Below are 56,585 nucleotides of genomic sequence, written 5' to 3' on the forward strand. Positions count from 1 at the left end.
CGTGCCAGCGCGGCTTCCGGCATACCGGTCATGCCCACCAGGTCGCAGCCATCGCGGCGCATGCGGGCGATTTCGGCGATGGTTTCCAGGCGCGGGCCCTGCGTTGCGCCGTAGCAGCCACCGTCATGGACCGTGACACCGGTCACTTTGGCCGCGGCCAGGATCTTGCTGCGCAGCATCGGCGTGTACGGATGGCCGAAATCGACGTGGAGCACGTCGCTGCCCTCTTCTTCACAGAGGGTGCTGATGCGGCCCCAGGTGTAGTCGATGATCTGGTCCGGGCAGGCCAGCACGCGCGGACCGAAGTCGTCGCCGATGCCACCCACCGTGTTCAACGCAAGCACCCGCCGCGCACCGATCTGCTGCAATGCGGCCAGGTTGGCGCGATAGTTGATCTTGTGCGGCGGCAGCGAATGGCCTTCACCGTGGCGAGCCAGGAAGGCCACCCGATGGCCCAGCAATGTCCCTACGCGCACCGGACCGGACGGCTTGCCGAAGCGCGTATCAACCTCGTGGGTCTGCACATCATCCAGCTTGGCCAGGTTGTAGACACCGGTACCGCCGATCACGGCCAGGGCGATCTGTTGCATTCGAAGCACTCCATGAAAAGACGAACGCCGGCACCCGAGGATGCCGGCGGTGGAAGAAGACACGCCGCGGGCGGCTGTGCCGTTATTCCTTCATCGCGTAGATGGCCGGCACGCAGCGCAGGGTTTCGTTGACGTCCATGCCGAAGCCGAACACGTAGCGGTCCGGCAGTTCGATGCCGGCGTAGTCGGCAACCACGTCCGGCAGCGCGCGGTCGTGCTGCTTCACGGTCATCGCGGCGATGCGCACGTCGGTCGCGCCCTGCTCCAGGCACCAGGTACGCACGCCCTGCAGGGTGTAGCCTTCGTCTAGGATGTCGTCGACCAGCAGCACGCGGCGGCCGAACAGCGAGGTGGCTGGCTTGTGCTTCCAGACCAGGTCGCCGCCGGTGGTTTCACCACGGTAGCGGGTCGCGTGCAGGTAATCGAACTGCACGTCCTGGCCGCGTGCGCCCAGTTCCAGCGCCAGCTGGCCGGCAAACGGCAGCGCGCCGTGCATGATGGACAGGAACAGCGGCACCTCGCCCTTGTAATCGCGCGCGATGGCGTCGGCGATACCAGCGATGGCCTTGTCGATGGTGGGGCGGTCGACCAGCAGGTCAGCCTGGGCCAGGGCCTGGGAAATGGTGAGGTTGGGCATCAGACGGTTCTTCCAAGGGTTTCAAGCAAATGGGATTGGGTGTCGCCATGGCGGGCATCGGCCAACAGGCCGTCCCAACCAAGCGCGCCGCGACCGAGCAGGCCCAGCAGCGCAGCAGTATTGAGGGAGCGTCCCTGCACCGCGTGCAGGGCTTCATCGACCAGTTCGGGGTGGCAGACCAGCACCACGTCGCAGCCGGCATCCAGGTGCGCGTGCACGCGTGCCGGCACACCGCCGGCACTGTGCGAAGCAGCCATGCCGATGTCGTCGGAGAACACCACGCCGCGGAAGCCGAGCTCGCCACGCAGGATGTCCTGGATCCAGCGCGGGGAATAGCCGGCCGGCTCAGGCGCAACCTGCGGATAGACCACGTGCGCCATCATCACCGCGTCGGCACCGGCGGCGATGCCGGCCTGGAACGGCACCAGATCCTGCGCGCGCAGCTCATCGAGCGCACGCGGATCGATCGCGGTATCCACGTGGGTATCTTCCAGCACGGTGCCGTGACCGGGGAAATGCTTGAGCGTGGCCGCCATGCCGACCGCGTGCATGCCGCGCACGTAGGCGGCAGTGAACGCGGCAACCACCTGCGGGTCTTCACTGAAGGCACGGTTGCCGATGGCGCGGTTGCCACGACCGAGATCGACCACCGGCGCAAAACTCAGGTCCAGGCCGCTGGCCCGCACTTCGCTGGCCATCAGCCAGGCGTGCTGCTCGGCCAGGGCCAGCGCCTGCTGCGGGTCGGTGGCGTACAGCGCACCGATGTCCTGCAGCGGCGGCAGCTCGCTGTAGCCTTCGCGGAAACGCTGCACACGGCCGCCTTCCTGGTCCACGCAGATCAGCTGCGGGCGCGGGGCGGCGGCACGGATCGCCGCGCTCAGATCGGTCACCTGCTGGCGCGAGGCGAAGTTGCGCTTGAACAGCACCACTCCGGCCACGGCATCGTGCTGCAACCAGTCACGCTCCTGGGCAGTCAGTTCGGTGCCGGCAACGCCGATCAGCAGCATGGTCGATCTCCACAACACGCGCCCGCATGGCGCAGTGCCGCATTGTCGCAGAACCGGCCGACAGGCGCAGTGGTCAGAAAAAGGGGACGGAGGGGATTAAGCCGCAATCGGCCCCTACGGGCTGGATACGTCTTAATTCCCTCCGTCCCCTTTTCGGATCCGGTCAGACCTTGCAGCCGTCCGGGCCGCAGGCCTCGTCTCCGTCAGCCGAAGCTGCCGGAGCGCCCTGTTCGGCAGCGATCTGGCGCAGCGCGTTGGCGAAGGCCTCCGGCGGCTGCGCCCCGGAAATGGCCCACTTTCCATCGATGACGAAGGTCGGCACCGAGGAAATGCCCAGCGCATGGGCCTGCGCCAGCTTGGCTTCGACCTCGGCCAGGCCGCGGTCGGAGGCCAGCATCTGCGCGATTTCACCCGCGTCGAGGCCGCCAGCCACGCCGGCCTTGATCAGCACCGAGGGGTCCGCCAGGTTCTGGCCATGCTCGAAGTGGGCGCGGAACAGCGCTTCGCCGACCGCATCCTGCACGCCGTGCTGGCCGGCCAGCCACAGCACCCGGTGCGCCGGCAGCGTGGTCACCCGCACCTGGCCCTGGCCGAAGTCCATCGGCAGGCCTTCTGCACGCGCAGTGGTCTGGGTCTGGCCGAGGATCTGCTCGGTCCGCTCGACGCCACCGAACTTGCGCACGTAGGCCTCGCGCAGCGGAACCGGGGTGGCGTCCGCGTCCGGATCCAGCTGGAACGGCTGCCAATGGATGTCGAGTTCAGGCGCGTCCGCGCCCAGCAACTGCACACCCTGCTGGAAACGATGCTTGCCAATCCAGCACCAGGGGCAGACCACGTCGGAGTAGATGTCGATTCTCATCCCCTCCACATGGGGGCCGACACCTTCGATAAAAGGGGACGGAGGGGATTAAGTCGCTTTCCGCACAGATGGGGTAAAGGCGACTTAATCCCCTCCGTCCCCTTTTTCTGGATTCACCACTGTGAATAGGGGTGGTTGGCGAGCGCGACGTTGTAGTAGCGGGCGTCGTCGGTGACTTCGGTACCAACCCAGTCCGGCAGGTCGATAGCCTGGTCAGCGCTGTCCAGCTCAACCTCAGCCACCACCAGGCCGGCGTTGTCGCCGAGGAACTCGTCCACTTCCCAGGTCAGGCCGGCGTACTCGACCAGATGGCGGCGCTTGTCGATCAGGCCACCCACGCACAGCGCCAGCAGTGCGCGGGCATCGTCCACCGGGATCGGATAGTCGAACTCCTGGCGGGTGTGGCCGATGGTGCGCGACTTCAGGTTCAGCGCGGCATGGTCGCCTTCGATGCGCACGCGCACCGAGGCGTTCTGGGTGCCGCGGTCGAGCGCGCCCAGGTCGTTGATGTAGCCCTGCGCCATCGGGATCACCCGGTGCGCGGCAGTGCGCCAGCCATCACTGCTGACGAGGAATTTGCGTTCGATTTCGATGCCCATCGCACCATTATGCGCGATGGGCATGACAGCCGTTCAGCGCTTCTCGAACACCGCGATGCTTTCCACGTGCGCGGTATGCGGGAACATGTCCATGGCGCCGGCGCTGACCAGGGTGAAGCCCTGCTCGTTGACCAGGTAGCCGGCATCACGCGCCAGCGAGCCCGGGTGGCAGCTGACGTAGACGATGCGCTTGAACTGCTTCAGCGGCAGCTGCTGCAGCACTTCGATCGCGCCCGAACGCGGCGGGTCCAGCAGCAGCTTGTCGAAGCCCTGGCGCATCCACGCCGTGCTGCGCTGGTCCTGGGTCAGATCGGCGCTGAAGAACTGGGCATTGGCCAGGCCGTTGCGCTCGGCATTCTCTCGGGCGCGGGCGACAAGGCCGGCATCGCCTTCCACACCCACCACTTCGCGCACACGGCGGGCCAGCGGCAGGGTGAAATTGCCCAGGCCGCAGAACAGGTCCAGCACGCGCTCGTCCTCACCCGGCTCCAGCAGATCCAGGGCATGGGCGATCATCTTCTCGTTGAGCTTGGCGTTGACCTGGATGAAGTCCAGCGGACGGAACGCCAGCTCCACGTCCCACGGCGCAAGCCGGAACGACAGCGGCACGCCCTGCCCGTCCAGCGGCTGCACGGTATCCACGCCACCGGACTGCAGGTAGATCACGAAGCCATGCTGCTGGCCGAAGGTGGCCCAGGCGGCACGATCGGCATCGCTCAGGGGCTGCAGGTGGCGCACGGTCAGGACCACGGCCTGGTCACCGGCGATGAATTCGATCTGCGGGATGTCGCGCTTGCCATCAAGCGACTCGATGAAGGTCGACAACGCCTCGACCTTGGTGCCGATTTCCGGGATCACGGTCAGGCACTGGCTGAGATCGGCCACGAATCGCGGGTCCTGTTCACGGAAACCGACCAGGGTCTTGTCCTTCTTCTCGACCCGGCGCACCGAGAAGCGGCCCTTGCGGCGGTAGCCCCAGCTCTCACCGACCAGCGGCGCCAGCACAGTGCCCGGCTTCACGTGGCCGATGCGCTCCAGGTTGTCCATCAGCACGCGCTGCTTGGCGACGATCTGCTGGTCTTCGTCCAGGTGCTGCAGCACGCAGCCAGCGCAGGTGCCGAAGTGCGGACACTTCGGGGTGACGCGCTGCGGCGAGGCCTTCAGCACTTCCACCGTACGCGCTTCGTCGAAATGGCGGCTACGGGCGGTCTGTTCAGCCATGACCACCTCACCCGGCAGGGCGCCGCTGACGAAGGTGACCTTGCCACCCTCGCCTTCACGGCGGGCGACGCCGCGACCATCATGGCTGAGGTCGAGGATTTCGGTCTGGAACGGGGTACGGTCGATGCGGGAACGGGATCGGGCCACGTGGCGACAGGCTGCGGGCAAAAATGGGCGCGTATTGTCGCAGATCCTGACCGGCAGGGTCCGGACCCGCTTGCGCCCGCCGCCGCCGTGCTTGATGATTACAGCAGCTGACATGGAGGCAGCCCTGATGCAGATGACCCCGCGGGCCAGCCGGCCCCGCTTCCTGCTTGTCGAGGACGACATCATCAGCCGCGGTTTTTTCAAAGCGGCGTTGGAAACGTTACCGGCGGACGTGGACACCGCAGACTCGTTGGCCAGTGCCCTGGCCAGCGCCGAGCCCGGCGCGCATGATCTGTGGCTGATCGACGTCAACCTGCCTGACGGCAACGGTGCGCAGTTGTTGCGCGAACTGCGCCGTTCACACCCCGATACGCCGGCGTTGGCGCATACCGCCGACGGTGATACCTCCATTCATGCCCGCCTGCGCGAGGCCGGGTTCAGCGACACCCTGGTCAAGCCACTGGGCCGCGACCAGTTGCTGAAGGCCGTGCGCCGCGCCCTGGTCAACAGCCCCGCCGGGATCGTCATGGCACAGGTGCCGGCGGCGGTCGAGCTGCAGGTCCAGGACTGGGATGAGACGGCGGCGCTGGCCGCGCTCAATGGCCAGCGCAACCATTTGATCGCCCTGCGCGAGTTGTTCCTGGCCGAATTGCCGGGCGTGCGCGATGCGGTCGAGCAGGCGGTGGACCAGCACGACGAGCGCCAGCTGCGCAGCCAGTTGCACCGGTTGCAGGCCAGCTGCGGGTTCGTGGGCGCGGCACGTCTGGCCCGTGCGGTGCGCCAGTTGCATCATGCGCCGGAGTCCGGTCAGGCCCAAGCGGGATTCCGCGCAGCGGTAGCTGCCCTGCTGCATTGAGGGTTGCTCGGCAGGGCTGCGCCCTGCACCCGCCCAAGCTTCAAGCCAGGGCAACGTCAAAGGCCAGAGCCAGAGCGGCTCTGGTTTTCTGCTTGTTGGGCGGGGCGGTGTGGGTTGGCAGGACACGCCGTAAACCCGTCCATGGGGGCTCGATGGCGCCATCCATGGCGCCAACGGTCCTGCCAACCCACACCGCCCCGCCCCCGACAGATTCCGTGTGACGGCTGGTAGATCCACGCCATGCGTGGATGAATCTCTGTCAGATATCGAATTCCAAATTGGGGTCAGATCCGTTTCCCTTCGGAAAACGGATCTGACCCCATGCCATTCCGACAGCTCGCGAGAAACTGTCGAAGGCGGGGTGGGTCCGGTTGAGGGGGCGTGAGCCGCATGGATGCGGCGACCGAGCTTACATGGACGTACTTGCAGCGGCCCCCGCAACCGGACCCACCCCGCCTACCCACGGATAGCCAGCTTCTGCTGTTGACGTTGATTCGGCAGGTGCAGGGCTGCAAGCCCTGCCGAACACCCCTCAACGCTTGGGAGCGAGCTGCTCGAGCATTTCCCAGGACTTCAGTCCTCGTGGCCCGAGGTGATGGGCCAGCACCCGCCGCATCGGCAGGCGCAGGCTGGCCAGGTCGGCGGCATCGGGCTCTTCATCGGCGGCCAGCGCCAGCAGCGCCGAGCCGGTCGCGGCTGCGCGGCGTTCGCCAGCGCGCTCGCTGAGCAGGCGCTGCGCGCCCTCCTGTGGGTCCAGTTCGTAGCGCGCGGCCGGGTCGATCGGCTGACCGTCGCTGGCACTGTCCAGCTCAAAACCCAGGCCCAGCGAGGTCAGCAGCTCGCGTTCGAACCGGCGCAGGGTCCAGGCCAGGCCCGCCCCCACTCCCAGTCGCGCACGCGCTTCGCCGTAGGCCAGGTACAGCTCCGGCAGCGGGTCCTGGCGCGGGGCCAGGCGCAGGGTCAGTTCACTCAGGTAGAAGCCGGCCAGCATCGCCTGACCAACCAGACGCGGTGCCGCGTCCAGCGCCTCGGCGCCACGCAGCTGGGCCAGCTCACCGCGCTGCAATGCGCTGAAGCGGATCCACTGCAGTGGCTGCAGGGCGGCGCGCAGCACCTGGCCCTTGGCAGTGGACACGCCGCGCGCGAGCACGCCGATGCGGCCATGCTGCGCGCTCAATACCTCGACCAGCAGGCTGGTCTCACGGTAGGCCCGTGCATGCAGCACGAAGCCGGTGTCGTCCTCGATCAGCATCGAAGCGACCGTTCCGGGTTACTCGTAACCGAAGGCCTTCAGTGCGGCCTCGTCGTCGGACCAGCCTTCACGCACGCGCACCCAGGTTTCCAGGAACACCTTGGCCCCGAACAGACGCTCCATCTGCAGGCGGGACTTGGCCCCGATTTCCTTCAGGCGGGTACCACCCTTGCCGATCACGATGGCCTTCTGGCCCTCGCGCTCGACCCAAATCACCGCACCGATGCGCAGCAGGTTGCCATCTTCGGTGAAGCGTTCGATTTCCACGGTGGTGGCATACGGCAGCTCTTCGCCCAACTGGCGCATCAGCTGTTCACGCACCAGTTCGCCGGCCAGGAAGCGCTGGCTGCGGTCGGTGATCTCGTCTTCGCCGAACATCGGCGGCGCTTCCGGCAGCAGTGCCAGCACGTCGCGCACCAGCGCTTCCAGACCGTTGCGCTTCTGCGCCGAGATCGGATGCACGGAGGAGAAGTCGCGGCCGGCGGTGACTTCCTGCAGGAACGGCAGCAGCGCGCCCTTGTCCTTCAGTCGATCGATCTTGTTGACCACCAGCACCACCGGGATGCCGGCGTCACGCAGCACGTTGAACGCCAGGCTGTCTTCTTCGTCCCAACGACCCGCTTCGATCACCAGCAGGCCGGCGTCGACGCCTTCCAGCGATCCGCGCGCGGCGCGGTTCATCACCCGGTTCATCGCCCGCTTCTGCACCTTGTGCAGGCCGGGGGTGTCGACCAGCACCAGCTGGCCTTCCGGATAGGTGGCGATGCCCAGCAGGCGATGGCGCGTGGTCTGCGGACGATTGGAGACGATGCTGACCTTGGCGCCGACCAGGGCATTGGTCAGGGTCGACTTGCCCACGTTCGGGCGGCCGATGACGGCCACGCTGCCGCAATGATGGGGAGTTTGTTCGCTCACTTGGAATCCAGTTGTTCTAGGACGGCCGCAGCCGCCTGTTGTTCGGCAAGCCGCCGCGAGGCGCCTTCGCCCTCGGTGCTGGCGGCCGGGTCGGCTACGATGCAGCGTACCCGGAAGTGTTTGGCATGGTCGTCACCGGATTCTGACACCAGTTCATACTGCGGCAACGCCTTCTGTCGGGCCTGCAGCCATTCCTGCAGGCGGGTCTTGGGGTCCTTCTCGGGCCGGCCGGAGGCCGGCAATGCCTCGATCGAAGCGCTGAACCAGGGCAGTACCACCGCCCGGCAGGCCTCGAAGCCGGCATCCAGGTAGATCGCGGCCACCACGGCTTCCACCGCATCGGCCAGGATCGAGTCGCGACGATGACCGCCGGACTTCATTTCGCCCGGGCCCAGGGTCAGCCGTTCGCCCAGTTCCAGGGTGCGCCCGATCACCGCCAGCGCGCCTTCACGCACCAGCTCGGCACGGGCACGGGTCATCGCGCCTTCGTCAGCCTTGGGCCAGCGCCGGTACAACGCCTCGGCCGCCATCATGTTGACGATGCTGTCGCCGAGGAACTCCAGGCGCTCGTTGTGCGGCGCACCGGCACTGCGATGCGTCAGCGCCTGCTTGAGCAGGGCCGGGTCGCTGAAGGCATGACCGATCAGGTCGCCACGTTGGATGAATTTACTGGGCACCGCTTCGTGTCAGGTCCTGGGAAGAATCGAATTTGCCAACCACATCGAGGTTGCCGACCAGCGGCCGGCGCACTTCGTAGTTGACCTTGAGGGTCCAGCCATTGTCGCGGCGATCAAACTTGACGTTGGCCGGCTTCACGTTGTCCGAGTAGTTGATGTACAGGCGCTTGAAGAACAGGTCCTGGATCCGCGACGGCTCCATGCTGCCCACGCCCGGCTCGTTGGCCAGGCTCTTCATCGCCGAGCGCACCGCGTAGTACTCCTGGTACATCGGGAACAGCTTCATGCCGATGTAGAGGAAGAAACCAACCACGATCAGGACCGCCAGGAACGAGGTCAGGGTCATGCCACGCTGCGTGTTCATCGTCTTCATTGCGCTCTCCCCAGATACGCGTTGGATGTAAAAATACTCAGTTGATGCCTGATCAGTTGATGCTCGAGCCGATCCGCGACGGCTCGAAGCCATCCTTGCAGAACCAGCCCTGGCAGTTGAGCCAGATCAGGAACGCCTTGCCGCGCAGGTTCTCTTCCGGCAGCAGGCCCCAGAAACGACCATCGTCGCTGTTGTCGCGGTTGTCGCCCATCACCAGGTACTTGCCGGCGGGCACGGTCCACTGGCCCTGGCCGCGCGGATAGTCGGTCTCCAGCACGGTATGGGTACGGCCCGGGAGGTGCTCGACCAGCAGGTTGGCACCTTCGCCCTGGCCCTTGTGGCCGGCGTAGATACCCTTGTTGTCGTACTTCAGCGGCTCGCCGTTGAGGATCACGCCGTCGCCTTCGAAGACCACGGTGTCGCCCGGCACGCCGATCACGCGCTTGATGAAGTTCTCGCCCTTGGCCGGATCCTGGTCGCTATGGCCCGGGAAGTGGAACACCACCACGTCACCGCGCGACGGTTCACCGACCGGCACGAACTTGGTGTTGCTGATCGGCAGGCGCAGGCCATAGGAGAACTTGTTGACCAGGATGAAGTCGCCGATCAGCAGGTTCGGCATCATCGAGCTGGACGGAATCTTGTACGGCTCGGCGATGAAGCTGCGCACGATCAGCACGATCGCCAGCACCGGGAAGAACGCACGCGAGTAGTCCACCAGCACCGGCTCGGAATCGAGCAGGCCTGCGCGCTGGGCGCGGCGCTTGGCGAGGTACAGCTTGTCCGCGAGCAGGATCAGGCCCGAGGACAGGGTCAGCACGACCAGGAGGATCTCAAACAGTTTCATTCAGGGTCCTTTGCAACGTCACCAGACGACCGGCCCCGCAGGGCCGGTGCGGGCTTACTTGTTGTCCATCTGCAGCACGGCCAGGAACGCTTCCTGCGGGATCTCCACACGGCCGACCTGCTTCATGCGCTTCTTGCCTTCCTTCTGCTTTTCCAGAAGCTTCTTCTTGCGCGAAACGTCGCCACCATAGCACTTGGCCAGCACGTTCTTGCGCATGGCCTTGACCGTGGTACGGGCGATGATCTGCGAGCCGACGGCAGCCTGGATGGCCACGTCGAACTGCTGGCGCGGGATCAGGTCCTTCATCTTGTCGCACAGCTCGCGGCCGCGGCGATCGGCGTGACTGCGGTGCACGATCAGCGACAGCGCATCGACCTTGTCACCGTTGATCAGTACGTCGACGCGCACGAACGGGCCGGCATCGAAGCGCACGAAGTGGTAGTCCAGCGACGCATAGCCACGGCTGACCGACTTCAGCTTGTCGAAGAAGTCCAGCACCACTTCGGCCATCGGCAGCTCATAGCTGATCTGCACCTGGCTGCCCAGGTAGTTGATGCCGATCTGGCTGCCACGCTTTTCTTCGCACAGCTTGATGATGTTGCCGATGTACTCCTCGGGGGTGAGCACGTTGGCACGGATGATCGGCTCGCGGATCTCCTCGACATGGTTCACCGGCGGCAGCTTGGCCGGGTTGTCCATGTTGATGATGGTGCCGTCGGTCTTCAGTACCTCGTACACCACCGTCGGCGCGGTGCTGATCAGGTCCAGGTTGTATTCGCGTTCCAGGCGCTCCTGCACGATCTCCATGTGCAGCATGCCGAGGAAGCCGCAGCGGAAACCGAAGCCCATTGCTTCGGAGCTTTCCGGCTCGAAGCGCAGCGCAGCATCGTTCAGGCGCAGCTTGTCCAGCGCTTCGCGCAGGTCCGGGTAGTCTTCGGCATCGACCGGGAACAGGCCGGCGAACACGCGCGGCTGCATTTCCTGGAAGCCCGGCAGCGGTTTCGGCGCCGGGTCGGCAGCCAGGGTGAGGGTGTCGCCGACCGGCGCACCGTGCACGTCCTTGATGCTGGCGGTGACCCAACCCACTTCACCGGCGCGCAGCGCCGGCAGCACCTTGCGCTTCGGGGTGAACACGCCGACGTTGTCGACCTGGTGGTTGCGGCCGGTGGACATCACCTGCAGCTTGTCACCGGCCTTGATCTCACCCTGCATCACGCGCACCAGCGAGACCACGCCCAGGTAATTGTCGAACCAGGAGTCGATGATCAGCGCCTGCAGCTTGTCGGTGTCACGCGGCTTCGGCGGCGGAATGCGGTGCACGATGGCTTCCAGCACGTCCTGCACGTTCAGGCCGGTCTTGGCGCTGACCGGCACGGCGTCGGCGGCATCGATGCCGATCACGGCCTCGATCTCGGCCTTGGCGCGCTCGATGTCGGCGGTGGGCAGGTCGATCTTGTTGATCACCGGCACCACTTCCAGGCCCTGCTCGACAGCGGTGTAGCAGTTGGCCACCGACTGCGCTTCCACGCCCTGGGCGGCGTCGACCACCAGCAGCGCGCCTTCGCAGGCGGCCAGCGAGCGGCTGACTTCATAGGAGAAGTCGACGTGGCCCGGGGTGTCGATGAAGTTCAGATGGTAGGTCTGCCCGTCCTTGGCCAGGTACGGCAGCGACACCGACTGCGCCTTGATGGTGATGCCACGCTCACGCTCGATCGGGTTGGAGTCGAGCACCTGCGCTTCCATCTCGCGGGCCTGGAGGCCGCCGCAGAGCTGGATGATGCGGTCGGCCAGCGTGGACTTGCCGTGGTCGACGTGGGCGATGATGGAGAAGTTGCGGATGTTCCGCATCGAATCAGAAGACATAGGTGGCGGCGGCGCGCGGCGTCGTCAGGGTAACGGTCGATTATCGCACGCCCGGGGCCCTGCCGCGAAAACGGCCTCATCGGGCCGGGGCCGGAATGGCCGAAGCCCCGCCAGGGCGGGGCTTCAGGGGAGCAGAGGTGGCCGCCAGAGCGGCCCCGGCAGGCCTTACTGGCCGGCCTTGACCGCCACGAAGGCGCTGTTGCCGTTGCCGGTACGTACCAGCAGCATCACCACATCGTCCTTCTTGTAGCTGGACAGCGCGCGGTTCAGGGCATCCACGCTGCCGACCGTGGTGCGGCCGACCTGCAGGATCACCATGCCCGGCGACAGGCCCGCGTCACGTGCCGCCTGGCCCTTGACCCCGGTGATGCGCACACCTTCGTTGCCGTCCAGGCCGAACTGCTTGCGCTGCGGCGCAGTCAGATCACTGACATCCAGGCCAAGCAGTGCATTGGCACCTGCCTGCGGCGCCGCATCGGGCTTGGGTCCTGCGGCCGTGCGGGCATTGCCCTGGCCGTCTTCGCTCAGCGCGGTCAGCGTGGCGCTCAGGTCACGCGGCTTGCCGTCGCGGATCACGCCCAGCGTGACCCGGCTGCCCGGCGCCATCGCACCGATCAGCGGCGGCAGGTCCGACCAGCTGTTGACCGGGCTGCCATTGACCGAGCGCACCACGTCACCGATCTGCACGCCGGCCTTTTCCGCCGCGCTGCCGGCCACGATCTGGTTGACCAGCGCGCCACGGCTGTCCGGCAGGCCCAGGCCCTGCGCCTTCAGCGCATCGATCGGCTCGACCACCGCGCCCAGCTGGCCACGGGTGACCTTGCCACTCTTCTTGATCTGCTCGACCGCGCTCATCGCCAGGTCGATCGGAATCGCGAAGCTGATGCCCATGTAACCGCCCGAGGCGGAGAAGATCTGCGAGTTGATGCCGACCACTTCGCCGCGGGTGTTCAGCAGCGGGCCGCCGGAGTTGCCCTGGTTGATCGCCACGTCGGTCTGGATGAACGGCACGTAGCGCTGATCAGCGCCACCGGTGCTGCGGCCCAGCGCGCTGACGATGCCGGCGGTGACCGAGTGGTCCAGGCCGAACGGCGAGCCGATCGCGACAACCCACTGGCCCGGCTTCAGGGTATTGGAATCGCCCACCCGCACGGTCGGCAGGTTCTTGCCGTCGATCTTCAGCAGGGCCACGTCGTACTGCTGGTCACTGCCCACCACCTTGGCGTTGAATTCGCGGCTGTCACCCAGCTTGACCTTCACCTCGCTGGCGTCAGCCACCACGTGGTAGTTGGTCAGCACGTAGCCGTCGGGCGAAATGATGAAGCCCGAGCCCATGCCGCGGCCCTTGATGCTGGGGCCACCGTCCTGCCCGCCCGGCCCCTGCCCCGGCATCGGGAAGTCAGGCCCGAAGAAGCGACGGAAGAATTCCGGCATGTCATCGTCGCCGCCCATCGGGCCACGCGAGGCCTGGCGGTTGTTGCGCACGATGGTGGTGTCGACGTTGACCACGCCCGGCCCGACCTGTTCGACCAGATGGGTGAAATCGGGCAGGCCGCTGACCAGCGGCTGCGCCGGCGCGCGCGGGGCTGCTGCAGCGGCGGCCTGGGGCTGGGCGGCAGGCGGCGCTGGCTGGGCACAGGCCACCAGCGGCAGGGTCAGGGCGAACAGGCCAATGGCCTGCGTGCGGAGTCGGGGAGTCATCGGACGGCAACCTCCGGGTCGGATGGAAAGAGGAATACGGGCCCCGCCGACGGCGGGGCGTGAAAGCGTCCGGCTCAGTCGCGCGGGCGCGGCGGCACCGGCAGGTCATCCTGCAGGCGCGGCTCGAACGGGTAGAACGCGGCACCACCGGCGTGGGCCGGGAAGCTGGCATTGAGCGCGCCACCGGCGGCGGGCGCCAGGCTGGAGCGCGGCCACGGTCGCGCCTGCAGGCCACCGACCTCACCGAACGGCAGGTTGCGGCTGGCGTTGGCCGGCACGCTCGGGGTCAACGGCGCCTGCGCGGCAGCCACGGCACGCTGCGGTACATCGTCACGCTGCGCGGCACGCGCGGCCTGCTGGCTGCGGGTCGCACTGGCACGGCGGGTGTCCTGGCGGCGGCCGGCAGCGGCCATCGCCACCGCCGGCGCAGCAGCCACCGCCATCGCTGCGGTATCCACCGAGGCTTCGGTGACCGGAGCCGGGGTGCCCGGTGCCGGCGCCAGCTCGGCCTGACTGGCGATCACCTGCGGCGCCAGCGGCTCGCCCGGCGTGGCCTCCTGCAGCTTCTCGCCGCCCATGAAAAGGGCCACTGCCGCCACCGAGGCGGCCAGTGCAGCACCACCGCCCCAGGCCCGCCAGCCGCTACGCCGCACCTGACGGCGCGGCTCCGCCTGTGGTGCGGGTTCGGCAGCAATGGCGGCGGCCACAGCGGCACCGAAGCCGACAGGCGCCAGCAGCGAGGCCTGGCCGCGCATCACGTCGCCGAGCAGCTGCCAGCGTTCCTGGCAGCCTGCCAGTTCGGGGTCATGTTCCATGCGGCGCAGCAGGAAGCGCGCTTCATCTGCGCCCAGCTCGCCATCGACCAGCGCCGACAGCTGCTCGCGGTGGCGCTGGTCCAGGCGCTGCCCGGCAGGGGATTGATGGTTCTGCGATTCGTTGAACGGATTACTGGTCATACGCGGCTCTTCTCACGGGTGGCGCTGCCGATGTCCAACAGCGGCCGGAGTTCGGTGTCGATCGCCTCGCGCGCCCGGAAGATCCGTGAACGCACGGTGCCGATCGGGCACCCCATTTTCTGCGCGATTTCGTCGTAACTCAGGCCTTCCACCTCGCGCAGGGTGATCGCCAGCCGGAGTTCTTCCGGCAGCGCGTTGACGGCCTTCATCACCGTCTGTTCCAGCTCCTGGCGCATCAACTCGCGTTCGGGCGTGTCGGTGTCGCGCAGGCGCGTCCCGCTGTCGAACTGTTCAGCATCGCCGATGTCGATGTCATCGGTCGGCGGGCGGCGATTGTGTGAAGCCAGGTAGTTTTTGGCGGTATTCACGGCGATTCGATGCAACCAGGTTGAGAACTGGGCATCGCCACGGAAACTTCCGATCGCGCGGTAGGCACGGATGAAAGTGTCCTGGGCGACGTCCTGACATTCGCTCCAGTCGGCGATGTAGCGACCGACCAAGGCCACGACCCGATGCTGGTACTTGCGCACCAGGACATCGAAGGCGGCACTCTCGCCGTGCTGCACGCGCCGGACCAGTTCCAGATCCAGCTCCTGAGGTGTATCAACATCGGCCATGAGGGGCCGCACTCCTGTCAGCCCAACCGACGTCGGGCAATGAGACTGCCAATCCCGGGAAAAGTTCAGTCGCCGATCACCTGGCGCCGCACCAGCTTTTAACCACCGTTCCGTTAGCGTCCCGGTTCCAGGCTCTGGATCCGGGGGCTCCACCCCCTGCTATTGGGATTTGACGCGGGGGAAACAACCTCTGGATCATAGCCGCTTCTCCATACACAACCGGATGGAACGTCCATGCTCTCAGGCTTCGATGGTCTCCGCTTCAGCCACTGGCTCCCCGAGATCCGCGACGACGGCGTGGTGGTCCTCTCCCTGGATCGTCAGGACAGCAGCGTCAACGCAATGTCGCAGGACGTGCTGCTGGAACTGGGCGACCTGCTTGAGCGCATCGCCATGGACCCGCCCAAGGGCGTGGTGATCCAGTCCCTGAAGAAGGCCGGCTTCATCGCCGGTGCCGACCTGAAGGAATTCCAGGAATTCGACCGCCGCGGCACCGTGAACGATGCCATCCGCCGTGGCCAGTCCACCTACCAGAAGCTGGCCGAGCTGCCCTGCCCGACCGTGGCGGCGATCCATGGCCACTGCCTGGGCGGCGGCACCGAGCTGGCGCTGGCCTGCCGCTACCGTGTGGCTTCGAATGACAGTTCGACCCGCATCGGCCTGCCGGAAACCCAGCTGGGCATTTTCCCGGGCTGGGGCGGCAGCGCGCGCCTGCCGCAGCTGGTGGGCGCACCGGCGGCGATGGACATGATGCTGACCGGCCGCACCCTGTCAGCCTCGGCTGCACGTGGCATCGGCCTGGTCGACAAGGTGGTGGCACCGGCGGTGGTGCTCGACACGGCCGTAGCGCTGGCGCTGTCCGGCACCACCCGCCCGTTCAAGCAGCGCGCGACGGCATGGGCGACCAACACCTGGCTGGCACGCACGCTGCTGGCGCCGCAGATGGTCAAGCAGGTCGCACGCAAGGCGAAGAAGGACCAGTACCCCGCGCCGTATGCGCTGATCAGCACCTGGCAGCGCAGCGGTGGCAAGCCGGTGCAGGCACGCCTGGATGCCGAACGTCGCGCCGTGGTGAAACTGGCCAGCACCCCCACCGCGCGCAACCTGATCCGCATCTTCTTCCTTACCGAGCGCCTGAAGGGCCTGGGTGGTGGTGATTCGGGCATCCGCCACGTGCACGTGGTCGGTGCCGGTGTGATGGGCGGCGATATTGCTGCATGGGCCGCCTACAAGGGCTTCGAAGTGACTCTGCAGGACCGTGAGCAGCGCTTCATCGACCCGGCCATGGAACGCGCCCAAGCGCTGTTCGCCAAGAAAGTGCGCGACGAAAGCAAGCGTCCGGCGGTGGCCGCGCGCCTGCGGGCCGACCTGGAAGGCAACGGCGTGGCTGAAGCCGACCTGGTGATCGAAGCCATCATCGAGAACCCGGAAGCCAAGCGTGCGCTGTACCAGACGCTGGAACCGAAGATGAAGCAGGACGCACTGCTGACCACCAATACTTCGTCGATTCCGCTGCTGGAACTGCGCGACCACATCCAGCGCCCGGCGCAGTTCGCCGGCCTGCACTACTTCAACCCGGTGGCGCAGATGCCGCTGGTGGAAATCATCCATCACGACGGCATGGCGCCTGAAACCGAGCGTCGACTGGCCGCGTTCTGCAAGGCACTGGGCAAGTTCCCCGTGCCGGTGGCCGGCAGCCCGGGCTTCCTGGTCAACCGCGTGCTGTTCCCGTACATGCTGGAAGCCGCCACCGCCTATGCCGAAGGCATCCCGGGCCCGGTGATCGACAAGGCCGCTGTGAAGTTCGGCATGCCGATGGGCCCGATCGAACTGATCGACACGGTGGGCCTGGACGTGGCCGCTGGCGTTGGCCGCGAACTGGCACCGTTCCTCGGCCTGCAGATTCCGGCCGCGCTGCAGACGGTGGAACCGGACAAGCGCGGCAAGAAGGATGGCCAGGGCATCTATACCTGGGAAAACGGCCGTGCGAAGAAGCCGGACGTGGCCAGCGATTACCAGGCACCGGCCGATCTGGAAGACCGCCTGATCCTGCCGCTGTTGAACGAGGCAGTGGCCTGCCTGCACGAAGGCGTGGTGGCGGATTCGGACCTGCTGGATGCCGGCGTGATCTTCGGTACTGGCTTCGCACCGTTCCGTGGCGGCCCGATCCAGCACATCCGCGCGGTGGGTGCCGATGCAATCGTGGAGCGGCTGAAGGCACTGCAGCAGCGCCACGGCGATCGTTTCGCCCCGCGCCCGGGCTGGGACAACCCCGTCCTGCGTGAACCGGTGGTGTGAGTTGATCGGCCGGGCCTGCGGCCCGGCACCCGCGGTAGTGCCGGCCGCTGGCCGGCAACCTCAAAAGCCAGAGCCGGAGCAACAGCCGGCTCTGGCTTTTCTGTTTGTTGGGCGGGGCGGTGTGGGCAGGCAGGACACGCCGTAAACCCGTCCATGGGGGCTCGATGGCGCCTTGCTCGTGTGCGCTGTCCTGCGCACACGGCAAGACCGGGGTTGGGCGTCCTGCCCAACCCGCCCGAGGCATGCCTCGGGCCCATGGCGCCAACGGTCCTGCCCACCCACACCGCCCCACCCCTGACAGTTTCCCGATGACGGTCGGTGAACTGCGATTCTGGTGGGAATCGCTACGAACTGGTGGGTGGCTACCTTGGTTGCCACAAGGAGCGAAGCGACCGGCGTTTGATTTTGATTTTCTTTTTTCTTCTCCGTGGCTGGACAGCACACGGAAACTGTCAGAGGCCGGGCGGGTGGGTGGCGCAGGACCGTTGGCGCCATGGATGGCGCCATCGAGCCCCCATGGACGGGTTTACGGCGTGTCCTGCGCCACCCACCCGCCCGGCCAAGCGCGGCTTCTGCTTTTGCTTCTGCTTTTGCCTTCAGCGACCAACCCACAGCCACGAGGGGCTGCGCCGTTGGCGGGAACCCCAGTCGAGCAAGCTCGACTCTACGGAACAGGCTGTTACCCATACGGGGCATGTGCCCGTCACAGCTGCATGCGATGCTGACCACCTGATCCCTGCCAGCGAGAACGCCCGCATGACCACCATCATCGCCCCGCGCGTGCACGACATCGGCGGACTCGAAGTCCGTCGCGCCGTCCCCACCCTGCAGGCGCGCAGCATCGGCTCGTTCGTGTTCGTCGACCAGATGGGCCCGGCACTCATGCATCCCGGCACCGCCATCGACGTGCGCCCGCATCCGCATATCGGCCTGGCCACCGTCACCTACCTGTGGTCGGGCGCCATCGGCCACCGCGACACGCTGGGCTCGGACCAGGTGATCCGCCCCGGTGACGTCAACTGGATGACCGCTGGCCGCGGCATCGCCCATTCCGAACGCACGCCGCAACCAGACCGCGATCACGACAACCCGATCCACGGCATGCAGACCTGGGTCGCACTGCCGAAGTCGCATGAGGAAATCGAGCCGGCGTTCTACCACCATGCCGCGGCCACCCTGCCCGAGCAGCGCCGCAATGGTGTCTGGCTGCGGGTGATCGCCGGCCGCGCCTATGGCGAGGAATCGCCGGTGAAGGTGTTCGCCGACACCCTCAACGTAGCGATCGACCTCGACCCGGATGCGGAGATCGATATCGACAATGGCCACCGCGAGCGCGCGCTGTACATCCTCGAGGGCGAGGCGCAGCTGGACGGCGTTGACATCCCCGCCCAGCACCTGGTGATCCCCGAAGCCGGTGCGACAGGCCGCCTGCGTGCGAAGACGCCGGTGAAGGCGATGTTGTTCGGTGGCGAGCCACTGGATGGCCCACGTCACCTGTGGTGGAACTTCGTCTCCAGCTCGAAGGAGCGTATCGAGCAGGCCAAGCACGACTGGGAAGCCGGCCGCTTCGGCACCATTCCGGGCGACGACAAGGAATTCATCCCGCTGCCGCAGTACTGAACATCGCGTGTTGCACACATCCGAAGGTGTATCCCTGCACCCGGCGTTGACACTACAGTCACCCGCTGATCATTGAAATGTGACATAAATCACACTTTCGACCGTCAAAGGAGTGCAACACATGAGCATGGGTAAACGCTTGTCCGCCGAGTTCCTCGGCACGTTCTGGCTGGTTCTGGGTGGCTGTGGCAGTGCGGTGCTGGCCGCCAAGTTCGGTGGCGACGGCAATCCGCTGGGTATCGGTTTCCTCGGCGTTGCGCTGGCCTTCGGCCTGACCGTGGTGACCGGCGCCTATGCGTTCGGCCATATCTCCGGCGCGCACTTCAATCCGGCGGTCAGTGTCGGCCTGTGGGCCGGCGGTCGTTTCCCGACCAAGGACCTGATCCCGTACATCATCGCCCAGGTTGCCGGCGGCCTGCTGGCCGGCTTCATCCTGCTGCAGATCGCATCGGGCGCCAGCGGCTTCGCCATTGATGGCAGCCAGGCCGGTGCATTCGCCAGCAACGGCTACGGCGCGCTGTCCCCCGGCGGCTACAGCGTGGCCGCGGCCTTCCTGTGCGAAGTGGTGCTGACCGCCGTGTTCCTGATCGTGATCATGGGCGCCACCCACGGCAAGGCACCGGCCGGGTTCGCCCCGCTGGCGATCGGCCTGTCGCTGACCCTGATCCACCTGATCAGCATCCCGGTCACCAACACCTCGGTGAACCCGGCCCGTTCCACGGCGGTGGCCTTCTTCGCCGGCAGCGGCGCGGTCAGCCAGCTGTGGCTGTTCTGGGTCGCCCCGCTGCTGGGCGGCGCGATCGGCGGCATCATCTACAAGTGGCTCGGCAACGACCGCTGAGTCCTGTGCGGACCATTGCGGCCGACCATCGGCCGCAATGGTTACGCGTGTAACCGCGATTTGTGCGATCGCTCACGTTCCGTTAAGGTTGAGTTGACCGTCCGTGCACATGCCGGCCGGGGCGGCATCCGGGGATGGGATGCCAAGGCTGCCGGTCCATCCGGCGGAGCCAACGACACACCACCTTGGGGGATGCATGAAGTTCGCGCCTGTAGTGTTGTCGAGCCTGCTGTTCGCTGCGGCCCACGCCGCCGCACAGGCTCCCACCGAATGCCCTTCGCTGCCTGCCAGCAGTGGCCTGCAATGGCAGCAGCTGGCGCAGACCGATTTCCTGGTCTGCCGCGCCAGCACTGGCGATGGTCGTGAAGTGTTGAGCCTGATGCTCAGCGCACGTGACCCATCCATTCCGCTGAACCGTTCGCTGCGCCAGGAAAAGGGCAGCTTCGGCGGTGAATCACTCTACTGGTACCAGCCGGACCTCGGTGGCCAGCAGCCTCCGGGCTATGCCGAGCGCCGCATCAGTGTGGTCAAGCTCGACAAAGGACGTTACGCGCAGATTTCGCTGTATCCGGACAGCCCTCAGGAACTGGGCTCGCTGCAGCAGCTGGCGCAAGGCATGAGCCTGACCCCGTCGGCCGTGGCCGCCGGTCGCTGACCGTGACGGGGATGACTGCCTGGCAGCATCCCCGCCGCATCCAATGCGCTGGACATCCGCCCGGCATGGCCCGGCGTCCCCCCTCAGAACTTGCCTTCCTGGAAATCGACGAAGGCCTGCATCAGTTCCTGCCGCGTGTTCATCACGAACGGGCCGTGCCGCATCACCGGCTCGCGCAGCGGACGGCCGGCCACCAGAATCAACCGCGCACCCTCGCTGCCGGCCGAGATGTGCAACTGCTCGCCGCCGCCCAGCACCGCCAGTTCCTGACGTGCAACGTCGCGCGCGGCGTCCTGCTCACCCACGGTCATCGCACCTTCGAACACATAGGCAAAGGCGTTGTGCCCTTCCGGCAGCGCGTAGGTCCAGGCTCGATCCGGTGCCAGCGTGATATCGAGGTAGAGCGGATCAGTGGCCGGCTGCACGATCGGGCCGTGGGTGCCGTCCACGCTGCCGGCAATCACCTTCACTTCCACGCCGGTTTCCGGCTTCACCACCGGAATGCGCTCCGGCGCGAATTCCTGGTACTTCGGGTCGGTCATCTTCTCCTTCGCCGGCAGGTTTACCCACAGCTGGAAACCGCGCATCTGCCCGCTTTCCTGCTCGGGCATCTCCGAATGCACCAGGCCGCGGCCGGCGGTCATCCACTGCACGCTGCCCGGGGTCAGCAGGCCTTCGTTGCCGTGGTTGTCGCGGTGCCGCATGCGCCCGTCGAGCATGTAGGTGACCGTCTCGAAACCGCGGTGCGGGTGTTCCGGGAAGCCGGCGATGTAGTCCTCGGCGCGGTCGGTGCCGAATTCATCGAGCAGCAGGAACGGATCCAGGTCCGGCAGCGTCGGACCACCGATGACGCGGGTCAGGCGCACGCCGGCACCGTCGGAGGTGGGCATGCCACGGATGGTACGCAGCACGCGGGCCGGTTCGGGAAGGCTCATGGCGACTCCTGTTGGATGGATGCCAGTGAAGATGGACGCCACATGGCCGTACGCCAATGGATGGCACCGCAACCGATTGTTCCATCCTTGATGTTCGCTGCACGTCAGCGCCCCCTGCGTACGACCAAAGTACTAACGCTGATTCGTCCTGTGCCAATTGACCCTGTCGAGGGCACGCGGGACTCTTTGTCTGTCTTTCCGGGAGAGAGCACCTCATGAAAGGGTTTTCCAAAATAGGCTGGGCGGCCCTCGCCCTGCTTGGCGCATTCTGTCTGGGCACCGTGGCCCTGCGCCGCGGTGAACACATCAACGCACTATGGATCGTGGTGGCAGCGGTTTCGCTGTACCTGGTCGCCTACCGCTTCTACAGCCTGTTCATCGCCGACAAGGTGATGCAGCTCGATCCGACCCGGGCCACCCCGGCGGTGATCAACAACGATGGCCTGGACTACGTCCCGACCAACAAGCACGTGCTGTTCGGCCACCACTTCGCCGCCATTGCCGGTGCCGGTCCGCTGGTCGGCCCGGTCCTGGCCGCGCAGATGGGCTACCTGCCCGGCCTGCTGTGGCTGGTGGTGGGCGTGGTATTGGCCGGCGCGGTACAGGACTTCATGGTCCTGTTCCTGTCCAGCCGCCGCAACGGCCGCTCGCTGGGTGACCTGGTCCGCGAAGAGATGGGCCAGGTGCCGGGCACCATCGCGTTGTTCGGTGCGTTCCTGATCATGATCATCATCCTGGCGGTGCTGGCGATGGTGGTGGTCAAGGCGCTGGCGGAAAGTCCGTGGGGCATGTTCACGGTGATCGCAACAATGCCGATCGCCATCCTGATGGGCGTGTACATGCGCTACATCCGCCCCGGCAAGATCGGCGAGATCTCGGTGGTCGGCCTGATCCTGCTGCTGGCAGCAATCTGGTTCGGCGGCAAGGTAGCGGCGGACCCGACCTGGGGCCCGGCGTTCACCTTCACCGGTACCCAGATCACCTGGATGCTGATCGGCTACGGCTTCGTCGCCTCGGTGCTGCCGGTGTGGCTGCTGCTGGCCCCGCGCGACTACCTGTCGACCTTCCTCAAGATCGGCACCATCATCGCGCTGGCCATCGGCATCCTGGTGGTGATGCCGGAACTGAAGATGCCGGCACTGACCCAGTTCGCCGCCAGCGGTGATGGCCCGGTGTGGAAGGGCGGCATGTTCCCGTTCCTGTTCATCACCATCGCCTGCGGTGCGGTCTCCGGCTTCCATGCGCTGATTTCCTCCGGCACCACACCGAAGCTGCTGGCCAATGAAGCGCACATGCGCTACATCGGCTACGGCGGCATGCTGATGGAATCGTTCGTGGCGGTGATGGCACTGGTGGCCGCATCGATCATCGATCCAGGCATCTACTTCGCCATGAACAGCCCGGCCGCCGTGATCGGTGCCGATGCGGCCTCCGCCGCGCACTACATCACCAACACCTGGGGCTTCACCATCACGCCCGAGCAGCTGACCGCGACCGCAGCGGCCATCGGCGAACCCACGATCCTGCATCGCGCTGGTGGTGCGCCAACGCTGGCAGTGGGCATCGCGCAGATCCTGCACGAAGCCATTCCCAGCAGCAGCGACGCGATGATGGCCTTCTGGTACCACTTCGCCATCCTGTTCGAAGCACTGTTCATCCTGACCGCCGTGGACGCGGGCACCCGCGCTGGACGCTTCATGCTGCAGGATCTGCTCGGCAACTTCGTGCCAGCGCTGAAGAAGACCGAGTCGTGGACCGCCAACATCATCGGCACCGCCGGCTGCGTGGCGCTGTGGGGCTACCTGCTGTACACCGGCGTGGTCGATCCGTTCGGCGGCATCCAGACCTTGTGGCCGCTGTTCGGCATCTCCAACCAGATGCTGGCCGGCATCGCGTTGATGCTGGGCACGGTGGTGCTGTTCAAGATGAAGCGTGACCGCTATGCGTGGGTCACTGCCGTACCCGCCGTGTGGCTGCTGATCTGCACCACCTATGCCGGCTTCATCAAGATCTTCGACAGCAACCCGGCACAGGGCTTCCTGGCGCAGGCACACAAGTTCCAGGCCGCGCTTGCCAGCGATACCATCACCGCGCCGGCCAAGTCGGTGGCGCAGATGAAGCAGATCGTGGTCAACGCCTACGTCAACACCAGCCTGACCGCGCTGTTCCTGCTGGTGGTCGGTGCGGTGCTGGTGTATTCGATCAAGACCATCCTCGCGGCTCGCCGCAATCCGCAGCGCAGTGACCGCGAAACCCCGTACGTGGCACTGAAGCCGCACGAAATGGTGGATCTGTGATGAGCACCCAACTGGTTCCCGTCGGCCAGTACCAGGCACACCGCCGCATCTGGCGGCGCCTGGTGCAGACCGCACGCCTGTGCTGTGGCATTCCTGATTACGACAACTACGTCCGGCACATGCTGGAAAAGCATCCGGACCAGCAGCCGATGGACTACAAGACGTTCTTCCGCGAGCGTCAGGAAGCACGCTACGGTGGCCGTAACGGTGGCCGCTGCTGCTGAAGTGTGAGGTGGGTGCCGGGCTTGCAGCCCGGCGCCCGCAGGGGCAACTGCAACTGCAGCTGCAACGGTCAAAGCGTCGGCTCTGGTTTTCCGTGGATTTGGCGGGGTGGTGTCGGATGGCGGGGACGCCGTAAACCCGTCCTTGGGGGCTTGGCCGCGGCATCCATGCCGCGGACACCCCGCCATCCGACACCACCCCACCTTCGACAGATTTCCGGTGACGGCAGGAAGCATCAGGGGTCAGATCCGTTTCCTCGGGGAAACGGATCTGACCTTTCTTTGTTCATGGATACCCATGAATTGCATCCACGCATGGCGTGGATCTACCCGGTGGCAGGCAAAAAGAAAGCCGAGCGTGCGCTCGGCTCTACACGGGGAACGCGGGTTCACGGCACGTGCCGTGAACCCGCAACATGTTCGTCAGGTCAGAACTCAGGCACCGGCCATCCATTTCAGGATCAGGCCGGTGACATAGGCCAGCCCGGTGCCTGTGGCATAACCAACCGTACCCAGCAGCACGCCCACCGGCGCCAGCGTCGGATGGAAGGCCGCTGCCACCACCGGCGCAGATGCCGCCGCACCGATGTTGCCCTGCGAACCAATCGCGAAGAAGAACAGCGGTGCGCGCAGCAGCTTGGCCACCACCCACAGCACCAGCACGTGGGTCGCCATCCAGATCGCACCGAGCAGGAACAGCCACGGCCGATCCAGCAGCGACAGCAGGTTCATCTGCATGCCGATGCAGGCGATCAGGAAGTACAGGAACACCGTGCCCAGTCGCGAAGCACCGGCGGCTTCCAGGCGGCGGGCGCGGGTGAAGCTGAGCGTCAGGCCCATCGCGGTGGACAGCAGGATCACCCACACGAACTGACTGTCCAGGCTGAACTGGCTGGCCCAGCTGACGTTGGCCTTGAACCAGCCCGACAGCGGCGCGGCGATCGCATGCGCAAGGCCGACACCTCCCAAAGCCACACCGACAATCACCATCAGGTCGGTCATGCTGGGAATGCGTGCGTTCTGCGCCTCGTAGGCACTGATGCGTGCCTTCATTTCGTCGATGGCACGGGTGTCGGCACCGTTGCGGGTGTCGATCTGCTGCGCGCGGTTGGCCATGAACAGCAGGATGGCCATCCACAGGCTGGCGCAGGCCACATCGACCACGGCGAACTGGCCGAAGGTGGTGGCATCGGTGCCGAACACTTCGCGCATGGCGACCATGTTGGCGCCGCCACCGATCCAGCTGCCGGCCAGTGCGGCCATGCCGGCCCAGGTGTCACCGGCCACCGTTTCCGGATGGATCAGCTTCATCAGCTGGAACGAGACGATGGCGCCCAGCATGATGCCGGCGGTGCCGGCGCAGAACACGATCAGCAGCTTGGGACCAAGCTTGGCGATGCCCTTCAGGTCGATCGACAGGGTCAGCAGGACCAGCGCGGCAGGCAGCAGCACATCACGCGCGACCGGGTTGTACAACGACGTGTTGTGGCCATCGATGACACCGGCGGTGTTGTAGATGGCCGGAACGAAGTAACACAAGAGCAGTGCCGGCACCCAGGCGAAGATCTTCTTCAGCAGGGGCGTCGGACCACTGGCAGCCCAGAAGATCAGGGCCAGGGTGGCGGCAATCAGGCCCAGTCCAACGATGTCGTTGCTGATCAGGGCAGTAGCGGGTTCGGTCGGCATGGGATCCTCTGTCGATCGAAAGAGCGGAAAAAAAAGCGCCGCATAGAGCGGCGCAGGGTGAGATTAACATTGTCTTCACGCCGGGTCATGCTGCAGTGCCGACCACGCCCACATTCCCTCAGGGAGCCCACTCATGCAGCTTGGCGCCTTTTCGGTCAGCCTCTCGGTGAAGGATCTCGCGGTTTCCCGCAGCTTCTACGAGGCCCTCGGCTTTTCGGTCACCGGCGGTGACCCGGCGCAGAACTGGCTGGTGATGCGCAGCAACGGCACGGTGATCGGGCTGTTCCAGGGCATGTTCGAAGGCAATCTGCTGACCTTCAACCCCGGCTGGGACCAGCACAAGCAGGAACTGCCCCGCTTCCAGGATGTGCGTGAGCTGCAGGCAGAGCTGGATGCCAAGGGCATCGAACTGGCGGTCCGCACCGATCCCGATGGCCAGGGTACGGGCTATCTGCAACTGGCCGATCCCGACGGCAACGTGATCCTGATCGACCAGCATGTGGCCCGCCCCACGGGCACCTAGCGTTGCAGGGTTGCCGGCCAGCGACCGGCACTACCGCGATGTGGGACGCGAGGCGCTGAAGTCCAGGCTCGCCCGCGTGCCACGCGGTTCGCAGGGCTGCAGCTGCAGGGTCCAGCCCAGGTGTTCGCACAGCCGCGCGATCAGGTCCAGGCCGATGCCGCCGCGGTCGGCTCGCTCGCCCCGCGCCATCCGCGCATGGATCGCCGCGATCTCCTCGGGGCTCATGCCATGACCGGGATCCTGCAGAGTCAGCACCGCCGACGAACTCAGCCGTAGCTCAATATGGCCACGCCCACTGTTCTCGATGGCATTGCGCAGCAGGTTGCCGATCGCCGCCTGCACCACCGCCAGCGGCGCAACGATGTCCACCGGTGCCGCCTGGATACCAATGCTAAGGTCCTTGTCCCCAAGCAGGTGGCGATGGTCGTCGACGATCTCCGGCAGCAACTGGTCCAGCGCGATGCGTTCGGCACGCGAGGCCAGGCGATCGGGGTCGCGGGCCAGTACCAGCAGCAGCTCGATCAGCTGTTCCACGCCCTGTGCGGTGCGCAACACGCGCTGGATCTGCTGGCGCGCACGTTCGGGTAGGCCCGGCTGCTCCAGCGCCAGCTCGGCGGCACCGGTCATCACCGCGATCGGCGTGCGCAGTTCATGGCTGGCGGTGCTGATGAAGACCCGCTCGCGTTCGACGAACTGCTCGTTGCGATCCAGGTAGTCGTTCAGGGCATCGGCAATCGTGTGCAGCTCGGAGCTGCCACGCGGATCAACATCGATGCGCTGGCCCTGCGCCCCCGGCCGCAACGTGGCAATGTGCTGGGCCAGCAGGCTCAGCGGCCGCACCATCCGCTCCATGCCGAACGAGGCCATCAGCACGGTAACGAAGATCATGATCACGCCGGCCAGCATCACCCAGCGGGTCGCGAACTGCTCCAGGTCGTGGAAGTCGGAGATATCCAGCGCCAGCGCCACCCGTCCCATCGACTGGGTCTCGCGCACCATCACCGCCATCTCGCGGCCCTTCACCATCACCCCGTCATGCAGCCCGGGATGCAGGGTGCGCAGGCTGTCGGGCAGGTTGATCGCATCGAAGCGGTAGAGGCTGAGCGTGTCCGAATCCTGCCAGCGGTAATGCGGCTCGTGTTCGACATGCTCGACGATGCTGTCCAGCTCGGAATTGAGCAGCGCGCGCCAGGCCGCGTGCTCGGCATGCTCATGCACGTAGTTGCCAACGCTGAACACCGCCAGTGACAGCAGCGCCAGGTACCCCAGCAACCACCACAGCACGCGCCGGTACAGCGGGCCGGGCTTACGCACCTTCATCAGGATCCTTGCCAGCGTCGCTGCCGGTGGTCACGGCCAACCGATAACCAACCCGCGGCAGGGTATGGATCAGCTTTTCGCCAAACGGCCCATCGACGCTGCGGCGCAGCTCGTAGACATGCGAGCGCAGCAGGTCGCCGTCCGGCGGCTCGTCGCCCCACAGGGCAAATTCCAGCTGCTGGCGGGTGACCGCACCGGGACTGGCCCGCATCAGCACCTCCAGCAACTTGCGGCAGGCCGGATACAGGTGCAGCACCTGGCCCTCTCGCTGGGCCTCCAGGGTCGCCAGGTCCAGCACCAGGTCGCCGACCTGCAGCCGCTTGCGCGGGTTGCGCCCCTGCGCGCGCAGCAGCAGGGCCTCCAGCCGCACCTCCAACTCGGGCAGCGCGAACGGCTTGGTCAGGTAATCATCGGCTCCAGCGCGGAAGCCTGCGATCTTGTCCGGCAGCTCATCGCGCGCGGTCAGCATGATCACCGGCACCTCCGACGCGTGCTCGGCGCGCAGCCGGCGCAGCACCTCGGGGCCCTCCATGCGCGGCAGCATCCAGTCCAGGATCACCGCATCGTAGGGGTGGCTGCCGGCCAGATGCAGGCCGGTGATGCCATCCGGAGCCACGTCGAGCACGTGCCCGCGCGACTCGAAATAGTCGAACAGGTTGGCCACCAGCTGGCGGTTGTCCTCGATCACCAACAGACGCATGCACGAAACATCCACGGAAGTTCGTAGCATGGTAGCGCTGCTCATGTCGGAATGCGGTCGCCCTGTCCCGTTCTGACGCTTTTTCCACCTTCGTCACCTCAGAGTGGCTGTTTTGCTCCCGGAGCCTGCCGTGCCCGTAGCCTTGCCCCGCCAATGGCGCCTGCCCCTGTTGTGGCTGCTGATCATCGCTGCGCTGGCAGCGGGTATCGGCCTCCGGCAGCCACAACCGCCGGACGAGCCGCGATTCGTGCTGGCAGCCAGGACCATGGTCGAGAGCGGGCAGTGGCTGCTGCCGCACCGTGGCAGCGAGCTGTACGCGGAGAAGCCGCCGGTGTTCATGTGGCTGCAGGCGGCCGCCTACGAAATTGTCGGCAGCTGGCAGTGGTCGTTCCTGTTGCCCTCATTGCTGGGTGCCCTGCTCAGTCTGTGGCTGGTGTCGGATCTGGCGCGGCGGCTGTGGTCGCCCCGGCATGCGATGTACGCGCTGGCAGCGCTGTTCTGCACCCTGCAGTTCGGGCTGATGGCCAAGCGCGCGCAGATCGACATGGTGCTGGTGGGCATGACTACCGTGGCCCTGTGGGGGCTGATGCGTCATCTGTGTGAACGTCGCAACCTTCCCGCACTGTGGCTGGCCGGTTTTGCTGCCGGGCTGGGTACGGTGACCAAGGGCGTCGGCTTCCTGCCGCTGCTGATTGTGCTGCCCTGGTTCGGCTGGTGGCTGTTCCAGCGCCGTCGCGGGTACACCGTGGACGGCCCGCATCCTGCCACCCTGCTGTGGCTGATTCCCGCGTTCCTGCTGGGCGTGGGCGTGTGGCTGGCGCCGCTGGGCTGGGCCCTGCTGCATTCACCCAGCGCCGAACTGCAGGCCTACGCGCATGAGCTGTTGTTCAAGCAGACCGGCACCCGCTACGCCAATGCCTGGCACCACCGGCAGCCGGCCTGGTACTACCTGCAGGTGATCCTGACCCTGTGGCTGCCCGGCAGCCTGCTGCTGCCGATGCTGTTCAAGCCCTGGTGGCGCCGCCTGCGTCGAGGCGACCGTCGCCAGTGGCTGTTGCTGGGCTGGGCCGTACTGGTGCTGGTGTTCTTCAGCGCCAGCCCGGGCAAGCGCGAGGTGTACCTGTTGCCGATGCTGCCGGCGCTGGCCCTGGCCGTCGCGCCGCTGCTGCCGGGCCTGCTGCGTCGGCTGTGCGTACGCCGCTACCTGTTCGGCTACAGCATGGTGCTGATGCTGGCCACCGGCGTACTCGGCGTGATGTTGATGACCGAGCATCCCTGGGCGGTGGCCCAGCTGGAACGCCGTGCAATGCCGGACACCCTGCTGCCGGTGCTCGGTGATGGCCTGCTGACCTTCGCCATCGCCCTGGCCACGCTGATCGTGTGGTTGCGGATACGTCGTGCTGCAACGCTGGTACTGCTCACCCACGGCATGCTGTGGATGCTCTACGGCCTGGTGCTGATTCCAGCGCTGGATCCCTACGCCTCGGCCTCGGCGCTGATGCGCAGGGTTGGCGCGCGGATCGGCCCGGACGCCGAACTGGCCCTGGTCGCCTGGCGCGAACAGAACCTGTTGCAGGCCGACCGCCCGGTGCGCGAGTTCGGCTTCAAGCGACCGTGGGCAGAGCAGTGGCACGACGCCGGCCCATGGCTGGCTCAGGCGCCCGAGAAACGTTGGCTGCTGGTACTGGACGATGCGATGAGCCCCTGCGTGGACCCAGCCAAAGTGATTGATATCGGTGTTGCCAATCGCAATCGTTGGCAACTGCTTCCCGGTACCGCGTGGGACGCGGAATGCCATGCCGAACGCACCGGGTCGACTGCCGAAGAAGACTGAACGTAGGCGCGTGCCGGGCAAGCATTAACCCGGCACGAACGAGCGTCCGACCCTTCTCCGACATCCAGGTGACGAGCATGACCGCGGATTCCCGAACCGCCCCTTCCCCACATGCCCGTCCAGCCCATTGATTCGGTAGCACCGCTTGCGACATCGCCACTGGCGTCAAAATTTGCCGTAACTCACATCTGGCTGCCTGTTGCAATCGGTCTGCCCGTGTTTACGCTGCTGATGGGTTTCGGCGGCGACCAGTGGGTGGCCGATCATCTGTTCCGCCTCGAAGGCGGCCATTGGGCACTGCAGGACGCCTGGGTCACCCGCACACTGGTGCACAAAGCCGGCAAATGGCTGAGCACGGCAGCAGCCCTTGTGGCGATTCTGCTGTGCTTCCACCACTGGCGTAAGGGTCGCGATCGCACCCTGCGGTGGGCGCTGCTTTATGTCGTAATTGCCATGGCGCTGGGCACCGGTGTGATCTCTCTACTGAAATCACTGGTGCCGATGGAATGCCCCTGGGACCTGCTGCGTTATGGCGGCAACCAGCCCTTCATCGGGCTGCTCACCGTGCGCCCAAGCGGCATGTCGCCCCAGGCCTGCTTCCCCGCTGGCCACGCCAGCGCCGGCTACGCCTGGCTGTGCCTGTACTTCTTCGCGCTGTTGTGGCGTCCTGCCTGGCGCTGGGCCGGACTGTGGATCGGCCTCGGCGCCGGGCTGGTGTTCGGCATCGGCCAGCAACTGCGCGGCGCCCATTTCCTTTCCCATGACATTGCCACTGCAATGATCTGCTGGCTGCTTTCGCTGGGCCTGTACCTGATCGTCAAACGCGTCCTGATCCGCCATCAGCTGGACCGTCCCAACCGCCAGGAGGCGAACGCATGAGTGCATCGGTCCAACGCCCCGCCCGCCTCCCTGCATTGGCGGGTCTTCTGCGCTGGCGTCCGCAGCTGTCCACCGAAGCATTGATCACGCTGACCAGCCTGTTCTTCGCGGTGGCCGGCAACGGCCTGTTCTGGCACAGCGCGATGGCCAGCCATCCGGGTAGCCTGCGCTACGCGCTTTCGTTGCTGCTGTTGCTGCTGGGCGCGCACGGCCTGCTGCTGGGCATCCTGGTCTGGCGCTGGAACGCCAAGGTGGTGATCAGCGTGCTGCTGCTGGTGACCGCGTTCGCTGCGCATTACATGAGCCGTTACCACATCTATCTGGATGCGGACATGCTGCGCAATGTGCTGGCGACCGATCCCAAGGAAAGCCGCGAGCTGATGACCGTGTCGCTGCTGTGGCCGCTATTGCTGCTGGCAGTGCTGCCGATGGTGGTGCTGTGGCGCGTGCAGCTGCGCCGCCGCAGCTGGGGCCACAGCCTGTTGTGGCGCATCGGCTTCCTGGTGGTGGCGGCGGTGACCGCACTCGGCGGTGCGCTGATTTCGTTCCAGGATGTTTCGGCACTGATGCGCAACCAGCGCGAAGTGCGTTACCTGGCCACCCCGGCCAATGTGCTGCTGGGCCTGCCGCGTGCACTGCGTGGCGACAACCCGGTGCAGCGCGCACCGAAGCTGCCGATCGGCACCGACGCCAAGGCCACCCCACGCGCCCCGGCCAGCAAGCCGCGGCTGCTGGTGATCGTCATGGGCGAGACCGTGCGCGCGCAGAACTGGGGCCTCAACGGCGGCCGCAACACCACCCCGGAACTGGCACAGGCCAGCGTGGTCAATTTCCCCGACATGCATTCGTGCGGGACCAGCACCGAGGTTTCACTGCCGTGCCTGTTCTCGCCGTGGGGCCGCCACGACTACGACGAGAAGAAGATCCGCGCGCACCAGTCGCTGCTGCACGTACTGAACCGCGCCGGCATCGCCCCGTTGTGGCGTGACAACCAGTCCGGCTGCAAGGGCGTGTGCGAGGGCCTGGATTTCCAGTCGCTGTCCGACGCGACCACCCCGGGCCTGTGCGCCGATGGCCGCTGCATGGACGAGATCCTGTTGCAGGACCTGGCCACCCAGGTACGTACGAAACCGGGTGACCGGGTGGTGGTGCTGCATCAGCTGGGCAACCATGGCCCGGCCTACTTCGAGCGCTACCCACCTGCGTTCCGACGCTTCACCCCGACCTGCGACACCCGTGACATCGGCCGCTGCTCGCGCGAAGAAATCACCAACAGCTACGACAACGCCGTGCTGTACACCGATCACTTCCTGACCAAGACCATCGGCACGCTGCAGGGCATGCAGGAATACGACACGGCGATGATCTACCTGTCCGACCACGGCGAGTCGCTGGGCGAGAAGGGCCTGTTCCTGCACGGCGTGCCTTACGCCATCGCCCCGGCCGAGCAGACCCGGGTGCCGATGACGATGTGGTTCTCGCAGGGCTTCGCCAGCAGCCGCGGATTGAACCTGCAGTGCCTGCGTGCACGATCGGCAGCGTATACCGACCACGACAACCTGTTCCCGTCGGTGCTGGGCCTGATGCAGGTGAAGACATCGCTGTACGAGCGCGATCGCGACGTGTTCGCCAACTGCGAGGGTTGAGGGTTGTTCGGCAGGGCTTGCAGCCCTGCACCTGCAGAGGCAACCGCAACCGCAACGGCCGAAGCAACAGCAACAGCGTGCATTCCGTGGGATGGCGGGGTGGGTCCGGTGGCGGGAGACGCCGTAAACCCATCCCTGGGGGCTTGGCCGCGGCATCCATGCCGCGGACACTCCCGCCACCGGACCCACCCCGCCTTCGACAGTTTTCCGCGACCTGATGAAACGACCTTGGGGTCAGATCCGTTTTCCTCCGGAAAACGGATCTGACCCCATTTTGATTGTCGATACCTGACAGATGTGTCGACCAAGGTCGACACCCACCAACAGCCGCAGCGATCTGTCAGAGGTGGGGCGGTGTGGGCTTGCAGGACCGTTGGCGCCATGGATGGCGCCATCGAGCCCCCATGGATGGGTTTACGGCGTGTCCTGCAAGCCCACACCGCCCCGCCATCCAACGGAATCCCCGCTTTTGAAGTTGACGTTGCCGTTGCTTGAAGGCCTCTGCGGGTGCCGGGCGCCGCCCGGCCGACTTCCGCCACTTGCGGTGGCGGCGACTGCCCACTAGCCTTCGGCCGTCGTTCACCACCCAAGGATCGCCCGTGAAACACCGTCATCTCCTGCTGGCCTCGGCAATCGCCGCCGCCACGCTGGCCCTGGCCGCCTGCAAGAAGGAAGCTGCGCCAGGCACCGATACCGCCAGCAGCAGCGCCCCGGCCGGCGAAACCGCCGACCAGTTCGTGGCCCGCATCAATGCCGAATTCAAGGCCGCCTACCCGGAGATGACCTCGGCGCAATGGCTGTCCTCCACCTACATCAACAGTGATTCGGAACGCATCGCGGCCAAGGCCAACGAGCGCTCGCTGACCCAGCTCAACAGCTGGATCGAACAGGCCGCCAGGTTCGATGGCAAGCCGATGAGCGAGGACAGCAAGCGCGCGATCCACCTGCTGAAGCTGATGTCCTCGATGCCGGCACCGCGTGACCCGGCCAAGCTGGCCGAGCTGACCCAGATCGCCACCCGCATGGAAGGCAGCTACGGCGCCGGCAAGTACTGCACCGATGCCAACGATCCGAACTCCTGCCGCCAGCTGGGCGAACTGGAACAGGTGCTGGCGCGCAGCCGCGACTACGACAAGCAGCTCGACGCCTGGCAGGGCTGGCACAGCACCACCAAGAGCATGCGCGGCGACTACCAGAAGTTTGTCGGCCTGGTGAACGAAGGTGCCAAGGGCATGGGCTTCACCGATGCCGGGCAGATGTGGCGCAGCGGCTACGACATGCCGCCGGAGCAGATCGGCCCGGAAACCGACCGCCTGTGGGAACAGGTCAAGCCGATGTACGAGCAGCTGCACTGCTATGCACGCGGCAAGCTGGACAAAACCTACGGCAAGGACAAGGCCGAAGTGGGCAACGGCCTGATCGCCGCGCACCTGCTGGGCAACATGTGGCAGCAGGACTGGTCGAACCTGTGGGACCAGCTGGAACCGTACCCGGGTGCCGGCAGCCTGGACATCACCGCTGCGCTTGAAAAGCAGTACCAGACCAATCTGAGCGCGGCGCTGGCCAAGGCCGGCAAGGATGCCAACGTAGCGGCGCAGTACAAGGCGCAGCGCGAGGCCGAACTGCGCACCGCCAAGCAGATGACCGAGCGCGCGCAGGACTTCTACGTGTCGCTGGGCATGCCATCGCTGCCGCAGTCCTACTGGGAAAAAACCCAGTTCATCAAGCCCGATGACCGCGACGTGGTCTGCCACGCCAGTGCCTGGGACATGAACATGGAAGGCGATGTGCGCACCAAGATGTGCATCAAGCCGAACGAAGAGAACTTCACCACCATCTACCACGAGCTGGGCCACATCTATTACGACCTGGCCTACAACCCGCTGCCGCCGCTGTTCCAGGGCGGTGCCAACGATGGCTTCCATGAAGCAATCGGTGACACCATCGTGCTGGCGATGACGCCCAAGTACCTCAGCTCGATCGGCCTGGTCGATGCGCCGACCGAAAGCCGCGAGGCGGTCATCAACAACCAGATGCGCATGGCGCTGTCGGGCGTGTCGTTCCTGCCGTTCGGGCTGATGATCGACCGCTGGCGCTGGGGCGTGTTCGATGGCTCCATCACCGCCGACAACTACAACAAGGCGTGGTGGGACCTGAAGGCCAAGTACCAGGGCGTGGCCCCGGCAAGCACGCGAGGCGAGGAGTTCTTCGATCCAGGCGCGAAGTACCACGTGCCGGGCAACACCCCGTACACCCGCTACTTCCTGGCGCGCATCCTGCAGTTCCAGTTCTACAAGGGCCTGTGCGATGCCTCCGGCTACAAGGGCCCGTTGCATGAGTGCACCTTCTACGGCAACAAGGAAGCCGGCCAGAAGTACTGGGCGATGCTGAGCAAGGGTGCCAGCCAGCCGTGGCAGGCCACACTGAAGGAGCTGACCGGTACCGACAAGCTCGATGCCGGCCCGATGATCGAGTACTTCAGCCCGGTCAACGAATGGCTGAAACAGCAGAACGAAGGCCAGATGTGCGGCTGGCAGGCCAACGCGGCCCCGGCGGCGAAATGAAAAAAGGGGCGGATCCGCGAGGATCCGCCCCTTTCTGGTAGTGCCGGCCGCTGACCGGCAATCGCGCGATGAAGACCCAACGGGCAGCCGGCCAGCGGCCGGCTCTACCGAAATGCCTGTCAGCTGTTCTTCTTCGCGGCCATCGCGGCGGCCAGCTCGGCCTTGAATTCCTCGAAGGACTGGCCCTTCTCCTTCGCTTCGGCCTGCGCAGCATCACGCAGTGCATCCGAGTACACCAGGCGCACCGGCGTGCCGTTGCGTTCGTGCAGTTCACCGGCCTGCATGATCAGGGCCAGCACCTGGGCAGCACTCTCGCTCTGGCCGGCGATGCGGCCATCCATGCCCAGCACCCATTCGCCGTCACGGCGCACGACACCGGCCAGCAGGGTGCGCTGCGCATCGCGCAGTTCGGCATGCGGCTCCACCGGCGAGGCCTGCGCGGCTGCCTTGTTGGCGGCCTGCTTTTCCTGGCGACGGCGCTGGTCGCGGCGGATCTTGGAGCTGGTGGACATGGTGCGGTACCGCTGCGAGGGGGGCGCAAGGATAACGCACCCCGCCCGCAGCACCGCTTCACGCCCCGCTCAGTCCAGCACTTTTCCGTGCCGCCAGTAGCCCATGAAGGTGATGGCGCGGCGGTCCAGTCCGCAGTCACGCACCAGATGGCGGCGGATCGCCATCACCGCACCCGCCTCGCCGGCCACCCAGGCATACAGCGGTCCGGCCACGCTGGCATCGGCCTGCTCCCAGAGGATCTGCGCATCGACGTCGATCTCGTCCAAAGCATCACCATCGGCCACGCTCGAGGTCGCTGCCAGCCGTTCCTGGACCGCCTGCAACAGCGGCTGGCCATAGGCGGCCTGCCCACGCGGCAACCACACCAGCTCGGCCGTGCCCGGCGCTTTCAACGGCACCGCATCGCCGGCCTGGGCCACTTCCAGCAATGCCAGCGTGCGCGGCGGATCAGGCATGGCCGCCAGTTCTTCGAGAATGCCCGCCACCGCAGGCAACGCCGTTTCATCGGCCACCAGCAGTACCTGACCGACACTGGCCGGTGGCTTCCATTCCCAACCTTCACTGCTGTCGGCACAGTCGGCATCGGGGGCCAGCAGCACGACGCGGTCGCCCGGCCGTGCATGCATGGCCCAGCGCGAAGCGGGTCCGGTCACGCCGTGGATGACGAAATCGACGTCGACCTCGCCCTGCTCGGCGCGCAGCTGGCGGATGGTGTAGGTGCGCATCGGCGGCCGCAGCTCATCAGGCAGGGCCCGGTAGCGCGGATACCAGTCCTCGCCGCTGGGCACCTGTGGCACCTCCTGGCCGGGCAAGGGGAAGAACACCTTGATCCGCTGGTCCGGGCCTTCGGTCTTCATCCGCGCCACGTCGGCACCGGTGAACACCATGCGGTCCAGGGAAGGGGAAAGAACGCGGCGCTCCTTCAGCGCCACCTCGAACAGGCGGTAGGTCTGCTGCGCAGCCATGGGGGTACCTCATGCGACGACATCGGATTGGCTGGCTGTCGTGCATCCACGCACCGGCTGGCTGGAATGCCCAGCCTAATCCGGTTGTCCGCGGCTGCAAGGATGTGCCGGCATCCCCGTCCGCCCTACCCCTGCGCGCTGCTCAATGGCCCGTGCAGGCTGCCTGCGCCGCGCGCTCGCGCTGGTGTTCCCAGTACCAGAACACGAAGCCGGCGCCGAAGAACGCGGCCTGGCCCAGTGCCAGGTGCAGCGGGCTGGCACTGAGCAGCGGCGACACCACGCCGGCCACCACGGTGCTGATCATCAGCTGCACGAAGGCCTGCAGCGAGGACGCCAGGCCACGCTGGTGCGGATACATGTCCAGCACCGCCAGCGCCAGGATCGGGAAGATCAGCGCCATGCCCATGCCGCCCAGGAAGATCGGCATCACCGCCCACGGCAGTGCGAACTGTGGCGCCAGGCCGACGTAGCCGATGTTCAGCAGCACCGACAACGCACACAGGCCGAAACCGATGGCGACCTGTCGCGTGGGGCTGCTGTGCCCGGCCATGCGCCCGGACAGGAACGAGCCGGTGGTCATGCCGCCGATGGTGGGAATGAACAGCCAGGCGAAACCGCCCTCGCCCAGGTGCAGGTGCTGCATCACGAACACCGGCGCCGAGGAGATGTACAGGAACACGCCACCGAAGCCGATGCTGCCGGCCAACGCCAGGCGCAGGAAACGCGGATTGAAGCCGATGCGAACGTAGTCGCGCAGCAGCACGCGCGGTGACAACGGCACGCGCGCCTCGACCGGATGGGTTTCCGGCAGGTAGCGTGCAGTGGCCGCCAGCAGCACCAGCGCGAACACCACCAGGAACCAGAAGATCAACGGCCAGCCAGCGCCGCTGAGCAGGATCCAGCCACCGATGATCGGGGCGATCGCCGGGGCGATGCCGAACAGCATCGACACCTGGCTCATCAGCCGCTGTGCGTCATGGCCGTGGTACAGGTCGCGGATCACCGCTCGGCCGACGATCATGCCGACACCTGCCGACAAGCCCTGCAGTGCGCGGAAGCCCAGCAGCGTGGTCAGGTCAGTGGACAGCGCACAGCCGACTGAGGCGCCGACGAATATCACCAGGCCGCCGAGGATCACCCGCTTGCGGCCCCAGGCGTCGGACAGCGGTCCATGGGCCAGGCTCATCAGGCCGTAGAACAGCAGGTACACGCTGATGGTCTGCTGCACCGCCACTTCGTCCACCGCCAGGCGCTGGGCCAGCTGCGGGAACGCCGGGAAGATGGTGTCGATCGAGAACGGACCGAACATGGCCAGGCCAGCAAGCAGCAGGGCCATGCGGCGGGTGGAAGGAGCAACAGCGGCGGTCATGGAGAGGCGTCCGGCAGGGCCATGCGCGGCACGCACGGCGGGCGCCAGTCCCCTGAAACAGGGACAGCGCCAGATGAATTCGGGTATCCGCTCATCATAGGTGGGGATTGCGCCCCGCGCCATGCACGGATGCACAAAACGCACGGCCGGGCCATCGGCCATTCAGGCGCAGCGGCGCCCCCCGGGAGCGGCCGGCCGGCGCGCAACGGGCTATAATCGGCGGGCAACACGGTGGGAGAAGCGGAACACCGCTGCCGAAGGCGCAACGCCCGTAATCGCTCAGGCCCGATACCACCCGTAACAGAACTCTGGAGAGACCGGTTCAATCCGGCGCCGAAGGGGCAAGAAGCTGCGGTCCGCCGCGCTTTCAAACTCTCAGGCAAAAGGACAGAGGGGCGCCCCGCAGACCGCCGACCGGCGGCTTGTGCCCGTGCGTGTGCCCTTTCCTGACGGATCCTTCGCCATGTCCCAGAACACCCCTTCCCTGCGTGAGCTCGAGCATCATTCGGCCTTCGTCGAGCGCCACATCGGCCCCAACGATGCCGAGATCGCGCAGATGCTCGGCGTCATCGGCCACGCCTCGCTGGATGCGATGACCGATGCCATCGTGCCGGCCAAGATCAAGTCGCCGGCACCGCTGGCGCTGCCGGAGTCGATCACCGAAGTGCAGGCGCTGGCGAAGATCCGCGCGATCGCCGACAAGAACACCGTACTGCGCAGCTTCATCGGCCAGGGCTACTACGGTACCCACACGCCGAACGTGATCCTGCGCAACATCCTGGAAAACCCGGCCTGGTACACCGCCTACACCCCGTACCAGGCGGAAATCTCGCAGGGCCGCATGGAAGCGCTGATCAACTTCCAGACCCTGTGCGCCGACCTCACCGGCATGGAAATCGCCAACGCCTCGCTGCTGGACGAAGCGACCGCCGCCGCCGAAGCGATGACCCTGGCCAAGCGTTCGGCCAAGTCGAAGTCGGACACCTTCTTCGTGCACGACGCCGTGCACCCGCAGACGCTGGAACTGCTGCGCACCCGCGCCGAACCGATGGGCATCGTGCTGCGCGTGGGTACGCCGGCCGAAGCGCTGGAAGCGGACAGCTTCGGCCTGCTGCTGCAGTACCCGGATACCTTCGGCCAGGTGGGCGATTACAAGGCCCTGGTCGATGCCGTGCACGCACGCGGCGGCCTGGTGGCGGTGGCCACCGACCTGCTGGCGCTGACCCTGCTGGCTGCCCCCGGCGAATGGGGCGCGGACATCGTGGTCGGCAACAGCCAGCGTTTCGGCGTGCCGTTCGGCTTCGGTGGCCCGCATGCGGCGTTCATGGCCTGCCGTGACGCCTACAAGCGTTCGATGCCGGGCCGCCTGATCGGCGTCTCGATCGACGCGCAGGGCAACCCGGCCTACCGCCTGACCCTGCAGACCCGCGAGCAGCACATCCGTCGCGAGAAGGCCACCTCCAACATCTGCACCGCGCAGGTGCTGCTGGCGGTGATGGCCTCGATGTATGCCGTCTACCACGGCCCGGAAGGCCTGACCCGCATTGCCCGCCGCACCCACCGCCTGGCCTCGATCCTGGCTGCGGCACTGCGCAAGGCTGGCGTGCAGGTCGGTGGCGACTTCTTCGACACCCTGCATGTCACCGGCGTGCACGCCGAAGAGATCCATGCCAAGGCCCGTGCCGCCGGTTACAACCTGCGCGCGATCGACAGCGACTCGGTCGGCATCAGCCTGGACGAAACCACCACCCGCGCCGACATCGTGGCCGTGGCTTCGGTGTTCGGTGCTTCGCTGGATGTGGACGCACTGGATGCCAGCACCGCCGACGCGCTGCCGGCCGGCCTGCTGCGCCAGTCTGAATTCCTGACCCATCCGGTGTTCAACACCCACCACAGCGAGCACGAACTGCTGCGCTACCTGCGTTCGCTGGCCGACAAAGACCTGGCGATGGACCGCACGATGATCCCGCTGGGCTCGTGCACCATGAAGCTCAACGCCACCGCCGAGATGATCCCGGTGACCTGGCCGGAGTTCTCGCAGATCCATCCGCTGGTGCCGGCCGACCAGGCGCTGGGCTACAAGGAACTGATCGACTCGCTGGAAGCGATGCTGGTGGAATGCACCGGCTACGACGCGGTGAGCCTGCAGCCGAACTCCGGCGCGCAGGGCGAGTACGCCGGCCTGCTGGCGATCCGTGCCTACCACCGCTCGCGCGGCGAAGACCATCGTGACATCTGCCTGATCCCGGATTCGGCGCACGGCACCAACCCGGCATCGGCACAGATGTGCGGCATGAAGGTGGTGGTGACCAAGACCGATGCCAACGGCAACGTCGACGTCGAGGACATCCGCCTCAACGCCGAGAAGTACAGCGACCGCCTGGCCGCGATCATGATGACCTACCCGTCCACGCACGGCGTGTTCGAGGAAGAGGTGGTGGAGATCTGCGAGATCATCCACAAGCACGGCGGCCAGGTGTACACCGACGGTGCCAACATGAACGCCCTGGTCGGCGTGGCCAAGCCGGGCAAGTGGGGTTCGGACGTTTCCCACCTGAACCTGCACAAGACCTTCTGCATCCCGCACGGCGGCGGCGGCCCGGGCGTTGGCCCGTGTGCGGTCAAGGAGCACCTGGCGCCGTTCCTGCCGGGCAAGCTGGGCGACCACGGCCCGGTCGGTATGGTCAGCGCAGCCAGCTTCGGCAGCGCGTCGATCCTGCCGATCAGCTGGATGTACATCGCGATGATGGGTACCGAAGGCCTGCGCAAGGCCACCCAGGTCGCCCAGCTCAACGCCAACTACATCGCCAAGCGCCTGGCTCCGCACTTCAAGACCCTGTACACCGGCCGCAACGGCCTGGTGGCACACGAGTGCATCCTGGACGTGCGCCCGCTGGAGAAGACCAGCGGCATCGGCGCCGAGGACGTGGCCAAGCGCCTGATCGACTTCGGCTTCCATGCCCCGACCCTGAGCTTCCCGGTGGCCGGCACGCTGATGGTCGAGCCGACCGAGAGCGAGTCGCTGCATGAGCTGGACCGCTTCATCGACGCGATGATCCAGATCCGCGAAGAGATCACCGCGATCGAAGACGGCCGCCTGGACCGCGAGGACAACCCGCTGAAGAACGCGCCGCATACCGCGACCGCGGTGACCGCCAGCGAGTGGACCCATGCCTACCCGCGCGAACTGGCTGCGTTCCCGCTGCCGAGCCTGAAGCTGCAGAAGTACTGGCCGCCGGTGGCGCGCGTCGACAACGTGTACGGCGACAAGAACGTGATGTGCGCCTGCATCCCGGTCGATGCCTACAAGGATGACGAAGTCGAGGCGTAAGCCATCGCGGCATCGGAAATGAGAACGGCCCGCGCAAGCGGGCCGTTTTTGTTTTCCGGTAGCGCCGGGCCATGCCCGGCGAGCGCAGCGACAGAACGCATCACGGATCCGGCATCTGCCCCAGGCTCAGCTGCCACGACACGCCGAAGCGGTCCTGCACCCAGCCGTAGCGGTTGCTGAAATCGTAGTCACCCACCGGCATCAGCCAGTGGCCCCCCTCGCCCAGCACCCGCGCGGCACGCTCGAACTGCTCGGCGCCGGAACACTCCACGAACAGCGAGATCGACGGCGAGAATGTGAAATCGTGCACATCCAGGCTGTCAAAGCACAGGTAATGGGTGCCGCCGAGCAGGAAGATGGCCTGGCGCACCTGCCCGGGCACGCCGGCGCCGGCTCCCTCGGGGTGCCGTTGCAGGGCCAGCAGGCGGAAGTCGGCAAAGGCTTCGGCGTACAGGGCCAGGGCGGGCTCGGCCTGGCCGGTGAACATCAGGAAGGGGCGACTGCGCAACATGCGGTACTCCTGGTCGACGGGCCGCTGACGGCCCATAGGGTCAGGATGGCATGCCGCATGTGCGCAGGGTGTATCGGTAGCGCCGGGCCATGCCCGGCGACATCAATCACGCCTCGCGCATGCGCCGTGCGATGGCGCTGCTGGCGGCGATCGTGGCAGTCAGCGCCACCATCGACAGGAACTGCAGGCGGGTGTGCGATTCGCTCAGCAGCAGGCCGAAGATCAGTGCCAGGATCGCCAGCGCACAGACGGTCAGCCACGGGAATCCGGCCATGCGGAACGGCAGGCGGGTACCCAGTCGGTCGGCACGGCGGCGCAGCACCAGCTGCGAAACCAGCGACAGCGTCCACACCAGCAGACAGGTGGAACCGACGATGTTCAGCAGCACCGGCAGCACCCGATCCGGGAACAGCAGTTCCATCACCGTGGCGGCAAAGCCGAACAGCACGCTGGCCAGCACGGCGATCACCGGTACCTGGCGCGGGTCGGTCCAGCCCAACACGGCCGGGGCTTCGCGGCGCTGCGCCAGCGAGTACATCATGCGCGAGGCGCCGTAGAGGTTGGCATTGAGCGCCGACAACAGCGCGATCACCGCGATCAGGGTGATGGCCGTACCCGCGCCCGGAATGCGGGCGATATCCAGCACCGCAGCGAACGGCGACTTCAGCGCCTCGCTGGTCCACGGCACCACGGCGATGATCACGCTCAGCGAGCCGATGTAGAACACCAGGATGCGCCAGGCCACGGTACGAATGGCACGGGCAATGCTGCGCTCCGGATCTTCGGTCTCGGCCGCCGCAACGGCCACGATCTCGGTGCCACCGAAGGCAAAAACGACAACCAGCAACGCCGCACCGATCCCGGCCAGGCCCTTCGGGGCGAAGCCACCGTGTTCGGTGAAGTTGCTCAGGCCCGGCGAGGTCACCTGCGGCAGCCAGCCCATCAGCAGCGCCACGCCGATGGCGATGAAGGCCAGGATCGCCGCCACCTTGAGGATGGCGAACCAGAATTCGAACTCGCCGAAGTTCTTCACTCCCAGCAGGTTGATCGCGGTGAAGAACAGCATGAAGGCCAACGCGGCCATCGGCACCGGTATCACCGGCCAGACCGAGGCCAGCAGCCCGGCCGCGCCGACGGCTTCGGCGGCGATCACGATCACCAGCTGCACCCACCACAGCCAGCCCACGGTAGCGCCGGCGGTAGCGCCCATGGCGTCGGCTGCATATACCGAGAACGCACCACTGGTTGGTTTGGCCGCCGCCATCTCGCCCAGTGCGTTCATCACGATGATCACCAGAGCACCAGCGACCAGATACGACACCAGCACCGCCGGGCCGGCCGCCTGCACACCCACGCCCGAGCCGAGGAACAGGCCGGCGCCGATGGCGCTGCCCAGGCCCATCATGATCAGCTGGCGGGGCTTGAGCGAATGTCCGAGGCGGGACGGCGAAGCGGTCGGAATCGAGTTGGGCATCGGCAGGGCTGGCGGCGGGCTACAGGGGCGACACCTTACCCTGTCCCATGCCCGCGGGGATAGGCACAGCGCAGCAGGCGGCTCAGGCCAGCGCCGGCTCGCCGACACTGCCACCAATGCGGGCGCGGTAGGCGCGCGGCGAGAAACCGGTTTCAGCCTTGAACTTGCGGGTGAAGGCACTCTGGTCGCTGAAACCGCAGGCCTGGCCGATGCAGGCGATGCTGTCGTCGCCGTGCAGCAGGTGCATGGCCATCTGGATCCGCAGCCGGGTCAGCACCTGCTGCGGGGTCATCTGGAACACCTTGCGGAAGCTGCGCTCCAACTTGGACAGCGAGAAACCGGTGATGTCCAGCAGGGTCTGCATGCGCACGTTTTCGGCGTAGTGCGCGTTGAGATGGGCCAGCGCCAGCCGCAGCTGCTCGTACTGCGTGCCCAGGCTGTCCTTCTGGCCAAGGTCGCGGGAAATGCCGATCAGGCCCTCGATCGCCCCATCGACCACCAGCGGCCGTTTGCAGGTCAGGCACCAGCCCGGTTCGCGGTTGGCGAACAGGTGCAGCTCCATCAGGTTCTCGATCACCTCGCCGGACAGCACGCGGGCGTCCTGATCGACATAGTCCGCGCTGAGGCCGGTCGGGTAGATCTCAGCCGCGGTGCGCCCGATCACGTCCTTGCGCGCGCGCAGGCCCAGCCGCCGCAGCATGGTCTGGTTGACGTGGGTGTAACGCCCCTGCCGGTCCTTGATGAAGAACAGCACATCCGGGATGGCGTCGAACAGGGCTTCGATGTCGGCGGGCTCGACTCGCATGCGGCAAGCATAGCCGAGGCACCTTGCCGGTGCGATCACCCTTGCGGGACTTGCGCTTAACGCCGCCAGGCCCACCGTGAGAACCCGCCCCCACCGGAGAACCGGCCATGCCCCGCGGTGACAAGTCCGCCTATACCGAAAAGCAGAAGCGCCAGGCCGAGCACATCGAGGACAGCGAGCGCGAGCGCGGTGCCAGCGAAAGCACCGCCGAGCGCATCGCGTGGGCCACGGTGAACAAGCAGGATGGCGGTGGCAAGCGCAGCGGCAGTGGGCGCAAGGCGGCGAAGAAGGCACCGGCGAAAAGGGCCGCCAGCAAGACCGCTGCAAAGAAAACAACGGCGAAGAAGGCAACAAAGAGGACGGTGGCCAAGAAGGCCAGCACTCCTGCCTCGCGTAGTGCTGCCGCGAAGAAGGCAGCGAAGACCCGTGCGGCAAAGAAGACCGTGCGCAAGGTGGCGGCGAAGAAAGCAGCACGTACCCGCGCGCGCGGCTGAGCCCGTCGATCAGGGCGACAGCGTCCTCATCCACGCGGCAACTTCGGCTGCAGCTGCGTCGGCGCGCGCCTGCAGCAGCAGATGTGCCCCCTCCAACGACACATGGCGGGCATCGGGCAACAGGGCCTGCAGCTCGGCCACGCTGGGCGGCCACAGCAGGCGGTCCTGCAGGGCATGCAGGCACAGCGTCGGCAACACGAGTTCCGGCAGCAGTGCACGAACGTCCACCTGCAGCGTCGCCGCAGCACGCTGGCGCAGGGTTGCAGCCGGCACCTGCGCGATTGCGAGGCGCAGCTCATGCAGGTTCGCGCGCGTCCGCCATTGCCCCAGCAACAACCGGGCCATCAATGCGAGCGGCGGCAAGGGCCACGCCGGAGCCAGTATCCGTGCGCTCGCCGCTGGCAGCGGTAGCGGCCGCCGTGCGAAGGTCGTACTCAGTACCAACCCATGCAATCCAGGCTGCCCGGCCACCGCCAGTTCGATGGCCAGTGGCCCGGCGAACGATTCGGCCAACAGCACAAAGGGAGATGCAGGAAGCCGCGGGCGCAGAGTCGACGCCAACGTGGTGTAGTCCTGTGGCCCCTGCGCGGGCATCGGCAGTACCTGCATCTGCATGCCCCGCGCCTGCATCGCCTCTACGAAGTGCGCCGACAGCAGGCCGGTGCCATCCAGTCCTGGCAGCATCACGACCGGCAGCATCACTGCATTCATCACGTTGATCACCCATCAGGTTTCTTCGCACGGCTCCCCGCCTGCAGCTTCACTCATTGGCTCGGCCCAAGGAAGTGCACGGCGGCGCACGCGGCGCTACGCTGGTAGTCCCCACGGAACGGAGAAGGCGGCATGCGCAAGTCACGCTGGCTCAGCTGGACCGGCCTAGCCGTATGCGCACTCTATCTCGCGTTGACCACTTGGCTGGTGCTCGATGCCCAGGCCAACAGCGACCCCAAGAGCGCCTACATCCTCATGCAGCTGCCGGTGATGCTGCAGACCGCAGCACTCAACGTCATCGGCATGGGTGGGTGGCTATCCGGAAAGACCTGGACGACCGTCTACCTGCTGGTGATGCCTCCTACCCTGGTCGTGCTGTATGCGGTGGGGGCCATGCTCGGCAGTGTTCTTGAACAATGATGGCGGTGTGTCGGCCTGTCTGAGCAGGCAACGGGAATACGGCCGCTCAGGGCGGCCGTATTCCTGTCACGGGTTCAGCAGTCTGCTCAGGCTGCGCGACGCGTCACGGCGGAAGCTGCTGCGCCTTCCACCTTGAACACCGACACCGACGTGGTCAGTGCATGCGCCTGTTCTTCCAGTGCGCGGCTGGCGGCAGTGGCTTCTTCCACCAGCGCGGCGTTCTGCTGGGTCACCTGGTCCATCTGCACCACCACCTGGTTGACCTGCTCGATACCGGCGGCCTGTTCCTTGCTGGCCGCTGCGATGTCGCTCATCAGCTGGGTGGTTCGCGAGCTGGCCTGGGCCACGCGCGCGATCGCGGCTTCCGATTCAACGGTCACCGCCAAGCCACTCTTCACCTTGGCAGCGGCGTCTTCGATCAGCTCCTTGATCTCCTTGGCGGCGACACCGGCACGCTGTGCGAGCGTGCGCACTTCGCTGGCAACCACGGCAAAACCACGGCCCTGCTCGCCTGCACGCGCGGCTTCCACTGCAGCATTCAGCGCCAGGATGTTGGTCTGGAACGCGATGCCGTCGATCACCGTGGAGATTTCCGAGATGCGTGCCGAGGACTGGTCGATCTCGCCCATCACCGATGCCATCTGTGCCATCGCCTGCTCGGTCTCGCGTACGGCGGCACCGGCGGCATGCGCTTCACTGTCGGCCTGACGCGCCAGCTCGGCGTTCTGGCGCACGGTGGAGGTCAGTTCCTCCATCGATGCAGCAGCCTCTTCCAGATTGGCTGCCTGCTGCTCGGTGCGGCGCGACAGGTCGTTGTTGCCGGCGGCCAATTCCTGCGCCGCGTTGTTGATGCTGTCGGCAGCCACCTGGATGCCCCGCACGATGCCGGTCAGCTGTGCGGTGGTGGTGTTGGCGTCGTCGCGCATGCGCGCGAACACTCCGTCGTACTCGCCGTCCATGCGTGCGGTCAGGTCGCCGTGCGAGATCGCGCGCAGCACGTCGGAGACATCGGCGATGCTGGCCTGCGAACTGGCCATCATGCCGTTGAGGTGTTCGACCATCGCCTTGAACTGGTACTGGAACGCAGCGGCGTCGCCACGCATGCTGAAATCACCGGCGCGCGCGGCCCGAGCCAGCTCATCGATCTGCGCGTTGATCGCCATCAGGCTCTGCTTCACTGCGGCCAGGGTACGGGTCAGCGTGCCCTTCTCGCCCGGGTAGTCGGGCAGGTCACGGCTGAGGTCGCCGATGGCGTAGCGCTGCATCACCTCGGCCATCAGCAGTTCCACCTGCACGTGCGACTCGACCAAGCTGTTGGTGGCCTGCACCATGCGACCGAAGTCACCGGGGAATGCACTGGCGTCCATGCGATAGCGGATCGCACCGGCCTCGTGCTGTTCGGCCATCTGCAGCTGCGCGCCGATCGCCGCCTGCACGCTCTGGCGCACACTGGCCATGGCTTCACCCAGCTGAGTCAGTTCATCGCGGCCACCAAGGCGGAACTCCTGGTCCAGCAGTCCCTTGGACAGACGCTCGGCCAGGTTCACCGCGCGGGCCAGCGGACCGGTCAAGCTGCGGCCGATCATCACCGAGGCACCGATGCCCACCAACAGCGCGACGCCGCCCAGCACCAGCAGCTGCAGCAGGCTGCGCTCGCCCAAGCGGATTGCCTCGGCGGCGGCATCACGGCTTTCCTTCTCCTCAAAGTCCACGCCATCGGACAGCGCCTTGTTCCAGCCATTGGCCGCTTCCTGCACCGGGCCCAGGGTCAGCGCCACGGCGCCCGGGTAGTCACCCTGCTCCATCAGTTCGCTGGTCTGCTTGTTGAGCGGGCGCGCAATGGCACGCTTGGCGGCGATGGTTTCGGCAATGGCCTTGCCGTCGGCGTCGCTGGGCAGCGCCTGGTAGGCGGTCCAGCTGGCCTCGTAGCGCTTCACCAGATCAGCGATGCGCTGCTCGTCGTGGCCACGGTCTTCACCCTGGCGGATCAGCATCTCGCGGCGCACCACCATCATCTGGTTGTTGGCATCGAGCATCTGCGACAACAGGCGCACCTTGGCCACGCTGACGTCGACCACCTGCTGCATCGCGCGCTTCTGCACGACACTGGCGGTGGCGCCGGTGGCCACCACGGCGGCAACCAGCAGCAGCAACAGGCCAAAGCCCAGCCCAAGACGCCAGGCAACCCTGACGTTCCTCAAGTAGTTCATGGGGGTATCCAAAACGGGGGGATGCGCCCTTATCGGCCACGGTCCGGCTGGGCTTGATGGGGGCTGCCGCCCCCGGCCGGGTGCGGTTCAGAGAGGTGATGGCGGCAAGTGCTGGCGCAACCAACCCTAAAGTTATCCCCCCCGCTGCCAAGGGTGCCCGCCTGCAGCGGGCGCCCTTAGAATCGAATCGACCCTTGAAGATCAATGGATACATCTGATGAGCCACGGTTTTCCCCACCAGTTGATCATTTTCGGCCCACCGGGAACCAGCAAGAGTTACAAGGCCCGGCATGAGAAGACGCCGATGCTCGGCATTCGCCCGGGCGAGGTCATCCCCGTGACGTTCCACGCCGAGTTTGGCTATGGCGATTTCGTCTCCCGCCTGCTGCCATTGTCCGAGGGCAACAGGGTCAATTATGAAGTGCATGCCGGCCCCTTCATCCGCGCGTTGGCACTTGCCCTCCATCGTTCAGAGCACGGCACGGCCGATTCGCCGCCTCGCAACGTTGTCCTGCTCATTGACGAAATCAACCGCGGCAACTGCGCGGAAATCTTCGGCGACATCTTCCAGCTGCTGGACCGTGACGATGACGGACAATCCAGCTATTCCGTCTGTGCCTCGAAACTGACGGTGCAGGCGCTGATCAACGAGATCCGCGAACTTGAAGCTCGCGATGACAGAGACTCCTCCACGCTGATCGGACGTATCGAAAATGAGCGCATGCTGAGGCTTCCGGCGAATCTCTACCTGATCGGGACCATGAACACTGGCGACGAGTCGATCTTCTTCATGGATTCGGCATTCAAGCGCCGCTGGAACTTCGAATTCAGTCCAGCCGAGTTCAACGCGGTTCCCGCAGCGCAGGCCAATGCAACGATCGAAGGCCACCCGTCGGTCACCTGGAAGATGCTGGTGGATGATCTCAATGCGATGATCGTCGAGAAATGCGCCTCTCCGAATCTCGACGACAAACTGATCGGCCCCTGGTTCATCAAGGCGCGGTCCGTCGCTGCGAGGACACCGCCTGCGACCCTGGAACAGACGCACGCAGCATCGATTGCCGAACTGCGCCTGCTTGCCCCGGGGGCTGCGAAGAGCATGCAGGGCGCGGACTTCAGCCAAAGGTTCGACAAAGAGTTCTGCAAGCTTCGGGAATCCTGCAATAGCGAGACCCTGAAGGCGATCGACACGCTCTCGGGCTTTGACGAATCCGCCGAGCGCAGATTGAAGGCCATTGCCTTCGCCATCAGCGGTAGCTCTCCCTACTACAAGTCAAAGAAAAACTTCCCGAGGACCAAGGACGGGATGCTCATCGAGGATTTCGTCGAAGCGCTTGCTGGGACACAGGAAGTCCACCCCACCGCTCACCATATCGCCGCCGGTGATATCGAGGGGAAGCTCTTTCTCTACCTGTGGGACAACGTTTTCGAGAGGGACAAGTCCCCGCTCGCAGAATGGCTTGGCATTCCCGCGGAGTCACTGAGGACCTTCGGACAGTTTGCTGCCCGGCGCGATGAATTCATCCGCAGCTTCACTGTCTCGGCAGAGCTGCATGCAGCTGCATGACGTCAGCGTCGTCGCGGCCGGGTCCAGCGCTGTGGGCCTGTTCGTGGAAGATGGCCGCACCGAGCTTCGCGTGCCGCATGGCATGCCAACCTGCACCGCGCCCCGCGACGCATTCCGTCTGCTCTACATGGCGTTTGCGGCCTTCAGCAATGTCCAGTCCAATGTCGCGCACACACAGCAACAGGATGGCGTCGAGGCAGGCAGTGTCGGGCGAGGGCTGGCAAAGGCCCCTGCCTCGTTCGTCGACGCGTATGGCATTGATTCGCTGTTCAACCGGTCAAACCCATTGCGGCTGCTGTCACTTCGTCCACAGATGGCACGACGGCAGGATGGCGATCTGAAGCATGCAGACCGCCACCTCCACCATGCGTTGTTCAACGTCGACGACGCCCCTTTTTTCCCGAAGCTTCCCACTCGCCGAAGCGTATGCGAACGCGGGACCGCCGACATCGTCGGCCTGTATTTTTTCCTGGCTGAGGACTTCTACCGCAGTCTGCTGCGGATCGATCCCGGCGTCATCTGGGGGCGCTTCACCATGGATGCCCTGCAGCGTGCGACGGACTTCCGCCATCGCCATCTGCGCCCGGGCGACTCGCTGCATGAAGGTGATGGATGGGCACAGGAGCTGCTGCAGCGGCGACTCCAGCAGCTCCTGAGAACGTGCTACAGGCAGGCAACGCTGCGCAGTACAGAGTTCCTTGCCCTTTACGCAGCACTGGAGCGCTACCTTCATCCTGCACTCGCAGGCAGCGTGCAGCAGGGTCAGGTCTGGGGCATGCGGGATTTCTGGCCCGTCTGGGAATCCATGTGCCTGCATGAAGCCCTGCAGCAGGCCAGCGACACGCAGGACACTTCCATCGTCACCTGTGACGGCACCCATCTCCCACACCATCCCATGGCCGTCGAACACCGCGACACCTGGAATCAGCTTCAGCATTCAATGTTCGCCCACAACGGAATCTGCCGCCGGCCCGACCTGCTGCTGCAACGGGGACCCGAGTACGCCGTGGTCGATTTCAAGTACTACCCCATCGCACCCGACTGGCAGTGGCGACGCAACCGGGAAGAGGACGACAGAACCCGGCCCGTGAAAGAGAAGGCGCAGAAGGATCTGGACAACATCGAGTTGTATGGGCTTCTGTTGCATCGCCACCTCGCTGCAACGGAGCGCGTGTTGCCAACGATCACCCTGGAGTTCTGGCTCCCCGGAGAGGAAGCGGAGCGGAGTGACATCCGCAGTTCGCCGGCCTGGAATCCCCCCCTGTCGGTGGTGACACTTCCTTTGCTGGACGTGATCAGGCGCTATGGTGAGCGCCATGCGTTTGCGATGCGAACCCGCAGCATGCCCGGAGCCGCCAAGGCGGCGTGAAGGTAGAGGCTCAGGTCTGGGTCAGCCTTTTCACGCGGGCTGCTCGTGCTCGGCTGGCATGGTGGAAGGGCATTCCCTTGGAGCCCCCCATGCTTTCAGCCCGCGTCGCTGTGCTGTCCCTCACCCTGCTGTCGCCTGCTGCCTTTGCGCAGGTCGCGTCGCCCGCCCTGCCCGCCCCCATCGCCGAAAGGGCCGGCCCGGATGTCGGACCACGCTCCGCCCTGCACGCCCAGGTGCTGCTGGATCGCGCGAATTTCTCTCCCGGCCAGATCGATGGCGAAGTGGGCAGCAACCAGCGGCGCGCAGTGTCGGGCTTCCAGGCGGCGCACGGATTGACCGTAACGGGTGAAGTGGATGACCCCACCTGGAAGGCCCTGCAGGCTGATACGGTCGAGCCGCTGGCCAGTTATACGCTGACCAGCGAGGATGTCGCCGGCCCGTTCCAGGCCATACCGAAAGGCCCCGCCGCACAGGCCAGGCTGAAATCGCTGGGCTTCAGCAGTGTGGAAGAAGCCCTGGGCGAGCGTTTCCACGCCTCCCCTGAGCTGCTGAAGGCGCTCAATCCGGGCATAGATCTGGCCAAGGCAGGCAGCCGCATCCAGGTACCCAACATCGCCCCGGCGGCATTGCCGAAGGCGGCGAAGATCGTGGTCGACAAATCCGACTCCACCCTGCAGCTGCTGGACGCGCAGGGCAAGCTGATCGCGCAGGTGCCGGTGTCATCCGGCAGCCAGCACGACCCGTTGCCGATCGGGGAATGGAAGATCCTGGGCGTGTACCGCGACCCGCCGTTCCACTACAACCCGAAGCTGTTCTGGGATGCCCGCAAGGGCGAAAAGAAGGCCACGCTGCCGCCAGGCCCGAACAATCCGGTCGGACGGGTCTGGATCGATCTGTCCAAGCCGCATTACGGCCTGCACGGCACGCCTGAACCCGGCCACGTGGGCAAGACCGAATCACATGGCTGTGTGCGCATGACCAACTGGGATGCAGTGCGCGTGGCCGATGCAGTCGATACCTCGGTACCCGTGGTGATGCAGGAGTGAGCCGATGCGTCTTTCGCAGCTGATCGTGCTGGGTGTTCTGCTGGGGTTGGGTGCAGGCTGGTGGTTGCACCGCGATGCGAGTGGGCCGGTAGCCGCCTCGCTTCCGGAAGCAGCGCCGGGGGCCGCTGCGACGGTGAAGGAACCAGTAGCGCCTCGCGCAACAGCCCCACCCGGCGCCACTGCGCCGTCGGCCGCGCAGGCTGCGGATGCGCCGTCCGGCCTGCTGCTGCCGGTGCAGGGCATCCTGACCTCCCAGCTGCGCGATACGTTCACCGATGCACGCAGCGAAGGCCGCGTGCACGATGCCATCGACATCATGGCCGATACCGGTACGCCGGTGCTGGCGGTGGCCGATGGAACGGTGGAAAAACTGTTCGACAGCGAGCGCGGCGGCTTGACGATCTACCAGTTCGAGCCCAGCGGGCGCTGGTGCTACTACTACGCGCATCTGCAGCGCTACGCCGATGGCCTGGCGGAGAAGCAGGTGATCAAGCGCGGAGAGGTGATCGGTTACGTGGGCAGCACAGGCAATGCCAGTGACGATGCGCCGCACCTGCACTTTGAGGTGCACGTGCTGGGCCCGGAAAAGCAGTGGTGGAAGGGCGAATCGATCAATCCGTATCCGCTACTGAAATCGGCTGCTTCGATGCCCGACGCTGCCAACGCCGCAAGGTGATGGTGAATACCGCCAAGGCAGCCCCCGGAATCAGCAGGAACAGCGCGGCCACCTTCCAGAAAAAGAACGGCCACAACCACACATAGTCCAGGTCGGTCAGCTTCAGCACGTCCATCGGCGGCAGCAGTTCCACCGAGGCCACGCGCCCCGCCAGCGCGGGCTCGACCTCCAGAACGGTCACCCGCAGCCACGAACGCCCGCGCGGCAGCGCATCCCCCCGGCCATAACCGAAGTACGAGGCGGCAAATCCAGCAGGCTCAACCGATTCCAGCGCGCGGGTGATGCCGGAGCCCGGCACGCCCGAACGCGTTTCGGCGCGGAAGTCGGCCTGATCTGTCGGGGTTTCCGCGCGCAGGCGCACCTCAGGATCGATCGCCGTGGAAGTACCGTCATCCGCGTAACGCAGGCGCAGCCGCAATTGGTCATCGATGAAGCGGTAGACCGTGACCTCGGCCGTCGCACCCGGGCTCAGCACCAGAGGCAGCACCTGCGTGCGTGAGGCCATGTGGTTGGCGATCGCGCCCAGCACCAGCACCGCGCAGGCAAGCGCCCACAGGCTCCACAGCACCCACAGGGTGATCCGCACCACCGTTACGCCCTTCACGCTGACATCCGGGTCATCACGTCACCTCCCTGCTGGCCGTGCCGACACAGTAACGAAAAAGCCCCGCTTTCGCGGGGCTCTTCCTGTCACCTACGCCGGGCAGCGCCCGGCGCTACCTCAGGCGAACGGATCCTGCAGGACCATGGTGTGGTCGCGGTCCGGGCCGGTGGAGACGATGCTGATCGGGCAACCGGCCAGCTCTTCCAGCGAACGCAGGTAGGCACGTGCGGCCGGCGGCAGGTCGTCCCAGTTGGTGATGCCGTGGGTGTTCTCGGTCCAGCCCGGGAACTCCAGGTACACGGGGGTGCACTCTTCCCAGCCCTGCGCGTCCAGCGGCGCGTACTCGGTGCGCTTGCCGTTGTATTCGTAGGCGATGCAGACCTTCAGCTTTTCCATGCCATCCAGCACGTCCAGCTTGGTGATGCACAGGCCGCTGATGCCATTGATGGCCACGGCGCGCTTCAGCGCAACGATGTCCATCCAGCCGCAACGACGCGGACGGCCGGTCGAGGCACCGTACTCGGCGCCGCGGTCACGGATGCCCTGGCCGATTTCGTCGTCCAGCTCGGTCGGGAACGGACCACCGCCCACGCGGGTGGCGTAGGCCTTGGCGATGCCCAGCACGTAGTCGATCGAATCTGCGCCCACGCCGGCACCAGCCAGCGCACCACCCACGGTGGTGTTGGAGCTGGTGACGTACGGGTAGGTGCCGTGGTCGATGTCCAGCAGCGCACCCTGCGCGCCTTCGAACAGCACGCGCTTACCCTGCTTGCGCAGGTCGTGCAGGATGCCGGCCACGTCGGACTTCATCGGCTGCACGTACTCGCCAAAGGCCAGCGCTTCGTCGAAGGTCTTCTGGAAATCGACGGCGTCGGTCTTCAGGTAATTGGTCAGCACGAAGTTGTGGTAGTCCAGCGCGGTGCGCAGGAGCTCTTCCAGCTGCTTCGGGTAGTGCAGGTCGGCGATGCGGATACCGCGGCGCGCCACCTTGTCTTCGTAGGCCGGGCCGATGCCGCGACCGGTGGTGCCGATCGCCTTGCCACCGGCAGCGCGTTCGCGCGCCTGGTCCAGGGCGATGTGGTACGGCATGATCAGCGGCGCGGCCGGGGAGATCTTCAGGCGCGAACGCACTTCCACGCCGGAGGTTTCCAGCTCGGCGATTTCCTTCTGCAGTGCGGCCGGCGAGATCACCACGCCGTTGCCGATCAGGCACAGCGCGTCATCACGCAGGATGCCCGACGGGATCAGGTGCAGGACGGTCTTCTTACCGTTGATGACCAGGGTGTGGCCGGCATTGTGGCCGCCCTGGAAGCGCACGACGGCGCCGATTTCCTCAGTGAGCAGATCGACGATCTTGCCCTTGCCTTCATCGCCCCACTGGGCACCCAACACTACGACAGACTGACCCATGACGGGCTCCTCGATTTTGTAGCGGCCATCGGGGCCGCGGACGGGTAAACCGTGGCGGGGCTGGCCAGCACCTGGATGGCGGCTCCAAACGGGGAGCAGCCGGCGATGGAAGGCCCAGACACAGAAAAAGCCGGACGGGGAGGCCCGTCCGGCTTTTGTGCATTATCCGGGTTTCCGGGGTCCGGTGCCACCTTTCCGACGGGCGGCTTCACCGGCCGGTCAGGCGCCCCGCCCGGTGGTGCCGGCCGCTGGCCGGCAATGCCAACCAAGGTTGGCATCTACCAGAGCCGGGCCACGCATGTGCCGGCCAGTCAGACGCCTCCCGGTAGTGCCGGCCGCTGGCCGGCAATGCCAACCAAGGTTGGCATCTACCAGAGCCGGGCCACGCATGTACCGGCCGGTCAGGCGCCTCCCGGTAGTGCCGGCCGCTGGCCGGCAATGCCAACCAAGGTTGGCATCTACCAGAGCCGGGCCACGCATGTGAACGCAGGCGGCCGCTGGTGGGCAATCCCAGGTTGCCGGCCAGCGGCCGGCACTACCCTTTCAATGACGCGCCCACCACAGCAGGCTCAGGCCGGCCAGCAGCACCAGCCCGCCGAAGCTGCGCAGGGCTGGGCTGGGCAGGTCCAGCAGGCGCTCGGCCATGCGCTTCCAGGCGAACGGAGCGACGAACAGGAACAGGCCTTCCAGCACCGCCACCAGGCAGACGGCGGCGAACAGATCTTTCATGGGGGACTCCGGAAAAAGCACGGGGCCCGGCATCTGGCCGGGCCCCGTGGGGTACTGCCCTGCGACCTCAGCGGTCGTTCTTCAGGTACTGCAGGAACGGGTCATTCTTGTCGAGCACGATCACGCCGTTGCCGTCGGTCATGGAGCCACGGTAGGCCTCCAGGCTGCGGTAGAACGCATAGAACGACGGATCGGCCGAGCCGGCCTTGCCGTAGATGCGCGCCGCATCGGCATCGCCTTCACCGCGCAGGCGCTGCGCATCACGCTCGGCTTCGGCGATCAGCACGGTGCTGTCACGGTCGGCCTGGGCACGGATGGTCAGCGACTGCTCCTCGCCCTCCGCGCGCAGCTTGGCGGCTTCCTGCTTGCGCTGGGCGCGCATGCGCTCGTACACGTCGTTGATCACTTGGCTGTCGGTCGGCAGGTCCACCTGCTTGATGCGCAGGTCGATCATCTGCATGCCCAGCCCGGCCACGGCCTCGTTGATCCCCTTCAGCTGCTCGGCGATCAGCTCGCTGCGGTCGCCGGAGACCAGCTGCTGCAGGGTGCGCGAGTTGATCTGGTTGCGCAGCGAGTCGGTGATGATCGGGGCCAGGCGGGCGTTGGCCACGCGCGGATCGCCACCGGTGGCACGGAAGTAGTCACCCACGTTGGAGATGTAGCCGATGGCGAAGAAGTCGACGCTGACGTCCTTCTGCTCGGCGGTGAAGTAGCGCGCCGGGGCGGTGTCGAGCACCTGGAAGCGGCGGTCGAAGACCTTCACCGTTTCCACCACCGGCACCTTGAAGTGCAGGCCCGGCTTGATGTCCGAACGCACCACCTTGCCCAGGTTCAGGACCATGGCGGTCTGGTCCTCACGGACCACGTACACCGAGCCGAGCAGGCCCAGCACCACCGCCACGATCACGGCGATCCAGATAGGACTCTTCATCGGCTGCCCTCCTCACGGCCGCTCGGTCGCCCGGTCGGGCGGCCCACCGGCCGGCCCGGATCACGGGAAGCTTCCACCGCTGCGCCCGGCAGCGACGGCATCACCACCTCCGGATTGGTCACCCCCGGCGGGGCCGAGGTAGTGGGACGGGTATCGCCGGTCATCGGCACATAGATCAGCTGGCGGCCATCGCCACCGATCACCTTGCGGTTCTCGCTCAACACCTGCTGCACGGTCTCCAGCCACAGGCGCTTGCGGGTCACTTCCGGGGCGTCCTTGTACTGGGCCTGCAGCAGGCTGAAGCGCTGCGCGTC

51 protein-coding genes and 1 riboswitch (2 of these 52 running past the window's edge) are annotated in these 56,585 nt (G+C 66.1%); of the genes, 19 read left to right on the plus strand and 32 right to left on the minus strand.

What is annotated here, in order from left to right; translation table 11 throughout:
- The 6 genes from SMAL_RS15090 to rlmD all read right to left on the minus strand — a co-directional run.
- Nucleotides 1–590, minus strand: partial view of an S-methyl-5'-thioinosine phosphorylase gene (locus SMAL_RS15090; protein ID WP_012511803.1) — the 5' portion only. Its footprint begins 157 nt before the window's first position; 590 of the gene's 747 nt are visible here — the first part of the coding sequence; it begins with the start codon at nt 588–590; its stop codon lies beyond the left edge, outside the window.
- A gap of 82 nt (nt 591–672) precedes the next feature.
- Entirely contained in the window at nt 673–1,227 is a 555-nt protein-coding gene (locus SMAL_RS15095) for a hypoxanthine-guanine phosphoribosyltransferase (RefSeq protein WP_006382796.1), read from the minus strand.
- The gene (gene nagZ / locus SMAL_RS15100) at nt 1,227–2,234 is read right to left on the minus strand and encodes a beta-N-acetylhexosaminidase (RefSeq protein ID WP_006382799.1); all 1,008 of its coding nucleotides are present in this window, start codon (nt 2,232–2,234) and stop codon (nt 1,227–1,229) included. Before nagZ ends, SMAL_RS15095 begins: the two co-directional genes overlap by 1 nt.
- A 163-nt stretch (nt 2,235–2,397) precedes the next feature.
- Nucleotides 2,398–3,093 carry a DsbA family oxidoreductase gene (locus SMAL_RS15105; RefSeq protein ID WP_012511804.1) on the minus strand — a complete coding sequence of 232 codons (696 nt, stop codon included), beginning with the start codon at nt 3,091–3,093 and terminating at the stop codon, nt 2,398–2,400.
- 113 nt (nt 3,094–3,206) lie between these two features.
- On the minus strand, nt 3,207–3,692 hold the full coding sequence (locus tag SMAL_RS15110; RefSeq protein ID WP_032972015.1) for a CYTH domain-containing protein: 486 nt from the start codon (nt 3,690–3,692) through the stop codon (nt 3,207–3,209).
- 33 nt (nt 3,693–3,725) lie between these two features.
- The gene (gene rlmD, locus SMAL_RS15115) at nt 3,726–5,060 is read right to left on the minus strand and encodes a 23S rRNA (uracil(1939)-C(5))-methyltransferase RlmD (RefSeq protein WP_012511805.1); all 1,335 of its coding nucleotides are present in this window, start codon (nt 5,058–5,060) and stop codon (nt 3,726–3,728) included.
- A 127-nt stretch (nt 5,061–5,187) separates the two neighbouring features.
- On the opposite strand from rlmD, the gene SMAL_RS15120 reads away from it, so the two are divergent.
- Entirely contained in the window at nt 5,188–5,916 is a 729-nt protein-coding gene (locus SMAL_RS15120) for a response regulator (protein ID WP_012511806.1), read from the plus strand.
- 532 nt (nt 5,917–6,448) lie between these two features.
- Here the strand turns inward: SMAL_RS15120 and recO are convergent.
- The 9 genes from recO to rpoE all read right to left on the minus strand — a co-directional run bounded on the left by recO (nt 6,449) and on the right by rpoE (nt 15,117).
- The gene (gene recO, locus SMAL_RS15125; RefSeq protein ID WP_012511807.1) at nt 6,449–7,168 is read right to left on the minus strand and encodes a DNA repair protein RecO; all 720 of its coding nucleotides are present in this window, start codon (nt 7,166–7,168) and stop codon (nt 6,449–6,451) included.
- Nucleotides 7,169–7,186: 18 nt separating this feature from the next.
- Nucleotides 7,187–8,083, minus strand: coding sequence for a GTPase Era (gene era / locus SMAL_RS15130; RefSeq protein ID WP_006382863.1), 897 nt, complete (start codon nt 8,081–8,083; stop codon nt 7,187–7,189).
- Entirely contained in the window at nt 8,080–8,760 is a 681-nt protein-coding gene (gene rnc / locus SMAL_RS15135) for a ribonuclease III (protein WP_012511808.1), read from the minus strand. Before rnc ends, era begins: the two co-directional genes overlap by 4 nt.
- Complete coding sequence (locus SMAL_RS15140; RefSeq protein ID WP_006382889.1) at nt 8,750–9,133, minus strand: DUF4845 domain-containing protein; 384 nt, start codon at nt 9,131–9,133, stop codon at nt 8,750–8,752. Before SMAL_RS15140 ends, rnc begins: the two co-directional genes overlap by 11 nt.
- Before the next feature lie 52 nt (nt 9,134–9,185).
- Complete coding sequence (lepB, locus tag SMAL_RS15145) at nt 9,186–9,980, minus strand: signal peptidase I (RefSeq protein ID WP_006382890.1); 795 nt, start codon at nt 9,978–9,980, stop codon at nt 9,186–9,188.
- A 54-nt stretch (nt 9,981–10,034) separates the two neighbouring features.
- Nucleotides 10,035–11,828 carry a translation elongation factor 4 gene (gene lepA / locus SMAL_RS15150; protein ID WP_041864573.1) on the minus strand — a complete coding sequence of 598 codons (1,794 nt, stop codon included), beginning with the start codon at nt 11,826–11,828 and terminating at the stop codon, nt 10,035–10,037.
- 180 nt (nt 11,829–12,008) lie between these two features.
- The gene (locus SMAL_RS15155) at nt 12,009–13,544 is read right to left on the minus strand and encodes a DegQ family serine endoprotease (RefSeq protein WP_012511810.1); all 1,536 of its coding nucleotides are present in this window, start codon (nt 13,542–13,544) and stop codon (nt 12,009–12,011) included.
- A gap of 74 nt (nt 13,545–13,618) precedes the next feature.
- Complete coding sequence (locus SMAL_RS15160; protein WP_012511811.1) at nt 13,619–14,500, minus strand: sigma-E factor negative regulatory protein; 882 nt, start codon at nt 14,498–14,500, stop codon at nt 13,619–13,621.
- Nucleotides 14,497–15,117 (minus strand): RNA polymerase sigma factor RpoE, encoded by a 621-nt coding sequence (rpoE, locus tag SMAL_RS15165; protein WP_006383094.1) that lies wholly within the window; start codon nt 15,115–15,117, stop codon nt 14,497–14,499. The genes SMAL_RS15160 and rpoE overlap by 4 nt, the downstream gene beginning before the upstream one ends.
- A gap of 234 nt (nt 15,118–15,351) precedes the next feature.
- Here rpoE and SMAL_RS15170 point away from each other — a divergent pair, with 234 nt between their 5' ends.
- The 4 genes from SMAL_RS15170 to SMAL_RS15185 all read left to right on the plus strand — a co-directional run bounded on the left by SMAL_RS15170 (nt 15,352) and on the right by SMAL_RS15185 (nt 20,531).
- Nucleotides 15,352–17,415 (plus strand): 3-hydroxyacyl-CoA dehydrogenase NAD-binding domain-containing protein, encoded by a 2,064-nt coding sequence (locus SMAL_RS15170; protein WP_012511812.1) that lies wholly within the window; start codon nt 15,352–15,354, stop codon nt 17,413–17,415.
- Between the two features lie 756 nt (nt 17,416–18,171).
- The gene (locus SMAL_RS15175) at nt 18,172–19,035 is read left to right on the plus strand and encodes a pirin family protein (protein WP_006383170.1); all 864 of its coding nucleotides are present in this window, start codon (nt 18,172–18,174) and stop codon (nt 19,033–19,035) included.
- A gap of 121 nt (nt 19,036–19,156) precedes the next feature.
- Nucleotides 19,157–19,876, plus strand: a complete 720-nt coding sequence (gene aqpZ, locus SMAL_RS15180) for an aquaporin Z (protein WP_006383172.1) — start codon at nt 19,157–19,159, stop codon at nt 19,874–19,876.
- A 196-nt stretch (nt 19,877–20,072) separates the two neighbouring features.
- Nucleotides 20,073–20,531, plus strand: a complete 459-nt coding sequence (locus SMAL_RS15185; protein ID WP_012511813.1) for a hypothetical protein — start codon at nt 20,073–20,075, stop codon at nt 20,529–20,531.
- Between the two features lie 83 nt (nt 20,532–20,614).
- Here SMAL_RS15185 and SMAL_RS15190 read toward each other — a convergent pair whose 3' ends face one another.
- Nucleotides 20,615–21,466: a pirin family protein gene (locus SMAL_RS15190; protein ID WP_012511814.1), complete on the minus strand. Its 852-nt coding sequence runs from the start codon at nt 21,464–21,466 to the stop codon at nt 20,615–20,617.
- 215 nt (nt 21,467–21,681) lie between these two features.
- Here SMAL_RS15190 and SMAL_RS15195 point away from each other — a divergent pair, with 215 nt between their 5' ends.
- Nucleotides 21,682–23,763 carry a carbon starvation CstA family protein gene (locus SMAL_RS15195; RefSeq protein WP_012511815.1) on the plus strand — a complete coding sequence of 694 codons (2,082 nt, stop codon included), beginning with the start codon at nt 21,682–21,684 and terminating at the stop codon, nt 23,761–23,763.
- Nucleotides 23,763–23,987: a YbdD/YjiX family protein gene (locus SMAL_RS15200; RefSeq protein ID WP_006383180.1), complete on the plus strand. Its 225-nt coding sequence runs from the start codon at nt 23,763–23,765 to the stop codon at nt 23,985–23,987. The genes SMAL_RS15195 and SMAL_RS15200 overlap by 1 nt, the downstream gene beginning before the upstream one ends.
- A gap of 432 nt (nt 23,988–24,419) precedes the next feature.
- Here the strand turns inward: SMAL_RS15200 and SMAL_RS15205 are convergent, their stop codons facing one another.
- Nucleotides 24,420–25,670, minus strand: a complete 1,251-nt coding sequence (locus SMAL_RS15205; RefSeq protein WP_006383182.1) for a DUF819 family protein — start codon at nt 25,668–25,670, stop codon at nt 24,420–24,422.
- 133 nt (nt 25,671–25,803) lie between these two features.
- Between SMAL_RS15205 and SMAL_RS15210 the strand changes: the two genes are divergently transcribed.
- Nucleotides 25,804–26,193 carry a VOC family protein gene (locus SMAL_RS15210; RefSeq protein WP_012511816.1) on the plus strand — a complete coding sequence of 130 codons (390 nt, stop codon included), beginning with the start codon at nt 25,804–25,806 and terminating at the stop codon, nt 26,191–26,193.
- Nucleotides 26,194–26,223: 30 nt separating this feature from the next.
- Here the strand turns inward: SMAL_RS15210 and SMAL_RS15215 are convergent, their stop codons facing one another.
- Nucleotides 26,224–27,513 carry a sensor histidine kinase gene (locus SMAL_RS15215; RefSeq protein WP_006383239.1) on the minus strand — a complete coding sequence of 430 codons (1,290 nt, stop codon included), beginning with the start codon at nt 27,511–27,513 and terminating at the stop codon, nt 26,224–26,226.
- Nucleotides 27,500–28,213 carry a response regulator transcription factor gene (locus SMAL_RS15220; RefSeq protein ID WP_012511817.1) on the minus strand — a complete coding sequence of 238 codons (714 nt, stop codon included), beginning with the start codon at nt 28,211–28,213 and terminating at the stop codon, nt 27,500–27,502. Before SMAL_RS15220 ends, SMAL_RS15215 begins: the two co-directional genes overlap by 14 nt.
- 112 nt (nt 28,214–28,325) lie before the next feature.
- Between SMAL_RS15220 and SMAL_RS15225 the strand changes: the two genes are divergently transcribed.
- From SMAL_RS15225 to SMAL_RS15240, 4 genes are all read left to right on the plus strand, one after another.
- A complete protein-coding gene (locus SMAL_RS15225) occupies nt 28,326–30,047 on the plus strand; it encodes an ArnT family glycosyltransferase (protein ID WP_428999161.1) in 1,722 nt (573 codons plus the stop codon).
- A gap of 111 nt (nt 30,048–30,158) precedes the next feature.
- Complete coding sequence (locus SMAL_RS15230; RefSeq protein WP_012511819.1) at nt 30,159–30,926, plus strand: phosphatase PAP2 family protein; 768 nt, start codon at nt 30,159–30,161, stop codon at nt 30,924–30,926.
- Nucleotides 30,923–32,572, plus strand: coding sequence for a phosphoethanolamine transferase (locus tag SMAL_RS15235; protein ID WP_012511820.1), 1,650 nt, complete (start codon nt 30,923–30,925; stop codon nt 32,570–32,572). Before SMAL_RS15230 ends, SMAL_RS15235 begins: the two co-directional genes overlap by 4 nt.
- Nucleotides 32,573–33,171: 599 nt before the next feature.
- Nucleotides 33,172–35,136 carry a M2 family metallopeptidase gene (locus SMAL_RS15240; RefSeq protein WP_012511821.1) on the plus strand — a complete coding sequence of 655 codons (1,965 nt, stop codon included), beginning with the start codon at nt 33,172–33,174 and terminating at the stop codon, nt 35,134–35,136.
- A 119-nt stretch (nt 35,137–35,255) separates the two neighbouring features.
- On the opposite strand, the gene SMAL_RS15245 is transcribed toward SMAL_RS15240, so the two are convergent.
- The 3 genes from SMAL_RS15245 to SMAL_RS15255 form a co-directional block, all read right to left on the minus strand.
- On the minus strand, nt 35,256–35,648 hold the full coding sequence (locus tag SMAL_RS15245; protein ID WP_012511822.1) for a hypothetical protein: 393 nt from the start codon (nt 35,646–35,648) through the stop codon (nt 35,256–35,258).
- Between the two features lie 69 nt (nt 35,649–35,717).
- A complete protein-coding gene (locus SMAL_RS15250) occupies nt 35,718–36,614 on the minus strand; it encodes a siderophore-interacting protein (RefSeq protein ID WP_012511823.1) in 897 nt (298 codons plus the stop codon).
- A gap of 142 nt (nt 36,615–36,756) precedes the next feature.
- A complete protein-coding gene (locus SMAL_RS15255) occupies nt 36,757–37,983 on the minus strand; it encodes a multidrug effflux MFS transporter (RefSeq protein WP_012511824.1) in 1,227 nt (408 codons plus the stop codon).
- A gap of 298 nt (nt 37,984–38,281) precedes the next feature.
- A riboswitch (glycine riboswitch) is annotated at nt 38,282–38,384 on the plus strand.
- A 62-nt stretch (nt 38,385–38,446) separates the two neighbouring features.
- Between SMAL_RS15255 and gcvP the strand changes: the two genes are divergently transcribed.
- On the plus strand, nt 38,447–41,314 hold the full coding sequence (gene gcvP / locus SMAL_RS15260; RefSeq protein ID WP_012511825.1) for an aminomethyl-transferring glycine dehydrogenase: 2,868 nt from the start codon (nt 38,447–38,449) through the stop codon (nt 41,312–41,314).
- Nucleotides 41,315–41,414: 100 nt separating this feature from the next.
- On the opposite strand, the gene SMAL_RS15265 is transcribed toward gcvP, so the two are convergent.
- The 3 genes from SMAL_RS15265 to SMAL_RS15275 form a co-directional block, all read right to left on the minus strand.
- A complete protein-coding gene (locus SMAL_RS15265; RefSeq protein WP_012511826.1) occupies nt 41,415–41,825 on the minus strand; it encodes a VOC family protein in 411 nt (136 codons plus the stop codon).
- Between the two features lie 106 nt (nt 41,826–41,931).
- Nucleotides 41,932–43,299 (minus strand): amino acid permease, encoded by a 1,368-nt coding sequence (locus SMAL_RS15270; protein ID WP_006383524.1) that lies wholly within the window; start codon nt 43,297–43,299, stop codon nt 41,932–41,934.
- 82 nt (nt 43,300–43,381) lie between these two features.
- Nucleotides 43,382–44,104, minus strand: a complete 723-nt coding sequence (locus SMAL_RS15275; protein WP_012511827.1) for an AraC family transcriptional regulator — start codon at nt 44,102–44,104, stop codon at nt 43,382–43,384.
- 107 nt (nt 44,105–44,211) lie between these two features.
- Here SMAL_RS15275 and SMAL_RS15280 point away from each other — a divergent pair, with 107 nt between their 5' ends.
- Nucleotides 44,212–44,598 carry a hypothetical protein gene (locus SMAL_RS15280; RefSeq protein ID WP_012511828.1) on the plus strand — a complete coding sequence of 129 codons (387 nt, stop codon included), beginning with the start codon at nt 44,212–44,214 and terminating at the stop codon, nt 44,596–44,598.
- Nucleotides 44,599–44,607: 9 nt separating this feature from the next.
- On the opposite strand, the gene SMAL_RS15285 is transcribed toward SMAL_RS15280, so the two are convergent.
- Nucleotides 44,608–45,309, minus strand: coding sequence for an alpha/beta fold hydrolase (locus tag SMAL_RS15285; protein WP_012511829.1), 702 nt, complete (start codon nt 45,307–45,309; stop codon nt 44,608–44,610).
- A gap of 132 nt (nt 45,310–45,441) precedes the next feature.
- On the opposite strand from SMAL_RS15285, the gene SMAL_RS15290 reads away from it, so the two are divergent.
- Complete coding sequence (locus SMAL_RS15290) at nt 45,442–45,729, plus strand: hypothetical protein (RefSeq protein WP_012511830.1); 288 nt, start codon at nt 45,442–45,444, stop codon at nt 45,727–45,729.
- Between the two features lie 86 nt (nt 45,730–45,815).
- Here SMAL_RS15290 and SMAL_RS15295 read toward each other — a convergent pair whose 3' ends face one another.
- Nucleotides 45,816–47,939, minus strand: coding sequence for a methyl-accepting chemotaxis protein (locus tag SMAL_RS15295; protein ID WP_012511831.1), 2,124 nt, complete (start codon nt 47,937–47,939; stop codon nt 45,816–45,818).
- A 217-nt stretch (nt 47,940–48,156) separates the two neighbouring features.
- On the opposite strand from SMAL_RS15295, the gene SMAL_RS15300 reads away from it, so the two are divergent.
- The 4 genes from SMAL_RS15300 (at nt 48,157) to SMAL_RS15315 (ending at nt 52,597) form a co-directional block, all read left to right on the plus strand.
- Complete coding sequence (locus tag SMAL_RS15300; protein WP_012511832.1) at nt 48,157–49,506, plus strand: McrB family protein; 1,350 nt, start codon at nt 48,157–48,159, stop codon at nt 49,504–49,506.
- A complete protein-coding gene (locus SMAL_RS20630; protein WP_012511833.1) occupies nt 49,493–50,875 on the plus strand; it encodes a hypothetical protein in 1,383 nt (460 codons plus the stop codon). The genes SMAL_RS15300 and SMAL_RS20630 overlap by 14 nt, the downstream gene beginning before the upstream one ends.
- 89 nt (nt 50,876–50,964) lie before the next feature.
- On the plus strand, nt 50,965–51,921 hold the full coding sequence (locus tag SMAL_RS15310; protein WP_012511834.1) for a L,D-transpeptidase family protein: 957 nt from the start codon (nt 50,965–50,967) through the stop codon (nt 51,919–51,921).
- 4 nt (nt 51,922–51,925) lie between these two features.
- Entirely contained in the window at nt 51,926–52,597 is a 672-nt protein-coding gene (locus tag SMAL_RS15315) for a M23 family metallopeptidase (RefSeq protein ID WP_012511835.1), read from the plus strand.
- Here the strand turns inward: SMAL_RS15315 and SMAL_RS15320 are convergent.
- From SMAL_RS15320 to hflK, 5 genes are all read right to left on the minus strand, one after another.
- Nucleotides 52,533–53,201: a hypothetical protein gene (locus tag SMAL_RS15320; RefSeq protein ID WP_012511836.1), complete on the minus strand. Its 669-nt coding sequence runs from the start codon at nt 53,199–53,201 to the stop codon at nt 52,533–52,535. The two genes, SMAL_RS15315 and SMAL_RS15320, sit on opposite strands and share 65 nt — an antisense overlap.
- A 117-nt stretch (nt 53,202–53,318) precedes the next feature.
- Nucleotides 53,319–54,611 (minus strand): adenylosuccinate synthase, encoded by a 1,293-nt coding sequence (locus SMAL_RS15325; protein WP_006383668.1) that lies wholly within the window; start codon nt 54,609–54,611, stop codon nt 53,319–53,321.
- A 543-nt stretch (nt 54,612–55,154) separates the two neighbouring features.
- Entirely contained in the window at nt 55,155–55,340 is a 186-nt protein-coding gene (locus tag SMAL_RS15330; protein WP_005410640.1) for a DUF2065 domain-containing protein, read from the minus strand.
- A 67-nt stretch (nt 55,341–55,407) separates the two neighbouring features.
- The gene (hflC, locus tag SMAL_RS15335; protein ID WP_006383787.1) at nt 55,408–56,271 is read right to left on the minus strand and encodes a protease modulator HflC; all 864 of its coding nucleotides are present in this window, start codon (nt 56,269–56,271) and stop codon (nt 55,408–55,410) included.
- Nucleotides 56,268–56,585 carry the end of an FtsH protease activity modulator HflK gene (gene hflK, locus SMAL_RS15340; protein ID WP_006383788.1) on the minus strand. It continues 816 nt past the right edge of the window, so only the last 318 of its 1,134 coding nucleotides appear in the window; the start codon falls outside the window, past its right edge; the stop codon is at nt 56,268–56,270. Before hflK ends, hflC begins: the two co-directional genes overlap by 4 nt.

This window comes from Stenotrophomonas maltophilia R551-3, from assembly GCF_000020665.1.
GTDB lineage: Bacteria > Pseudomonadota > Gammaproteobacteria > Xanthomonadales > Xanthomonadaceae > Stenotrophomonas > Stenotrophomonas maltophilia_L.

What these genes read in the sequence shown, in the direction of transcription:
- SMAL_RS15105 (WP_012511804.1), bottom strand. Translation starts at nt 3,093, where the DNA reads ATGAGAATCGACATCTACTCCGACGTGGTCTGCCCCTGGTGCTGGATT.
- SMAL_RS15120 (WP_012511806.1), top strand. Translation starts at nt 5,188, where the DNA reads ATGCAGATGACCCCGCGGGCCAGCCGGCCCCGCTTCCTGCTTGTCGAG.
- SMAL_RS15270 (WP_006383524.1), bottom strand. Translation starts at nt 43,299, where the DNA reads ATGCCCAACTCGATTCCGACCGCTTCGCCGTCCCGCCTCGGACATTCG.
- SMAL_RS15250 (WP_012511823.1), bottom strand. Translation starts at nt 36,614, where the DNA reads ATGGCTGCGCAGCAGACCTACCGCCTGTTCGAGGTGGCGCTGAAGGAG.
- recO (WP_012511807.1), bottom strand. Translation starts at nt 7,168, where the DNA reads ATGCTGATCGAGGACGACACCGGCTTCGTGCTGCATGCACGGGCCTAC.
- SMAL_RS15140 (WP_006382889.1), bottom strand. Translation starts at nt 9,133, where the DNA reads ATGAAGACGATGAACACGCAGCGTGGCATGACCCTGACCTCGTTCCTG.
- SMAL_RS15275 (WP_012511827.1), bottom strand. Translation starts at nt 44,104, where the DNA reads ATGCGAGTCGAGCCCGCCGACATCGAAGCCCTGTTCGACGCCATCCCG.
- SMAL_RS15280 (WP_012511828.1), top strand. Translation starts at nt 44,212, where the DNA reads ATGCCCCGCGGTGACAAGTCCGCCTATACCGAAAAGCAGAAGCGCCAG.
- SMAL_RS15170 (WP_012511812.1), top strand. Translation starts at nt 15,352, where the DNA reads ATGCTCTCAGGCTTCGATGGTCTCCGCTTCAGCCACTGGCTCCCCGAG.
- SMAL_RS15285 (WP_012511829.1), bottom strand. Translation starts at nt 45,309, where the DNA reads ATGAATGCAGTGATGCTGCCGGTCGTGATGCTGCCAGGACTGGATGGC.
- nagZ (WP_006382799.1), bottom strand. Translation starts at nt 2,234, where the DNA reads ATGCTGCTGATCGGCGTTGCCGGCACCGAACTGACTGCCCAGGAGCGT.
- SMAL_RS15265 (WP_012511826.1), bottom strand. Translation starts at nt 41,825, where the DNA reads ATGTTGCGCAGTCGCCCCTTCCTGATGTTCACCGGCCAGGCCGAGCCC.
- SMAL_RS15290 (WP_012511830.1), top strand. Translation starts at nt 45,442, where the DNA reads ATGCGCAAGTCACGCTGGCTCAGCTGGACCGGCCTAGCCGTATGCGCA.
- SMAL_RS15155 (WP_012511810.1), bottom strand. Translation starts at nt 13,544, where the DNA reads ATGACTCCCCGACTCCGCACGCAGGCCATTGGCCTGTTCGCCCTGACC.
- rpoE (WP_006383094.1), bottom strand. Translation starts at nt 15,117, where the DNA reads ATGGCCGATGTTGATACACCTCAGGAGCTGGATCTGGAACTGGTCCGG.
- aqpZ (WP_006383172.1), top strand. Translation starts at nt 19,157, where the DNA reads ATGAGCATGGGTAAACGCTTGTCCGCCGAGTTCCTCGGCACGTTCTGG.
- SMAL_RS15185 (WP_012511813.1), top strand. Translation starts at nt 20,073, where the DNA reads ATGAAGTTCGCGCCTGTAGTGTTGTCGAGCCTGCTGTTCGCTGCGGCC.
- SMAL_RS20630 (WP_012511833.1), top strand. Translation starts at nt 49,493, where the DNA reads ATGCAGCTGCATGACGTCAGCGTCGTCGCGGCCGGGTCCAGCGCTGTG.
- SMAL_RS15160 (WP_012511811.1), bottom strand. Translation starts at nt 14,500, where the DNA reads ATGACCAGTAATCCGTTCAACGAATCGCAGAACCATCAATCCCCTGCC.
- SMAL_RS15255 (WP_012511824.1), bottom strand. Translation starts at nt 37,983, where the DNA reads ATGACCGCCGCTGTTGCTCCTTCCACCCGCCGCATGGCCCTGCTGCTT.
- lepB (WP_006382890.1), bottom strand. Translation starts at nt 9,980, where the DNA reads ATGAAACTGTTTGAGATCCTCCTGGTCGTGCTGACCCTGTCCTCGGGC.
- SMAL_RS15245 (WP_012511822.1), bottom strand. Translation starts at nt 35,648, where the DNA reads ATGTCCACCAGCTCCAAGATCCGCCGCGACCAGCGCCGTCGCCAGGAA.
- SMAL_RS15220 (WP_012511817.1), bottom strand. Translation starts at nt 28,213, where the DNA reads ATGCGTCTGTTGGTGATCGAGGACAACCGCCAGCTGGTGGCCAACCTG.
- SMAL_RS15200 (WP_006383180.1), top strand. Translation starts at nt 23,763, where the DNA reads ATGAGCACCCAACTGGTTCCCGTCGGCCAGTACCAGGCACACCGCCGC.
- SMAL_RS15315 (WP_012511835.1), top strand. Translation starts at nt 51,926, where the DNA reads ATGCGTCTTTCGCAGCTGATCGTGCTGGGTGTTCTGCTGGGGTTGGGT.
- SMAL_RS15330 (WP_005410640.1), bottom strand. Translation starts at nt 55,340, where the DNA reads ATGAAAGATCTGTTCGCCGCCGTCTGCCTGGTGGCGGTGCTGGAAGGC.
- SMAL_RS15300 (WP_012511832.1), top strand. Translation starts at nt 48,157, where the DNA reads ATGAGCCACGGTTTTCCCCACCAGTTGATCATTTTCGGCCCACCGGGA.
- SMAL_RS15235 (WP_012511820.1), top strand. Translation starts at nt 30,923, where the DNA reads ATGAGTGCATCGGTCCAACGCCCCGCCCGCCTCCCTGCATTGGCGGGT.
- SMAL_RS15295 (WP_012511831.1), bottom strand. Translation starts at nt 47,939, where the DNA reads ATGAACTACTTGAGGAACGTCAGGGTTGCCTGGCGTCTTGGGCTGGGC.
- SMAL_RS15205 (WP_006383182.1), bottom strand. Translation starts at nt 25,670, where the DNA reads ATGCCGACCGAACCCGCTACTGCCCTGATCAGCAACGACATCGTTGGA.
- gcvP (WP_012511825.1), top strand. Translation starts at nt 38,447, where the DNA reads ATGTCCCAGAACACCCCTTCCCTGCGTGAGCTCGAGCATCATTCGGCC.
- SMAL_RS15095 (WP_006382796.1), bottom strand. Translation starts at nt 1,227, where the DNA reads ATGCCCAACCTCACCATTTCCCAGGCCCTGGCCCAGGCTGACCTGCTG.
- SMAL_RS15195 (WP_012511815.1), top strand. Translation starts at nt 21,682, where the DNA reads ATGAAAGGGTTTTCCAAAATAGGCTGGGCGGCCCTCGCCCTGCTTGGC.
- SMAL_RS15230 (WP_012511819.1), top strand. Translation starts at nt 30,159, where the DNA reads ATGCCCGTCCAGCCCATTGATTCGGTAGCACCGCTTGCGACATCGCCA.
- SMAL_RS15325 (WP_006383668.1), bottom strand. Translation starts at nt 54,611, where the DNA reads ATGGGTCAGTCTGTCGTAGTGTTGGGTGCCCAGTGGGGCGATGAAGGC.
- lepA (WP_041864573.1), bottom strand. Translation starts at nt 11,828, where the DNA reads ATGCGGAACATCCGCAACTTCTCCATCATCGCCCACGTCGACCACGGC.
- SMAL_RS15110 (WP_032972015.1), bottom strand. Translation starts at nt 3,692, where the DNA reads ATGGGCATCGAAATCGAACGCAAATTCCTCGTCAGCAGTGATGGCTGG.
- SMAL_RS15190 (WP_012511814.1), bottom strand. Translation starts at nt 21,466, where the DNA reads ATGAGCCTTCCCGAACCGGCCCGCGTGCTGCGTACCATCCGTGGCATG.
- hflC (WP_006383787.1), bottom strand. Translation starts at nt 56,271, where the DNA reads ATGAAGAGTCCTATCTGGATCGCCGTGATCGTGGCGGTGGTGCTGGGC.
- SMAL_RS15175 (WP_006383170.1), top strand. Translation starts at nt 18,172, where the DNA reads ATGACCACCATCATCGCCCCGCGCGTGCACGACATCGGCGGACTCGAA.
- SMAL_RS15310 (WP_012511834.1), top strand. Translation starts at nt 50,965, where the DNA reads ATGCTTTCAGCCCGCGTCGCTGTGCTGTCCCTCACCCTGCTGTCGCCT.
- SMAL_RS15215 (WP_006383239.1), bottom strand. Translation starts at nt 27,513, where the DNA reads ATGAAGGTGCGTAAGCCCGGCCCGCTGTACCGGCGCGTGCTGTGGTGG.
- SMAL_RS15210 (WP_012511816.1), top strand. Translation starts at nt 25,804, where the DNA reads ATGCAGCTTGGCGCCTTTTCGGTCAGCCTCTCGGTGAAGGATCTCGCG.